Raw genomic sequence first — 55838 nt, forward strand, 5'->3', positions numbered from 1 at the left:
AAGGCCTGGTGCACGTTGGCACGACCCTCAACGGCTTGAACCAGCCGATCTGCACCTTCCTCTCCAAGGGGCCACCGTCGTCCACCGTGACCCAGGAAGGTCTGGCGATTCTGATGGAGATCATTACGTTCGCCTCCTACCCGAGCCGCCTGCGTAAACTGACCAACCGTACTCGTGCCATCCATATGGTGGAGGAGGGCGCCGACTTTTTGCAGGTGTTCGAGTTCTTCCGTGAGCAGGGCTTTGAGATGGCAGAAAGCTACGGCAATGCCAGCCGGGTATTCCGGGGCTCGGTGCCGACCGGTCTGCCGTTTACCAAGGATCTGTCCTACCTCAAGGGTTTCATCATGGTCTACAACTACATCCAGCTCGCCGTACGCAAGGGCAAGCTGGAACAAGTGCCGCTGCTGTTCTGCGGGAAGACCACCCTGGAGGACATGCGCACCTTGCGCCAACTGGTCGACGAAGGCCTGGTGGTGCCGCCCAAATACCTGCCCGAGCAATTTCGCGACATGAATGCGCTGGCGGCGTGGATGTGCTTCTCCAACTTCCTCAACCACCTGAGCCTGGACCGGATCGAGGCGGATTACTCGAATATCCTGTAAAGGATGTGACTGACGAAACCGGATCAAAAATGTGGGAGCTGGCTTTTGTGGGAGCCGGGCTTGCCCGCGATGCAGGCACCTCGGTGTGTTAGTCACACCGCGGTGATGCCATCGCAGGCAAGCCAGCTCCCACAAAAGCCCACACACATTTGGATCTCGACGAGTCTGGAAATTTTCGCTAAATCACGAGGCTTCAACGGATGAGAATCCTCGGCATTCTATGCCTGCTGCTTGCATTGAACGGCTGCAGCTCGCTGTTGTTTTACCCCGAGCCCGGCCTGCCGTTCACGCCGGACAAAGCGCACCTGCAATACCGTGACGTCACCCTCACCACCGCCGACGGTGTAAAGCTGCACGCCTGGTGGTTGCCGGCCAAGCCCGGCGTGCTGCTCAAGGGCACGGTGCTGCACCTGCACGGTAATGGCGGCAACCTGGCCTGGCACCTCGGCGGCAGTTGGTGGTTGCCGGAGCAGGGCTATCAAGTGTTACTGCTGGACTACCGCGGCTACGGGTTATCGGAAGGCAAGCCGTCATTGCCAGCGATCTACCAGGATCTCGATGCGGCCTTCAATTGGCTCGACCAAGCACCCGAAACCCAAGGCCAACCTGTGGTGGTTCTCGGGCAAAGCCTGGGCGGTGCGCTGGCGGTGCATTACCTGGCCGAACACCCGGAGCGCCAGCCCCGGCTCAAGGCCCTGGTGCTGGATGGCGTGCCCGCCAGTTATCGTGACGTAGGGCAATTCGCCTTGAGCACCTCTTGGTTAACATGGCCGTTCCAGGTGCCGCTGTCTTGGCTGGTGCCCGATGCGGACAGCGCGATCAACGCGATGCCAGCGCTGACCGGTGTGCCCAAGCTGTTGTTCCATAGTCTGGATGATCCGATTGTGCCGTTGGTCAACGGTATCCGCCTGTATCAGGCCGCACCGCCGCCGCGTGTGTTGCAACTGACCCGTGGCGAGCATGTGCAGACCTTTGCCGACAAGACCTGGCAAACCGTGATGCTGCGTTACCTGGATGACCCGCAACACTTCAACGGCCTGCGCCGCTTGGGCGAGATTCCGAATTATCCGATTCCTAAAGTTGATTCATCAGAGAGCCCGCAATGAGTGAAGAACGCAACATGATCCCGCTGATCCTCACCGGCATCGGCACCATCATCGGTACCGTCGGGTGCCTGTGGTTCTACGGTTATCTGCATTTCGCCAAGCCGGAGGATGCGCTGCTGCTCAGCGATTTCACCATGCTCAAGACCGTGCCCGGCGAGGATTACAAGATCTCACTGACCCCGGCGGCACAAGTGGCGCAGTGCGTCGATGGCGTGCTGGTGATGTTCGACACCGAGCAGAAGGGACTCAGCGGCGTGTTGGTGAACAACAAGAAGCAGGCGGTGCGTTGCATGGGGCAGGAGACACCGCAACTGGAACAGTAGGATTGAGTGTGTCGGAAAAGCTGGAACCACTTTGAGTGAGTTACCACAACTGAACGGTAGTGCTGGTTCAGTTCGTTCTGTCACTTAATTTGGAGTCACATATGGTTAATAAAGTTGGATCTCCTCAGAGTGGTTTTGGGGGCGTGGGAGCTGGACAGCAGTCCGGTGGTTCGAACGACCACATGAAGCGTATCGAAGAGTTAATGGCCAAGATTGCGCAGCAAAAAGGCCAGGGCGCAGGCGGCTCCCAGGGGGGCGGGGGCTCCCAAGGTGCAGGGAAAAGTTCTGAAGAGGAGGAACTGGAAGCACTTCTGAGACAACTTGCCGGCCAGGGTCCCCAGCAGAACCCAGGTGCAGGAGGCGGTGGACAGGGGGCTGGGTCTGGCAGTGGTGGTGGACAGATTCAATTTCCCTCACCTCAGTGATGTGAACGGTTGGAACCATCGTGCGTCCGAAGCCACAGAAAGCGGTGTGACTTATACAGATCGGGGCCGAGAAAGTGGCGATAACTATTGCTGCGATACGCAACATGCTGGACATGGCCAGGGCGCATGAGGCGCTGGAGCGCAGATACGCTCAGGAGAAAGAAGACCAGCAACATGCTCCCACGCTTGCGGATAATGACTTTGGCTCGAAGATAAAGATGCCGGAGGAAGATACGCACCGTACTGTCCAGTTTGACGAACCGAAAAAAAACCCACCGTGAGGTGGGTTTTCTTATCCAGCGCCAATCAATCAGTTAGCAATGGAAGACCGTGGCTTGACCGGCTGGTTGTCGTTGGAAATAGTCACCTCAACGCGACGGTTCATGGCACGGCCAGACACGCTGCCATTGTCGGCAACCGGGTATTCCTTGCCGTAACCCTGGGTCACGATGCGCGAGATATCCACGCCTTGTTGAGCCAGTGCACGTTGTACCGAAGCGGCGCGACGCTCAGACAGGCTCTGGTTGTACGAATCGGAACCGGTGCTGTCGGTGTAGCCTTCGACGATCACTTTACGGTCCGGGTTATTGCGCAGGAACTGCGCCAGCTTGGTGATGTTTACCAGACCGCTGGATTTCAGGTCGGACTTGTTGGTGGCGAAGAGCACGTCACCGAAAGTCACCAGGGTGCCACGGTCGGTCTGCTTGGCGTTCAGGCTGTCTTGCAGTTGCTTGATCTGCGCATCACGGGCCTCCAACAGGGCTTTGGCACGTTCGTCACCCGCGTTTTTCAGCTTGGCTTCGGATTCACGCAGCACGATGGTGTCTTTAGCCACTTCCACGCGCTGGTTGGTCAGGTAGGCCAACTGGTCGACTTTCTTCTCGTCTTCCTTGTCACGGTAGGCTTTCTCTGCCTTGTCCAGCCATTCGCTGGCGTCTTTGGTTTCCAGCGCCGCGACCTTGGTGGATTGCGGGTTGGCTTGCAGGGCCGAGAAGTTGGTCCGGGCGTTTTCCAGGTTCTGGTTCGGCGGGGTGGAGCAGGCCGCCAGAGCAACGCTCATTGCCAACAGGGCAGGGATCATCAATTGTTTACGCATAATCGTGTCGTCCTTTCAATTCGATATCGGGTGCAATGCAATCAGGGGCGGCGGCTTATTGCTGCTTGATAACAGCCGGGCGCATACCTTCCTGACGCAGCTCCTGGACAGCTTTCTGGGAATCCTTCACGGCCTGTTGGGCTTTGGCTGCCTGAGCCTTACGCTCTGCAACGCGAGCGTCCCACTCAGCTTGTTCGGCCAACTGACGAGCTTTGCCGTAGTCCTTGTCGTGCATAGCGATTTCGGCTGCTTTGAGCTTGTCTTGGGCCGACTTCATTTCCACCGCTGCGAATTCGGTGCCGCCGGCACTGACTGCGCTATTGACCGCCGATTGAGTCACCGCGTATTGCTCGGTCGGAGGGTTGCCTGCGCAGCCCGCCAGGACGAAGCTGGTGCCGATTGCCAGAGCGGCCAATTTGAGCCCGCGCAGGTGGTTAAACGAGGATTTGGCAGTGCTGGTCTTCATCGTCTTCAACTCCATTGGATAACTCCTGAAAAACTTCAAAATCCACTTCGTTGGTCAGCGCCAGGGCCCCGGCGGTAAAGCACGAAATGCCCTTTCAAACGGCCGTTCCAAGTGATGGCTTACTGGTTGTGACCGAAGGCTTTTTTTAAAAGTTCAGAGAAGATGGCGATTTGCCTAAAAAAATATTCGACTGATTGGTCAATGTTTAAAAGACGGAACTTTCGCCTCGCACAGCGGTACGCCGGGCCTCTGAAAGGCCCGGAATACCTGGGTTTTAATGGGGTTTATGAATGTTTGTCAGTGCTTCTGTTCGTCGGCACTGGCTGATAGATCGTGCAGATAGCGCCGCGATAATGTGAGAAAGCGCGGTGTAGGGCCGACGTCTTCATACAACGGGTCGCCCTCTTCATCGGTGGCAATCACGTGTTTGCCCTTGATGTACGGAAAGCTGGCTTCCAGTTCTTCCAGGGCGGCCCCTATCAATTCTCCGAGCAGTTCTTCGGGGTGGCGTTTAGGGTACATCTCGGCGATGGCAGCCAGTCTTGCGGCGGACTCCACATCCAAATGGATCGCGTACTCGGTTTTGGTCAGACGACCCTTGGCGGTCTCTTCCCACTGCTGGGCCAGTTCTCGAATTTTCATGGCAACCTCAATTAAGCCTGCGGGTGGCAGGCGCTGATGAGTGACCAGCCGCTGGCGTGGGTAACGTCGCGACTCATAGTTGAGACTAGCTGCAACTCACAAGGTTTAAAGTCTTGTCAGAAACGGATGCCGGCGGCACTCTGGAACCCCTGCGCGTCCCGGATTTCTGGCTGGAGATTGGCTGATGAGTGATATCGATGCACGCTTGCGTGAGGATGTTCACCTGCTGGGTGAGCTGTTGGGCAACACCATTCGAGAGCAATACGGTGATGGTTTTCTCGACAAGATCGAGCAGATCCGTAAAGGCGCCAAGGCGGATCGACGAGGGGCTGGCGATGAATTGAGCGCCAGCCTTAACCAGTTGCAGGAAGACGAACTGTTGCCCGTGGCACGCGCCTTCAACCAGTTCCTCAACCTGGCCAACATCGCCGAGCAGTACCAACTGATTCATCGTCGCGATGAGTCGCAGCCGGCGCCGTTCGAATCCCGCGTGCTGCCGGAGTTGCTGGCTCGCCTGCAACGCGAAGGCCACAGCGACGAGTCCCTGGCCCGCCAGTTGGCGCGGTTGGAGATCGAATTGGTGCTCACGGCCCACCCGACCGAAGTGGCGCGCCGTACCCTGATCCAGAAATACGATGCGATCGCCGCGCAGTTGGCGCTGCAGGATCACCGTGACCTCACCAGCGCCGAGCGCGAGCAGATCCGCGAGCGCCTGCAACGGCTGATCGCCGAAGCCTGGCACACCGAGGAGATCCGTCGTGTGCGGCCGACCCCGGTGGATGAAGCCAAATGGGGCTTCGCTGTGATCGAGCATTCGTTGTGGCAAGCCATTCCCAATTACCTGCGCAAGGCCGATAAGGCGCTATTCGCCGCCACCGGTTTGCATCTTCCCTTGGAGGCGGCGCCGATTCGGTTTGCCTCGTGGATGGGCGGGGACCGTGACGGTAACCCCAATGTCACTGCGCCGGTCACCCGTGAAGTGTTGCTGCTGGCACGTTGGATGGCGGCGGATCTGTATTTGCGTGACGTCGATCACCTGGCCTCGGAGCTGTCGATGCAGCACGCCAGCCCGGCGTTGCAAGCCAAGGTTGGGGACAGTGTCGAACCCTATCGCGCCTTGCTCAAGCAATTGCGTGAACGCCTGCGTGCCACGCGCCAGTGGGCGCACACCTCGTTGAGCGCGGCCACCCCGTCCAGCGCCGAGGTGCTGCAAAACAATCGTGATCTGCTGGAGCCGCTGGAGTTGTGCTACCAGTCGCTGCATGAGTGCGGCATGGGCGTGATCGCCGACGGGCCGCTGCTCGACTGCCTGCGTCGTGCGGTGACATTCGGCTTGTTCCTGGTGCGCCTCGATGTACGCCAGGACTCCAGTCGCCATTCGGCGGCCATGACTGAAATCACCGATTACCTGGGCCTTGGCCGTTACGAGGACTGGGACGAAGAGGTGCGCATCGCCTTCCTGATGAAGGAACTGGCCAATCGTCGACCGCTGCTGCCGGGTTACTTCAAACCGTCGGCGGATACCGCTGAAGTGTTGAATACCTGCAAGGAAATCGCTGCCGCACCTGCCGCATCGCTGGGCTCCTACGTCATCTCCATGGCGGGTGCCGCGTCGGATGTACTGGCGGTGCAATTGCTGCTCAAAGAGTCGGGCGTACAACGCCCGATGCGTGTGGTGCCCCTGTTTGAAACCCTGGCCGACCTGGATAACGCCGGGCCTGTGATGGAGAAACTGTTGCTGCTGCCGGGGTACAGGGCGCGTCTGCAAGGCCCGCAGGAAGTGATGATTGGCTATTCGGATTCGGCCAAGGATGCGGGCACCACGGCAGCCGCTTGGGCGCAGTACCGAGCGCAGGAACGTCTGGTGGAGATCTGCCGTGCGCAGCAGGTGGAGTTGCTGTTGTTCCACGGTCGTGGCGGCACCGTTGGCCGGGGCGGCGGCCCGGCTCACGAGGCGATTCTGTCGCAGCCGCCAGGCTCGGTGGCGGGGCGCTTCCGCACGACCGAACAAGGGGAGATGATTCGCTTCAAGTTCGGCTTGCCGGACATTGCCGAGCAAAACCTCAACCTCTACCTGGCGGCGGTGCTGGAAGCCACGCTGTTACCGCCGCCACCACCTGAGCCTGCCTGGCGTCATTTGATGGATGAATTGGCGGCAGACGGTGTCAGTGCTTACCGCGCCGTAGTGAGGGAAAATCCGCAATTTGTTGAGTATTTCCGACAGTCCACCCCGGAGCAGGAGTTGGGGCGCCTGCCGCTGGGCAGTCGTCCGGCCAAGCGACGTGCGGGCGGCATTGAAAGCCTGCGCGCTATTCCATGGATCTTCGGCTGGACCCAAACCCGCTTGATGCTACCGGCCTGGCTCGGCTGGGAAGCGGCATTGAGCAAGGCGCTGGAACGCGGTGAAGGTGAGTTGCTGGGGCAGATGCGCGAGCAGTGGCCGTTCTTCCGCACGCGTATCGACATGCTGGAAATGGTGCTGGCCAAGGCCGATGCCGACATTGCCCGTCTCTATGACGAGCGTTTGGTGCAGCCTGACCTGCTGCCATTGGGTGTGCACTTACGCGACCTATTGTCGCAGGCGTGCAATGTGGTGCTTGGCCTGACCGGCCAGTCGCAACTGCTGGCCCATAGTCCGGATACCTTGGAGTTCATCCGTCTGCGCAACACCTACCTTGACCCTCTGCACCTGTTGCAGGCCGAGTTGCTGGCACGTTCCCGTCAACAGGAAGCTGCGCAAGACAGCCCTCTGGAACAGGCGCTGCTGGTGTCCGTGGCCGGTATTGCCGCGGGTTTGCGCAACACCGGCTGAGGTTTTTCGCGTGTTCTCAAAGGCTTGCGAATAAACATGGCGGGCCGCGCTGAAAAGGGCGGCTGGCGTTTATGGGGGCGGGTAGCACTCAGGCTTACCGGGCCTATGACGCATGCCGGGCGCGGGTTGCTGCGACTTTTGGCGGCTTGTGTGGTTAAGGCCTGCTGTGTATCTTGATCAGCCTTTGGCCGTTTGGGCGGTCCGAATCCTATTTCTACGAGATTTGCCCCCACGCGGTGAATCCGAGCGTCATCTCTATATAAAAAATTGAGGAGCACATCAATGCGCGTCATTCTGCTGGGAGCTCCCGGGGCCGGTAAAGGTACTCAGGCAAAGTTCATCACTGAAAAGTTCGGCATTCCACAAATCTCCACTGGCGACATGTTGCGTGCTGCCGTCAAGGCCGGCACCGAGCTGGGCCTGATCGCCAAGAGCGTGATGGACAGCGGCGGCCTGGTCTCCGATGACCTGATCATCAACCTGGTCAAGGAACGCATCAGCCAGGAAGACTGCAAGAACGGCTTCCTGTTCGACGGCTTCCCGCGCACCATTCCCCAGGCTGAAGCCCTGGTGAAAGCCGGCGTTGAGCTGGATGCCGTGGTTGAAATCGCCGTTGAAGACGAAGAGATCGTTCAACGTATCGCGGGTCGTCGCGTGCACGAAGCCTCGGGCCGTGTGTACCACACCATCTACAACCCACCGAAGGTTGAAGGCAAGGACGATGTCACCGGCGAAGACCTGGTGCAACGCAAGGACGACACGGAAGAAACCGTGCGTCATCGCCTGTCGGTCTACCATTCCCAGACCAAGCCGCTGGTGGATTTCTACCAGAAGCTGTCCGCAGCCCAAGGCAAGCCGAAGTACAGCCATATCCCTGGCGTGGGTTCGGTAGAAGCCATCACCGCCAAGGTGTTGCAGGCTCTGAGCTGATTCAACGATCAGCTTCTCGTACAACGGCCCGCTTGCGGGCCGTTGTTGTTTATACTGGCGCACTTTTTTTCGACTTGGACACCTACACCGATGAGCACCCTGCTGGCCCTGGACACCGCGACTGAAGCTTGTTCCGTTGCCTTGCTGCACGATGGCAAGGTAACGAGCCACTACGAGGTAATCCCGCGCCTGCATGCACAGAAGCTGTTGCCGATGATCAAGCAACTGCTTGAAGAGGCGGGCACCACGCTTTCCGCCGTGGATGCCATCGCTTTTGGGCGTGGTCCCGGCGCGTTTACCGGCGTGCGTATTGCCATTGGTGTGGTGCAGGGCCTGGCATTTGCGTTGGAGCGTCCGGTGTTGCCGGTCTCCAACCTCGCGGTGCTGGCCCAGCGTGCGTTGCGCGAACACGGTGCCACCCAGGTCGCGGCGGCCATTGATGCGCGGATGGATGAAGTCTACTGGGGTTGCTACCGTGAAACCGCCGGGGAAATGCGCCTGGTTGGTGTCGAGGCCGTGCAGGCACCGGAAGCGTCCGTACTGCCCGGTGATGCCGAGGGCGATTGGTTCGGTGCCGGCACCGGCTGGGGTTATGGTGAGCGTATCGGTGTGCAGACCGTTGGCCAGGCGGCGGATATGTTGCCCCATGCGCAAGACTTGCTGACTTTGGCGCGCTTCGCATTCGAACGGGGCGAAGCGATCCCCGCCGATCAAGCGGCACCGGTTTACCTGCGTGATAAAGTCGCGCAGACCAAGGCCGAACGCGGGATTATTTGACGTCAAAAATGCGGGGATTCGACAGCAAATTTCGCCAATCGTCAGAATTTGATGGGGTTTGTAAACCTTTTACAAATTATGTGTTCTAGTTATCACCAGAGCATTTGCGCACGAAGGAAAGTGCCGCTAAATTGCCATCATTGATACCGAGTCTGCATGTATGCGTATAGACGGCTTCTCCTCACAGTCCTACCCGATCAAGCGCAAGCCGCGTAAGGCGAACGCGACGGTAGACGATGGTGTCGAGGATTCGCCGGACTTCATCGAGGCGCAGTCCGACTCGCCGTCCAACGCCCAGGGTTCTGCAGGCTCGCGCATCGGCGGTCTTCCTGCCCGCCAGCAAGACATGGTCTTCCCGCGCTCCATGAGCAAAAGCGTCGCCACCGCCCTGGCCAGCTACCTGACCACCGCCGGCTTTGTCGAATGGGACATGGAAGTGCTGGGTCTCGATATCCACATCTGATGCGTTTGCCTTACTACATCGGTTGTCCCTCCTGGAGCGAAAACGCTTGGCGTGACTACCTGTACCCGGCCGACGCCCGTTCCGCTGACTACCTCTCCCTGTATTCCCAGGTCTTCAACGCGGTTGAAGGCAACACCACCTTTTACGCCCGACCTTCGGCCGCCACTGTGCAGCGTTGGGCTGAAATCATGCCTGCGGATTTTCGCTTCACCGCCAAATTCCCCGGCGACATCAGCCACGGCGGCGACTTGCGCGAGCAACTGCCGGCGGCGGAAAGTTTTGTCGGCCTGATGAGCCCGCTGGGCGAGCGCGTTTCGCCGTTGTGGCTGCAATTGCCCGCGACGTTTTCGCCACAACGCCTGGGCGAGCTGGCCGGCTTTATCGACAGTTTGGAGCGTCCACTGGCGGTGGAAGTACGTCATCCAGAATTCTTTGCCAAGGGCGATACCGAACGAATGCTCAACCGTCTGTTGCGCGACCGCGGTGTCGAGCGCATCTGCCTCGATCCCCGCGCCTTGTTCAGTTGCACCTCTACCTCGGATGCGGTGCTGCATGCCCAATCGAAAAAGCCTAAGGTGCCACCACGCCCGGCGGCTCTCACTCAGTTTCCACAAGTGCGGTTTATCGGCCATCCAGAGCTGGAAGCCAATGACCCGTTCCTGATCCCATGGGTTGAAAAGATCGCCGTCTGGATCGAAGAAGGGCGCACGCCCTATGTGTTCCTGCACACCTCCGATAACCGCCTGGCCGCTCAGTTGGCGCTGCGCTTTCACGACAAACTGATGGTGCGACTGCCCGGTTTGCCACCCTTGCCGACGTTGCATCGAGAACCCGTGGCGGAGCAACTGGGGTTACTCTAAGGCTCCCTCTTTCCGACAGGAGTCAGTCATGGATGCTCACGCCCTTCGTGCCGAACACTTCAAGGCCCTGCATGAACGTGATCGTGCGTTCGTGATGCCCAATCCGTGGGATGCCGGTTCCGCCATCATGCTAGCCAGTCTTGGCTTCGAAGCCTTGGCCACTACCAGTGCCGGGTTCGCGTTCAGCCTCGGGCGGCCGGATGCGGAAGGCGCGCTCTCCTTGGAAGATACGCTCGGCAATGCCTTAACCATCGTCCGGGCGACTTCGCTGCCGGTGGCGGCCGATCTGGAAAATGGCTTCAGCGACACCCCGGAAGGTTGTGCCCAGACTATCTTGCGGGCGGCGGCCACAGGCATCGTCGGTGGCTCCATCGAGGACGCCACTGGCGTCGCCGTCGACCCTATCTACCCGTTCGATTTGTCGGTTGAGCGCGTGGAAGCGGCTGCCGCGGCGGCCCGCAGCTTGCCCTTTGCCTTTACGCTGACGGCCCGTGCGGAAAACCTCCTGCATGGTCGCCTGGATCTGCCTGACACCATTCGCCGTCTGCAGGCCTACGCCGAAGCTGGTGCCGATGTGTTGTATGCGCCGGCTTTGCGCAGTGCCGAAGAGGTGTTGGCGGTGGTCAAGGCCGTCGCACCCAAGCCGGTGAATGTGTTGATGTCCGGGGGCTTGAAGCTGAGTGTGGCGCAGCTGAGCGCCATGGGTGTGCGGCGTATCAGCGTTGGCTCGGCCTTGGCTCTGGCGGCGTATGGCGAGTTCTATCGGGCGGCGCAGGAAGTGTATGAGCTGGGCACGTTCGACTTCACCGAACGCAAGATGCCGTTCAGCCAGGCCAATGGTTTTTTCAAGGGCTGAATCAGGCGGCCAGTCGAAGGTTGTTGAGGATCAATGGGCGCGCCCAGTGGTAGTCGAAGTCCAATGCCTTCTGTTGCGCCACCAGCTCTTCGGCCGGGTACGGCGTGGCAGGTGGCGGCAGCAGGTCCAGTTCGAACTCGGCAATCGGCAGATGTAGCGGGTGTGGTTCCGGCGCCGGACCAGGTTCGGGCAGAGGTTGACCGGCATTCAACACGATCGGGCGAACCCAGCCGCTTTCGAAATTCTGCTGGCGCTGTTGGGCGACAATTTCTTCCGGCGGGAACGGAGTGGCAGCTGGTGGCAGCAACTCGGTTTCGAATTCGGCGATAGGCAGGAACAGCGGTTCAGGCGGGGCGATCTCGGTGTCTTTCACATCGCACTCACGCTGGGTGAGGATCTGCGACAGCAGGTCGGCGCCTTCGCTGGGTTCTACCGCAGGGTCCAGCGGTGCAGGCGCCTTGGCGGCGAGCGCGTCCGGCGAATCACCGAGTTGTTCGGCCAACGCACGGGCGAAGAAGTCCTGCCACACATGACTCACCCCGGCCAGCGCTTGAGTATTACGCAGGCCGTAGTGGTTGTGGGTCGGCAGTACACCGATGGTTAGGGGAAGAATGTCTGACATTTTTCTCGGTCGACGCTCAGCTCTGGCAAAATACCTGACTGTTGTTTTTATCGGCCGCTGTTGGCCGATCCTTAATATTTTTGAGCGTAGCGATTGATGAGCGAACAACCAGCGGCCAGCCGCATTCGGGTCGAGGCCTTGGCCGAAGGTTTCCAGGCGCGTGCCGAGCAGTGGGCTGGGCAGCTTGGCCTGCCTTTGCAGCTGGAGGAGGCGGACTTTTCCCTGCAAGTAGGGGAGCAAGGCCTGCAACTGCAACAGCTTGGGCCTGACGCACCGGGGCCGGTGCGTGTGGATTTTGTCGAAGGTGGTGCGGCACACCGGCGTTTATACGGTGGTGGCAGCGGGCAGATGATCGCCAAGGCGGTGGGCATTGCCCAAGGCGTACGGCCACGGGTGCTGGACGCTACGGCAGGCCTGGGCAAGGACGCGTTCGTGCTGGCCAGCCTGGGCTGCGAGATGAGCCTGATCGAGCGTCAACCTCTGATCGGCGCCTTGCTCGAAGACGGCTTGGCGCGTGGTGCGGATGATTTCGGGGTGGCGCCGATCGTGGCACGCATGAAGCTGCTCAAGGGCAACTCCATCGACGTGATGCTCAACTGGGAAGGCGAGCCGCCCCAGGTGATCTACCTGGACCCTATGTTTCCTCATCGTGAGAAAACCGCCTTGGTGAAGAAGGAAATGCGCCTGTTCCGCCCCTTGGTGGGCGATGATCCGGACGCACCGGCGTTGCTCGCAGCGGCATTGGCCCTGGCCAGCCACCGCGTGGTGGTCAAGCGCCCACGCAAGGCACCCTGTATTGAGGGGCCGAAGCCGAGCCATGCGTTGGATGGGAAGTCCAGTCGGTATGACATCTACCCGAAGAAAGCGCTCAAGCCCTGAGTGTTTTAGTGGCCTTTAGGGCCTCATCGCAGGCAAGCCAGCTCCCACATTTTGATTTGTGAATACTTTCAAGTGTGGGAGCTGGCTTGCCTGCGATAGCGCCAGCCCAGACAACACAAGGCCTCAGGCCCGATAAGCGCGCATAAACAACCCCACCACCTCTTGCACGTGGGCTTCGGCGGCTTCTTCGGTCAGCTGGCCGCCGCAGCCGTACAGCAAGCAGAAGTTCGCCGTACCCTTGAGCAGGCAGAAGAAGTGCTCGGCTGCCGTAAACGGTTTGTCGATGCTCAGGGCGCCGCTCTGGTCGATCTTGCTCAGCAGGCGCTCCATCCCCTGGAGCATGCGCATGGGGCCGGCTTCGAAGAAGATCTGTGAGAGTTTCACGTCCTGATTGCCGGTGGTCATCATCAACCGGTGCAGGTTCACCGACTCTGCGCTGTTGATCAGGCGATGGAACCCCCGCGCGATATTCAGCAATACAGTCTCTACCGGTATGCCGACCGGAAGTTCGAAATACATCACCGGCAATTGTTCTTCGCACTTGGCGACCACGGCGGCGGTAAACAGGGTCTCTTTGTCGGTGAAGTGGCTGTACACGGTCAATTTCGACACCCCGGCCTCAAGGGCCACGGCGTCCATGCTGGTGCTGGCGTAGCCATTGCTCAAAAACAGGGTTTTCGCTGCTTCGAGGATTGCCTGGCGTTTTGCCATGTCCTTGGGACGCCCGGGGCTATTGGTGTTCACTGGATTGTCGGACATTGTCACCTTTAATACTGGACTGGTGAGTTTGGTATTAATAACATACTGGCCAGTATAATTATTCCTAGCTCTATTTGCGAAAGGTCCTTCAGCATGCGCAGCACTTTCCTGCCCCTTGCGTTGCCTGTCAGCTTGGTCTTCCTCTTGGCCGCTTGCGGTCATGAAGAAGCGGCTCAAACCACCATCCGCCCGGCCATGGTAGTGCAGCCACAACCTTCGACGCAGGGAACGGACAGTTATCCTGGTGAAGTACGCGCACGCTATGAGCCGGACCTGGCGTTTCGCATCGGTGGCAAAGTCAGCAAGCGGCTGGTGGAGGAGGGTGAGCGGGTCAAGGCCAACCAGCCATTGGCCGAACTCGACCCCCAGGACGTGCGCCTGCAACGGGAGGCGACCCGTGCCCAAGTGGCCGCCGCCGAGGCCAACCTGAGCCTGGTGCGTACCGAGCGTGATCGCTACAAGACCCTGATGGACCGTCAGATGGTCAGCCGCTCTCAGTACGACAATTCCGAAAACCTCTATCGCGCAGGTGAAGCGCGCCTCAAGCAAATCAAGGCTGAGTTCGACGTATCCAGCAACCAGGCCGGTTATGCCGTGCTACGTGCGCCACAGGACGGTGTGGTCGCCAAGCGTTCGGTGGAAGTCGGTCAAGTGGTGTCCGCTGGCCAGACCGTATTCACCCTGGCCACCGACGGCGAGCGGGAAGTGTTGATCAGCCTGCCCGAACAAGGCTTCGGCCGGTTCAAGATCGGCCAGCCGGTATCGGTGGAATTGTGGAGCCAGCCGGACCAACGCTTTACCGGACGCATTCGTGAACTGTCTCCCGCAGCCGACCCCAAGTCGCGCACCTTCGCCGCTCGCGTGGCTTTCACGGGTGGCAAAGTCCCGGCTGAGCTGGGCCAAAGCGCCCGGGTTTTCATACAGGCCGAGGGTGTGATTCCGCTATCGGTGCCGTTGTCGGCCCTGAGTGCAGAAAACGGCGCGTCCTACGTCTGGCGTGTGCAGCCCGATAACACTCTGAAGCGCACCCCTGTGCGTATCGGTGCCTTCGGCGAGAAAACCGTACCGGTATTGGAGGGCTTGGCCCCTACCGATTGGGTGATTGCGGCAGGCGTGCATGTCCTCCATGAGGGCCAGCAAGTGCGCCCGGTGGACCGCTCCAACCGAGTTGTGAATCTGGCGGCCAAGGAGTAGTCCCCGATGGGTTTCAATCTTTCCGAATGGGCGTTGCGTAATCGCCAGATCGTACTGTTCCTGATGATCCTGCTGGCAGTGGTCGGCACCTTGTCCTACACCAAGCTTGGGCAAAGCGAAGACCCGCCGTTCACCTTCAAGGCCATGGTGATCAAGACCAACTGGCCCGGCGCTACGGCCCAGGAAGTCTCGCGCCAGGTGACTGAACGCATCGAGAAAAAACTGATGGAGACCGGCGACTACGAACGCATTGTTTCGTTCTCCCGTCCCGGCGAGTCCCAGGTCACCTTTATGGCCCGTGACGCGATGCACTCGGCACAGATTCCAGACCTCTGGTATCAGGTACGCAAGAAGATCAGCGACATTCGCCAGACTCTGCCACCGGATATCCAGGGGCCATTTTTCAACGATGAATTCGGTACCACCTTTGGCAACATCTACGCCCTGACCGGCGACGGTTTCGACTATGCCGTGCTCAAGGACTACGCCGACCGCATCCAGATTCAACTGCAGCGTGTGCCGGATGTGGGCAAGGTCGAGCTACTTGGCCTACAGGACGAGAAGATCTGGATCGAGTTGTCCAACCTTAAGCTCGCCACCCTCGGCTTGCCATTGGCGGCGGTGCAGCAAGCCCTGCAGGAGCAGAATGCGGTCTCCACCGCGGGCTTCTTTGAAACCCCGACCGAGCGGGTACAACTGCGAGTGTCGGGTAACTTCAAGAGCGTGGAGGAGATTCGCAACTTCCCGATTCGTGTCGGTGATCGTACTTTCCGCATCGGCGACGTGGCCGAGATCCACCGTGGCTTCAACGACCCACCTGCTCCGCGCATGCGTTATATGGGGGCAGACGCCATCGGCCTGGCCGTGGCCATGCGTGACGGCGGCGACATTCTGGTACTGGGCAAGGCCCTCGAAGGTGAATTCGCTCGCCTACAGAAGAACCTTCCTGCAGGTATGGAACTGCGCAAGGTGTCGGACCAACCGGCAGCGGTGAAAACCAGCGTCGGCGAATTCGTCCAGGTGCTAGCCGAGGCATTGGCCATCGTATTGTTGGTGAGCTTTTTCTCCCTGGGTGTGCGCACCGGTATGGTGGTGGCCCTGGCGATCCCGCTGGTGCTGGCGATGACTTTTGCCACCATGTATTACCTCGGCATCGGACTGCACAAGATCTCCCTGGGGGCCTTGGTGCTGGCCTTGGGCTTGCTGGTGGACGACGCGATCATCGCCGTGGAAATGATGGCGATCAAGATGGAGCAAGGCTACGACCGGCTTAAAGCAGCGAGCTTCGCCTGGACCAGCACCGCGTTCCCCATGCTGACCGGTACGTTGATCACCGCAGCGGGCTTCCTGCCGATTGCGACTGCGCAATCGAGCACCGGCGAATACACCCGCTCGATCTTCCAGGTGGTGACCATCGCACTGCTGGCCTCATGGGTGGCCGCCGTGGTGTTTGTGCCGTACCTGGGGGAAAAGCTCCTGCCGGACTTGGCCAAGATTCACGCAGCCAAACATGGCGCCGATGGTCCGGATCCCTACGGCACACCCTTCTACCAGCGTGTAAGACGTTTGGTCGAATGGTGTGTGCGTCGACGCAAAACCGTGATCGTCCTGACCCTGCTGCTGTTTATCGGTTCTGTTGCGCTGTTCCGCTTTGTGCCGCAGCAGTTCTTTCCTGCCTCGGGTCGCCTGGAGTTGATGGTCGACCTGAAACTGGCCGAAGGCGCCTCCTTGAGTAATACCGCCGACCAGGTCAAACGCCTGGAAGCCTTGCTCAAGGACCATGCGGGTATCGACAACTATGTGGCCTATGTGGGGACCGGCTCGCCGCGTTTCTACCTGCCTTTGGACCAGCAACTGCCGGCCGCCAGCTTTGCGCAATTTGTGGTGCTGGCCAAAACCATCGAAGAGCGCGAAAGCCTGCGCACCTGGCTGATCGAAACCCTCAACGAACAGTTCCCTGACCTGCGTTCCCGGGTCACGCGCCTGGAAAACGGCCCGCCCGTGGGCTATCCGGTACAGTTCCGTGTGACCGGCGAGCACATCGAAGAGGTGCGTGCGCTGGCGCGGAAAGTGGCGGCCAAGGTTCGTGAAAACACCCACGTGGTCAATGTGCACCTGGACTGGGAAGAACCGAGCAAGATCGTCTACCTCAATATCGACCAGGACCGCGCTCGCGCCCTCGGCGTGAGCACCGCTAACCTGTCGAAGTTCCTGCAGAGTTCACTGACCGGCTCCACCGTCAGCCAGTACCGCGAGGACAACGAGTTGATCGAAATCCTCTTGCGCGGCACTGTGCATGAGCGCACTGAATTGTCGTTGCTGCCAAGCCTGGCCGTGCCCACCGACAACGGCAAAAGCGTTGCGCTGTCGCAGATCGCCACCCTCGAATACGGCTTCGAAGAAGGCATCATCTGGCACCGTAATCGCTTGCCGACCGTGACTATCCGCGCCGATATCTACGGCAAGGAACAACCGGCGACGCTGGTCCAGCAAATCCAGCCGACCCTCGAAGGCGTACGCGCCGAACTGCCAGATGGCTACCTGCTTGAAGTGGGTGGCACCGTAGAAGACTCAGCCCGCGGCCAGAACTCGGTGAAGGCTGGTGTGCCGCTGTTCATCGTGGTGGTGCTGACCTTGCTGATGCTGCAATTGCGCAGTTTCTCACGCACCGCCATGGTGTTTCTGACGGCGCCATTGGGCTTGATCGGCGTGACGTTGTTCCTGTTGGTGTTCCGCCAGCCGTTCGGCTTCGTGGCGATGTTGGGCACTATCGCCCTGTCGGGAATGATCATGCGTAACTCGGTGATCCTCGTCGACCAGATTGAGCAAGACATCAAAGCCGGGCTGGCACCGTGGCAGGCGATTATCGAAGCCACCGTGCGACGCTTCCGCCCCATCGTTCTGACCGCGCTGGCGGCAGTGCTGGCCATGATCCCGCTGTCGCGCAGTGTGTTCTTCGGGCCGATGGCCGTGGCGATCATGGGCGGGTTAATTGTGGCGACAGCGCTGACGTTATTGTTTTTGCCTGCACTTTACGCGGCCTGGTTTCGCATCAAAAAGGATGTTGGATAGTTAATATTACGGTGGGTATGAAGGCTTTTTCAGATGAGGGTAGAGGGCGTGGGAAAAGCCTGAGATCCGATAACTGCTGTGAAAGCCTGAATATCTCCCACTGAAGTATTTAGAGTGCAGGCAACTTTTTGTCGACCGTTTTAATAATCGATGTGTTGGTGTCGGCCAACGGTGTAATTTTTTGCAGTGTGTGATCCAGGTGGCTGACGGAGTCGGTGTAAAGATGGCAGACGAAACTGTCTTCGCCGGTAATCTTGTAGCACACGACACATTCGGCCATCTGTGCAAGTAACTGTTCAACTTCCTGAAACTTCCCGGTCAGCGGTTTTACCCGCACCAGTGCCTGTAGCGTGAAGCCCAGCGCTTGGGCATCCAGCTCTACACTGAAGCCGCTGATGACCCCCGCCAACTCCAAACGCTTCAAGCGTTCGCTGCAGCCCGGTGCAGACAACCCCACCTGCCGGCCGAGCGCACGGATCGACGCGCGAGCGTTCTGGTGCAAGGCGCTGATCAGCGCACGGTCAATCGGGTCAAGTTTGTGATCGGTTTTTGTAAGCCTTTTCATTAGATGGACCTTACGAACATTGATGAAATAGCGTGAAAATCTTACATACCACAGTTCCTTGAAAAAAGAATGGATTTTTCGAATTTCCCTACCTATCGTTTTGCCTGCAGTCAAACGCAGTACCGTGTCGTAATTTCAACTTGATCTATTAATCGAGGGATTGAAATGAGCTACGTACTTGATGAGGTAAGCTTGCAAAAGCATCTTGATAATAACTTTCCTGAAGAAAGAATTTTTTCACTGCGTCATGAATTCTCGCGCAATGGATTTATAAAGTTGCGCAGTATTGTTGATGACGGTTTGCGCGAATATATAACTCGCGAAGTCAATGGCCTGATAGCGCGCCAACTTGAACGTCGTGACTTGCACTTGGCAACGACTGACAATACACCGCGCTACATGAGCGTGGTGCGCAGTGAATTCATCGCCGAAAACAGCCCGCTGATCAGCACACTTTCAAAGTCTGAAGTACTGTTGGGCACCTTGTCGCAGATTGCCGGCGCGCGAATTGTTGCATCGGTGTCAAAGGACGAAGAGTTTCTGATCACCAAACAGGAGCGCAAGGGTGACACCCATGGCTGGCACTGGGGTGATTACAGCTTCGCGCTGATCTGGATCATCGAAACACCACCGATCGCCAAAGGCGGCATGTTGCAATGCGTGCCTCACACCTCATGGGACAAAACCAACCCCAGGATCCACGAACTGCTGTGCAGCAACCCCATCGCGACCTACGGCTTCAAGACCGGCGATATCTATTTCCTGCGCACGGACACCACCTTGCACCGCACCATTCCGCTGAATGAGGACGCCACCCGGATCATCCTCAACATGACCTGGGCGGCGGAAAAAGACCTCGCCCGAGGCTTGCACGGCAATGATCGCTGGTGGGAAGACCAGCACGTCGAGGCGGCGAAAAGCTTGACCTAGTCAGGACGTTGTTGAACCCACGGGAGGATGATCATGCATGACATTCAATGTCTCCAGCGCGCCAGTGCCTTGCTCAAACAGGCGCAATCACACGCCGCCATGGCCGACCTGGTCAGGGCCGCCGTCGTGCGTAATGAACAATGGCGCGGGCAGCAGTGCATCAATCTCGTGGCCGCCGAGTCTCCTACCAGCCCCTCGGTGCGTGCGTTGTTGGCCAGTGAGGTCGGCACCCGTGCATCGGGCGGGCATATCGGGCGCGACAACCGTTTTTTCTCGGGGATGAAGAATATCGATGAGTTGGAGTCGCTGTGTGTTGAGTTGTTGAAGCTCACCTTGCATGCCCAATATGCCGACCATCGATTGATGGGCGGCATGGCGGCGGTGCTCGCGGCTTACACGGCGCTGGCGCGTCCTGAAGACAATGTGATGACCGTGCCGGTGATTCGGGGCGGTGATACCAGTAACCGAACCAATGGGCCTCCCGGTGTGCGTGGGCTCAAAGTCTGGGACATTCCCTTCGTGCACAAGACGGCGGAGATCGACCTCACGCGTTTCAGCGAAGATGCCCGAACTTTGAAACCCGCCGTCATCGGGTTGGGCATGACCCTGACCCTGTTTCCGCTGCCGGTAGCCGACATCAAGGGCATCGTTTCGCCTTGGGGTGGCAAGGTTTATTTCGACGCGGCCCATCAGATGGGATTGATCAGTGCCGGGTTGTTTCAAGACCCATTGGCCGAGGGGGCCGACTTGGTGACCGGTTCTTCCGGGAAGACCTTCAGTGGCCCTCAGGGCGGTGTGATCGCCTGGAACGATGCAACATTGACCGCGCCAGTACACGAAGCGATCTTCCCCACCCTGACCGGCAGCCATCAGATCAACCGCGTGGCGGCGCTCGCGGTGGCGGCTACCGAAATGCTGGAGTACGGCAAAGCCTATATGAAACAAGTCGTCAGCAATGCCCAGACGCTGGCCGCGCAGCTAGAGCTCAGGGGCGTAACGGCCTTTTACCGGGAGCAGGGTTACACCCGCACCCATCAGATCGTGATCGATTCAAAACCCAGTGCCTGTGGGCGCGAGGCGGTACAGCGCCTGGAAGCGGCCAACATCATCACCAACGAAATGCCGTTGCCCTGGGACACGGACCCTTACAAAGAAATGGGCATTCGACTGGGCACCGTCGAGGTGACCCGCCTGGGCATGAAAGAGCCGGAGATGGCGTGGATCGCGGAGCAGATTGCCAAAGTGCTGTTGCACAAAGAAGACCCGATGGCGGTTGCCAATGGTGTGATCGACTTTATGAAAAACCATCGGACTGTCTATTACTGCCACGAAAATGGACTGCCACGTTAAGTCATCGCCCACACTGCTGTAGAGGAGGCTTACATGCCCGACGCCCTGCTTTCCGTATATCAGGCCACATTCACCTTTGCCCTCGCCGCCATCGCCTTGCTTGCCAGCCCCGGTCCTGCAACGTTGGCGCTGGCGGCGAGCGGGGCGGCTTACGGGATGAAACGGTCGACGGGTTTTTTCGCCGGCATCACGCTGGGGCTGGTGATTGCCATGACGCTGGTCGCCACGGGCCTGTATGTGGTGTTGCACAGTTTTCCCGTGTTGGCGACGGCGCTGACCATCATCTCCATTGCGTATATTTTCTGGCTGGCTTACCGCATTGGCACTGCGCCGCCGATCAAGGACGAACAGTCCGTGACCACGCCGGGCTGGGGCGCCGGATTTGTGCTGGGGGTTGCGAATATCAAGGCCTATGCGGCGTTCGCGGCGTTGCTGGGCAGTTTTACCTTAGGCACGGCGCCCGCCTGGGAGCAGGGCACGAAGGCGCTGATCTGCCTGTTGGTGTGTGTGGTGTTCGATTTCCTATGGCTGTTTGCAGGCAGTCGGATGCGCCAGTTGTTCATTCACCCGACGTGGAACCGACGGCTTAACGTAAGCTTCGCGATTTTGATGGTGGTCACCGTCGCCTGGTCGCTCACCCTGTCGTGAGTGCGTTATCGGTGCAAAGGCAATTGCTCATGTTCGGCAAAGGAGGATCGTCATGTTTGGGACTGCTGGTGCGCTGGTTCTGCTATTGGTGGTGCCGGGGCCGACAAACACCTTGTTGATGCGTGCCGGAATGCTGTTCGGGTTCACGGCTTCGTGGCGCATGGCATTTATCGAGTGCCTGGCGTATCTGCTTCAGGTTTCCGTCTGGGGGGTAGCGCTGTTCTATCTATCAGCGTGGTCGCCGTGGGCGGTGAAAGTTACACAGTTGGCTGCAGTGTGCTACTTGCTCAAACTTTCCTTTACGTTGTGGCAACACAAGAACAGCGCGGTCGACCCGGCGTGTGACCGTTTCTCCGGCCTGTATTTTTTCTGGCTAACCGTGATGAACCCCAAAGGGCTGTTGATCGTGTCGTTTATCGCACCGGCCGGTGCGTTTGCCACGCTGACGGGGTATGCCGGGTTCATGGTGACGCTGGCGTTGGTGGTGATACCCGTGGGATGCACCTGGATCGTGCTGGGCAGTCGTTTCGAAGGGATTCAAAAGGCCTGGCTGACGCCGTTGAAGATCAACCGCGCAACCTCAGTTGCCATTTGCTGTTTTGCCACGCTGATGATGGGCCGGCTGGCTGATTCGCTAATGTAGTGAACCCTATCGGGGCGGACTCATATTCTGATTCACTCCACTCAGGAAAGCCTGATTGACAGGCGCAGGTTTCGGCTCCGCCGGTGCACGGCAAGCCTTATGCACAACCGGCAGGTGGGCATCATTACCCCATCAAACCTGTGTATCCGCTGCATGCGTTAAATCGCTGACAGGCTAGCGAAATGCACTACGCCCAGATCCGTGGCAAGCGACCTGGGCGCAGCAACACAGGCTGGAGTTACAGCGCGCCAAACACCTTTTTCGCCAAGCTGGTGGCCGCAGCCGCCGGGTTCTTGCGGATGGTTTCTTCCTGCTGCGCGATCATCTTGAACAGGCCATCCAACGCCTGTTCGGTCACGTAGTTTTCAACGTTGGCGCTTTTCGCATCGAGCGCGCCAAAGGCTGCGGCTTTGCCGGCCAGGGCGTTGTACTGCTGGGCCACGCCGACCTTGTCGGTGGCAGCCTTGACGATCGGCAAGAACTTGGCACGGATCTGGTCACGGCTGCTTTTGTTCAGGTATTGAGTCGCCGAATCCTGGCCGCCGGTGAGGATACCTTTGGCGTCGGTCACGCTCATGTTTTTAACCGCATTGACCAGGATGGGCTGCGCCTGGGTCACAGCGGTTTCCGCCGCCTTGTTCATGCTGGTTTCCAGTTGCGTGACCTGGTCGCCCATACCGAACATTTTCAGTTTGTCGGCGACTTTGCCCAGCTTGCCGGGCAGGCCGATCTTCACTTCCGGGTTGTTGCTGAAACCACCAGGCGCGCCCAGTTGTTTCACGGCGATCTGGGCGCCTTGGGTCAGTGCGTCCTTGAGGCCGCCGCTGGCGTCACCTTGGGACAGGCTGCCAAGGTCCAGGGCCATGGCGTTGGCACCGAGCAACAGGCCGGCGCACAGGGCAGTGAGGCGAAGAGAGTGACGGAGCATGGGCGACTTCCTTGAATGGGTTAATCAGTGAGTGACAGCGTCTACACGCAGGCGCAACGGTTGTTGATCCTGGCCATTGAGCTGTACTGAGTGCCGTTCGGTGGTGATAAACAGCAGCTTGCCGTCCAGCTCGATGCGTGCGCTCACCGAGTAGCTGTGGCCCGGTTTGACTTGGGCAGGGTCATAGCTCAGGTGAAAGGGCAGCGGCACTTGGCCTTTGACCGGGCCTTTCTGCTCGGCGAGGGTCACGGCCGGGGCGTCCATCAAGGACACATCTTGCAGGCTGACACTCAAGGTGGCGGTGGGCGGCAGGGCGATACGTTGCAGGTAGAACACTTCGCCGTCGAGGCTGGCCTTTGGGGCTGGGGTCATGGATTGGCAGGCTCCGAGCAGGGCGGTCAGGCCCAGGAGGATGATTTTTTTCATGGTACAGCTCCTTTTCAACGGCGCCGGAAACCGCCCGGCGCCTGATTCAATCTAGCGGGTTTCTGGAGCGTCGACGGATGTCTCGGCTGCGCCGTCAACCCGATGCAGGGCCACTTGGCGGATCGACAGGCGAATCTCGGCGGGCAGCACGCGTTTCGCCGCGCCTTCGGCCAATTCGCCGAGCAGGTCGTGGTAACTCAACTTGCCGGCTTCATCGCGGCGCAGCACATCTTGCTCCAGCAGTGTCTGGATGAAATGTCGGAAAAGGCTCTTGTCGAAGAATTCCGGGGCGTTCAGGCCATGCAGGATCGACAGGCGCTGGGCCATGATCGTGCACAGGTCTTCGAGCTCTTCGGCGCTGATGCTGTTTTGGCCACTGTTGAGCAGCAGCGAGATGGCCATGTAGAAGCGCTGCAGGGTCTGGGCGATGCTCTTGGACAGCAGCGTCAGCAGTACAAAGTGCCGTGAGCTCGGGGCCGGACGCAGGTAGACGTCGTTTTCGAAGCGCAGCAGGCCTTGTTCGACAAACGCTTGCAGCCATTGGTCGACCACCGCGTCCAGCTCCTCCAGTGGCCAACGGATGAACAGCTCCGATTGCAGGTACGGGTAGAGGGCGCGGGTGTAGCGCAGGATCTGCTCGCGGCTCATCCGCGAGCTGCTCTGGAAGAAGCTCGCCAGCAACGCCGGCAGGGCGAAGATGTGCAGCACGTTGTTACGGTAGTAAGTCATCAGGACGGCGTTCTGCTCGTCCAGATAAACAATCTTGCCCAAGGCGTCACTTTGTTCCGACAACAGGTTCATGTCCTTGACGTGCTTGATCAGCGCCAGGCCATCGCCCTCGGGCAACGTGGTGTGGGGCGAGTAGGGCACGCGGCGCAGCAACGCCAGGTACAGGTCCAGTTGGCGTGCCATGGCCTGTTCGTCCAGGGCCAGTCGCGTGGTGGACAGCAGTGCCAGGGCGACCAGGTTCACCGGGTTCACGGCAGCGGCTTCGTTCAAGTGGCGGGCCACTTGTTCGCCAAGGCGGTTGGTGGTCGCGTTGAGCCACGCCGGTTTGTAGTTCGGGCTCAACTCCTGGGCGCGCCAGTCCGGTTGCTCACTGTCGAGGAACTCGGCCAGCTTGATCGGCTCGCCAAAGTTGACCGCGACCTGGCCAAAGCGCTGCTTGAGTGCGCCGACCACTTTGAAAATATCGAAGATCGACTCTTTCTTCTTGCTCGCGCCGCGCAGTTCGCCGAGGTAAGTGCGGCCTTCGAGGACACGCTCATAACCGATATACACCGGCACGAACACGATCGGCATGCGCGAGGAGCGCAGGAAGCTGCGCAGGGTGATTGCCAGCATTCCGGTCTTCGGTTGCAGCATGCGCCCGGTGCGCGAGCGTCCGCCTTCGACGAAGTACTCCACCGGGAAGCCTTTGGTGAACAAGGTGTGCAGGTATTCGTTGAACACGGAGGTGTACAGCGGGTTGCCCTTGAAGGTGCGGCGCATGAAAAACGCACCGCCACGGCGCAGCAGGCTGCCGATCACCGGCATGTTCAGGTTGATCCCTGCGGCGATGTGCGGCGGCGTCAGGCCGTTCTTGAACAACAGGTACGACAGCAGTAGGTAGTCGATATGACTGCGGTGACAAGGGACGTAGATCACCTCGTAACCCTGGGCAACCTTTTGCACACCCTCGATGTTATTGACCTTGATGCCGTCGTAGATCTTGTTCCAGAACCAGCTGAGCACCACTTCCAGGAAGCGGATCGCGGTGTAGGTGTAATCCGAGGCGATTTCGTTGCCATAGCGCAGGGCCTGGGCCTTGGCTTTTTCCGGGGTGATCTTTTCCCGCTCGGCTTCGTCGGCGATGGCCTGGCGTACCAGTGGCATGTTGACCAAGCCTTTCACCAGGTTACGCCGGTGAGACAGATCGGGACCGATCACGGCGGTCTTCAGGTTACGAAAGTGCACACGCAGGATGCGTTGGGCCATGCGCACGGTGCGTTCGTGACCTTTATTGTGCTCGATCAATTCACGCAAGTTGATTGGCGCGGAGAATTGCACACGGGTCTTGCGACCGAGGATCAGGATGCTCAACAACCGGCGCAGACGCCCGGTGACCGCCCAGCTATCGGCAAACAGCAGCTTCCAGGGGCTGGACTCGCTCTCGGGCGACTGGCCCCAGAACACGCTGACCGGAATGATTTGTGCATTCTCTTCGGCGTGCTCGCTCAGGGTGTTGACCAGCCGGGTCAAGGTCGGTGGCGCACCGCGTTTGTCCTGGCGGCCAAGCCAATCGGGCTCCGGCGTGAGGTAGAAGAACGCGGCGGGTTCGATCAGCGGGCCTACGGACACCGGCAGCACCGGGCGCGGCAGGCCAGCCTTGGTGCACTCGGTATCGACCACGGCCAATTCGGTGAGGGAAGGCGATTGCAGGACGTAGAACACCGGCCGGCTGCGGTCGAGGTTAAGGGTTAGGGACGACTGGTTGATCGTCTCCGAGCGAACCCAGAGGTACAACAGTCGGCGCAAGGTGCCAAACACCAGACGGCGGAACGGGGAGCGGGTCATAGGCGTGCTGCTTCAAGTGGAAAAAACCGAGCAGGCGCTCGGGCGGGTAGTGTGCCGTATTCGCCGAAAATCGGCAAAAAAGCGGCTAAATAAACTTGAGTTGAAGCTTTTTGAGCCTGTCATATACTCGGCAGTTCAATGCGACTGACTCAACAATAAAAAGCATGTGGGAGTAAAACAGATGGCAACGCGCGAAACCGGCAATGTGAAGTGGTTCAACGATGCAAAGGGTTACGGGTTCATTCAACGCGAGGACGGCAAGGATGTGTTTGTGCACTACCGCGCCATTCGCGGTGAAGGCCACCGCTCCCTGGCTGAAGGCCAGCAGGTGGAATACGCCGTGGTGAGCGGCGAGAAAGGGTTGCAGGCCGAGGATGTGGTCGGTCTTTAACGGCGGACCTATCTCGATCTGGTAACCCAATCAACTGTGGGAGCTGGCTTGCCTGCGATAGCATCACTGTGGTCTAGCTGCTAGACCGAGGTGTCTGCATCGCAGGCAAGCCAGCTCCCACATTGATTGGGTTTGCAGTTGTAAATCAGGCGGTCTTCCAAGTGATCTGTTCTTCACCGTCTGCGCTGATGCGAATCCAGGTGTCGGCGCTTTCTTCACCTTCTTCCTCGACCCAGGTGCCCGGCGCACAACGCACTTCCACGTTCAGCGCGGCAAAGGCTGCGCGGGCGCAGGCAATGTCGTCATCCCACGGCGTCTGGTCGCTTTCCAGGTACAGGCTGTTCCATTTGCCCACGGCCTTGGGCAGCCAGGTCACGGGTACGTTGCCGGCCTTGCACTTGTAGGTCTGGCCCTTCTGGACCCAGTCGCTGCACGGGCCCAACGCGGCGCCCAGCCAGGCGGCGATAGCCTTGTGGTCGACGTCGGCGTCCTTCAGGTAAATCTCGATATCAGGTTGGCGCATGGATGTTCCTCGTTGCGGGATTCGAAAATCCATTCGCGGATCTGGAAAGTCAGTTATTGAAGCACGAAATAGTCGTAGCGCATCGACACAGTGACTACCAGCGGCTCGGCCGCCTCGATCACTTGCGCGCGGCGCTCGGCGCTGGCACGCCAGCCGTGGGGCGTCATGGCCAGCAGGTTGGCGCGGTCCTGGGGCTCGGTCAGGCTCAGGGTGAACTCAAGCGTTTCGCTGTGCGCCAGGCTCATGCCGTCCGGCACCAGGGCCAGATGTTTGTCGTCGGTGTATTCGCGCACTTCGTCGTACAGGCGCTCGCGCAGTTCCATCAAGTGGCCGCTGGTCGGGCCGACCTTCATCAGGCCGCCACCCGGGCTGAGCAGGCGCTTGGCTTCCTGCCAGTCCAACGGGCTGAACACACTGGCGAGGAACTGGCAGCTGCCATCGGCCAGTGGCACGCGGGCCATGCTGGCGATCAACCAAGTCAGCGCCGGGTTGCGTTTGCACGCACGCTTGACCGCTTCCTTGGAGATATCCAGCGCATAGCCGTCGGCCTGGGGCAGGGCTTCGGCGATTTGCGCGGTGTAGTAACCCTCGCCACAACCGATATCCACCCAACGCGCCGGAGCACGCTCAGCCGCCAGTTCCGCCAGGCGCCTGGCCACCGGGGCATAGTGCCCGGCGTTGAGGAAATCGCGGCGCGCTTGCACCATCGCCAGGTTGTCGCCCGGGTCGCGGCTGTTCTTGTGCTGCACCGGCAACAGGTTCAGGTAACCCTGGCGCGCGCGGTCGAAACGGTGCCCGGCTGGGCACGCCACGCCATTGTCCACCGCGTTGAGTGGCGCGTTGCAAAGGGGGCAGGCGAGCATCAGGCGAGCAACTTGATCAGGGTCTGGTAGTAGATTTCGGTCAGCACATCGAGGTCGCTGGCCAGAATGCGTTCGTTGACCTGATGGATCGTCGCGTTGACTGGGCCCAATTCGACGACCTGGGTACCGAGCGTCGCAATGAAGCGACCGTCCGAAGTACCACCGCTGGTGGACGCCTTGGTTTCACGCCCGGTGATCGCCTTGATGCTGGCGGAGACCGCGTCCAGCAGCGCACCCGGTTCGGTCAGGAACGGCAGGCCTGACAAGGCCCACTCCACGTGCCAGTCCAGGTCGTGCTTGTCGAGGATGGCCGCCACGCGCTGCTGCAAGCCTTCGACCGTCGACTCGGTGGAGAAACGGAAGTTGAACACCGCTGTCAGGTCACCGGGGATCACGTTGGTGGCACCGGTGCCGGAATTGAGGTTGGAGATCTGGAAGCTGGTCGGTGGGAAGAAGGTATTGCCGTCATCCCAATGCTCGGCCGCCAATTCGGCCAGGGCCGGAGCTGCCAGATGGATCGGGTTCTTCGCCAAGTGCGGGTAGGCAACATGGCCCTGTACGCCGCGCACGGTCAGGGTCGCGCCGAGGGAGCCACGGCGGCCGTTCTTGACCACATCGCCCACCAGGGTGGTGCTCGACGGCTCGCCGACGATGCACCAGTCCAGACGCTCCTTGCGTGCCGCCAAACGCTCGATCACGGCCTTGGTGCCGTGGTGTGCCGGGCCTTCTTCGTCGCTGGTGATCAGGAAGGCCACCGAGCCCTTGTGGTCCGGGTAGTCGGCGACAAAACGCTCCGACGCCACCAGCATTGCCGCCAGGCTGCCTTTCATGTCCGCTGCGCCACGGCCGCACAGCATGCCGTTTTCGTCGATCAGCGCGTCGAACGGATCGTTCTGCCAAGCCTGTACCGGGCCGGTCGGCACCACGTCGGTGTGGCCGGCGAAGCACAGCACCGGGCCTTCATGCTTGCCGTGAGTGGCCCAGAAATTGTCCACGTCTTCGATGCGCATCGGCTCAAGTGCAAATCCGGCGTCGCCCAGGCGCTGCATCATCAGCTTCTGGCAGTCGGCATCGATCGGCGTCACCGAGGGACGACGGATCAGGTCGATAGCGAGTTGAAGGGTCGGCGAAAGGTCGGCATGGGCCGTCATGGGAAAACTCCGGGAGGCGTGTCGTGGGCGCAGGACGAATATGGACTTGAAACGGTGCAGATCCAATGTGGGAGCTGGCTTGCCTGCGATAACATCGCCGCGGTGTACCCGCTAGACCGGGGCGTCTGCATCGCAGGCAAGCCAGCTCCCACAGAGAGCAAAGCCAGGGCCAAGTCTCGTAAAACGGCCGTTATCTTATAGCAAAACGGCGGCCAGAGGCCGCCGTTTAGTGCATTGCGCAAGTTTTTACGCGACAGGTGCGGGTTCTGGCTTCGCAGCCGGTTTAGGCAGCGAAGAGAGAAACGCCATGATCAGCGCCGCCACGTACGGCAGCGATTGCACCAGCAGCATCACCACCCAGAAGCGAATGTCATTGCTCGGCAGGCCCTGCACCAGGTAGATCCCCAGCGCCGCGCCCCACAACAGCAGCATGATGAACATCTCTTCGCGTGCTTCCGAGATCGCCACCCAGAAGCCGTGGTTATCCGCGTTTTTCGGAGTACGAAAGAACGGAATGCTGGTGGTGAAGAAGCCGTACAGCACCGCCTTGGCGATGGTGTGGGACAACGCCAACCCGGCCAACGCCGCGCAGAACGCATCTTTGAGGTTCACACCCACCGCACGGCGGTAGAGGAAGATGATCTTGCCGACCTTGAACACGAACAACGCCAACGGCGGGATCGCGAAAATCAGCAACGGCGGGTCGACCCGAGTCGGCACGATGATCATCGCCGCAGACCACAACAGTGCGCCGACGGTAAAGAAGATGTTCATGCCGTCCGCCACCCACGGCAACCAGCCCGCGAGGAAGTGATAGCGCTGGCCACGGGTCAGCTCGGTGTCCTTGCCGCGCAACAGACTGGCGGTGTGGCGCTTGATGATCTGGATCGCGCCGTAGGCCCAGCGGAAACGCTGTTTCTTGAAGTCGATGAAGGTATCTGGCATCAAGCCCTTGCCGTAGCTGTCGTGGTAATAAGCCGCCGACAGACCTTTCTCGAACACGCGCAGGCCCAATTCGGCGTCTTCACAGATGCACCAGTCGGCCCAGCCCAGTTCTTCGAGCACCGAGCGACGGGTCATGGTCATGGTGCCGTGCTGGATGATCGCGTCACGGTCGTTGCGGGTGACCATGCCGATATGGAAGAAGCCCTTGTATTCCGCGTAGCAGAGCTTCTTGAAGGTGCTTTCGTTCTGGTCGCGGTAGTCCTGCGGCGACTGCACCACGGCGATTTTCGGGTCGGCGAAGTGCGGCACCATGTGCTTGAGCCAGTTCGGCGACACGCAGTAGTCCGAGTCGATCACCGCGATCACTTCGGCGTCCTTGGCGGTGTGCGGGATCAGGTAGTTCAGCGCGCCACCCTTGAAACCGGCCAGGGGCGCGACGTGGAAGAACTTGAAGCGCGGGCCCAGGGTTTCGCAGTAGTCGCGTACCGGCTCCCACACCGCTGGGTCTTTGGTGTTGTTGTCAATGATCAGGACTTCATAGTCCGGGTAATCGAGGGCGGCCAGGGCGTCGAGGGTCTGTTTGACCATCTCGGGTGGCTCGTTGTAGCACGGCACATGGATCGACACTTTCGGGCGGTAGTCCGAATCGCCTTCTACCGGCAGGAATTCGCGTCGGCGCTTGTGGGTCCACACCGCTTCCGCCAGTTCGTGGGCTTCGGTCAGCAACACGATAAACACGCCAAGCGCGCCAAGGGCCAGCAAGATACCGACGGTCACGCTGAACCAGGTGCTGTATTGCTGGCTATAGTCGTAGCCGATCCACACCAGCACCGAACCGCACAAGAACGCGATAAAGGTCAGGAAGGTCCGGCCACGCTGGCGCAGGGCCGAGCCGTCGATCATCAGCAGCGTCAGGGACAGCAGCGCAAGCACCACCGAGCCGATGGCCAGTACGCGCCATTGCGGGATCGCAACGACCGGCCCTTCAAAGTTGAATTTTTGCTGGCGTGCCGCGTTGTAAACACCCCAATAAGCACCGGCCGAGCCTTCGTCGCTGACTTTCCACGGCTGGTCGAACGCCTCGATCACGAAGTAGTTGTAGCCCTGGCGGTTCAGCTTGTTCACCAGCGTACGCAGGTAAATCGCTTGGTCGGCAGGCGATGTTTCATTGCCACCGCGCATGCGGCCGTTGCTCGGCCAACCCACTTCCGACAACAGCAGCGGCTTTTTCGGGAACAGCTTCTTCAGGTCCTTGGCACGGTCGAGTACGTACTGGCCGGCCTTGTCCATCGGGATGTATTCCCAGAATGGCAGAATGTGCGCGGCGATCAGGTCGACGTGCTTGGCCAGTTGTGGGTTCTTTTCCCATATGTGCCACTGCTCGGAGGTGGTGACCGGCACTTTTACGGCGGCGCGCACCCGGTCCAGCAGCACAATCAGTGCTTCTGGAGTGATTTCTTCACGGAACAGGGCTTCGTTACCCACCACCACCCGCACTACACTGCGCGAGCTGTTGGCGATTTCGATGGCGCGCTGGATTTCCCGTTCGTTGCGCTCCAGGTCCGGGCTGATCCAGATCCCCAGGGTCACGCGCAGGCCGAACTCTTCCGCCAGCTTGGGGATATTCCCCAGGGTGCCGTCGACCGAGTAGGTACGGATGTTGTCCGTCAGCTTGCTCATGATCGCAAGGTCCTGACGCATCTGGTCGTCGGTCGGGAACTGGTCTTTCTGCGGGTACTGGCCCTGCTGGAACGGCGAGTACGAAAAGCCGGAAATCTGTTCCGGCCAGTTGGGGGTCGTGACTGGGCGGTTGATCAGCGCCCAGAAGCCGGTGAACAGCGCGGCAATTGCCAGCACGACCACCAGGTTAAGTCCAAATTTACGCGATGCCATGGCTATTTCGGGTTCCAAAGGGTGTGGAACGAAGAGAAGTGTCGGCCAGCGCCGAACGGCGCGCATCCTACACCGGCCCTTCCCTGAGCGTACAGCAGACAGAGAAAAGCCGGACGTTAGTCAGCGAAAGGCCACCTAAGTTCTTTACTTGTAGCTTGTCGCTTCGAACTTGTCGCTACGTAGTCCATAATGCGCGCCGGTTTTTGGGGTAATGGTCATGAGTACAGAAGATCCGCGGTTTGCAGGCGTCGCCCGCTTGTATGGCATTGAAGGCCTGGAACGCTTGAAAGCGGCCCATGTGGCGATCGTCGGCGTCGGCGGCGTAGGCTCCTGGGCGGCGGAAGCCATGGCCCGTTGCGGTGTGGGCGAAATATCGCTGTTTGACCTGGACGATGTCTGCGTCAGCAACAGCAATCGCCAGTTGCACGCCCTGGACAGCACCGTGGGCAAGCCCAAGGTCGAAGTGATGGCCGAGCGCCTGCGCGGTATCAACCCGGGCTGCACGGTGCATGCCGTGGCCGACTTCGTGACCCGCGACACCATGGCCGAGTACATCACGCCGGACATCGACTGCGTGATCGACTGCATTGATGCGGTCAACGCCAAGGCTGCGCTGATCGCCTGGTGCAAGCGTCGTAAGATCCAGATCATCACCACCGGCGGTGCCGGCGGGCAGATCGACCCGACGTTGATCCAGGTCTGCGACTTGAACCGTACCTTCAATGATCCACTGGCTTCGAAAGTGCGTTCTACCTTGCGTCGCGACTATGGTTTTTCACGCACCGTGACCCGTCATTACAGCGTGCCGTGCGTGTTTTCCACCGAGCAACTGCGCTACCCCAAGCCGGATGGCAGCATCTGTCTGCAGAAGAGTTTTGTCGGGGACGGTGTGAAGCTGGACTGCGCAGGAGGGTTCGGCGCGGTGATGATGGTCACTGCCACTTTCGGCATGGTGGCGGCGACCAAGGCCGTGGACAAGATTGTGGCCGGGGTGCGCAGGCCGTCGGAGCGGGTCAAGCCCACTTAAATCTCACTGCCTTGCACAGATTCAAACTGTGGGAGCTGGCTTGCCTGCGATAGCGGTGGATCAGTCAACACTTTCAGTGACTGACACACTGCAATCGCAGGCAAGCCAGCTCCCACATTAGTTTTGTGTACGGCTTAATGCTCGCATGCGCTGCAACACTGCATTCAGGCCATTGCTGCGGGACGGTGAAAGCTGACGGGAAAGACCTAGTTGGTTAAACCAGTCCGGAAGATCGACGGCCTGTAACTCAGCACCAGACAACCCATTCACCCGCACCAGCAACAACGCCACCAACCCCCGGATCATCCGCGCATCGCTGCTGGCGGCAAACTGCCAATGGCCGTCGCGCAGATGCCCCACCAGCCACACCAGGCTTTCGCAGCCCTGAACGAGGTTGGTGTCGACTTTTTCTTCTTCGGCCAAGGCCGGTAAGCGCTCACCCCATTGCATCAGCATTCGGGCGCGCTGCTCCCAACTGCCGACGGCCTGGAAGGCATCCAGCGCGACGACTGCATCAACCGGCAAGCTCATCGCAACATATCCAGTGCTTGGTCCAGCGCTTCAAAGAAGCGCTCCAGATCATCGGAATCGTTATAGAGCGCCAGGGACACACGAATGGCGCCCGACAGGTGCATCGCCTTGAGCAGCGGCATCGCGCAGTGATGACCGGCGCGGACGGCAATGCCTTGCTCGGTGAGCAGGTGCGCGAGATCCGCGTTATGCACGCCATCGGCGACAAAGCTGGCCAACGCCACCTGGGGCGATCCCAGCACGCGCACGCCATTGCGCGCTTTCAACCCTCGCAACAGGTAGTCATGTAGGGCCGCTTCGTGGGAGATCACTGCCTGCTGGTCTAGCGAACTCAGGTAATCCAGGCTGGCGCCCAGGCCGATCACGCTGGCAATCGGTGGTGTGCCGGCCTCGAAACCCAGCGGTGCCGGACGGAAGCTGGCGCTGTGGTAGTCGGCCTGTTGCACCATCTCGCCGCCAAACTGCCAGTGGCGCAAATGGTGCAGGGCTTCGTTGCGGCCAAACAGCACGCCGACGCCGTCCGGGCCATACAGCTTGTGGCTGGAAAACACATAGAAGTCGCAACCCAGGGCCTGCACGTCATGGCGGCCATGAACGATGCCTTGGGCGCCGTCGACCACGGTCAAGGCGCCGTAGGGTTGGGCGAGTGCCATCAGGGCTTCCAGCGGCTGCCAGGCGCCAAGCACATTGGACAGTTGGCTCACGGCCAGTAACCGTGTGCGCGGGCCGATCAGCTCGGCAGCGGCAGCGAGGTCGATCACGCCATCATCACCCAGTGGCAATACCACCAGCGTGAGTGCACGGCGTTTGGCCAGTTGCTGCCAGGGCAGCAGGTTGGCGTGGTGTTCCAGGGCGCTGATGACAATCTCATCGCCCGCATTGAATAAATGCTCAAGGCCATAGGCCAGGAGGTTCAGCGCAGACGTCGCGCCGTGGGTAAACAGGATTTGCCCGCTGTCACCTGCATTCAACCACTGCGCGACTTTGCTGCGACTGTCTTCAAAAGCCTGGGTCGCGTGGGCGCCGGGCAAATGCTGGGCACGGTGCACATTGGCTGCGCCGTTGGCGTAGTAATGGCTGATGGCATCCAACAGGGCCTGGGGTTTTTGCGTGGTGGCGGCATTGTCCAGATAGGTCTGGTCTTGCCGTTGCAGGGTGGCGATGGCCGGGAAATCGGCACGCCATGGGGAGGGCACTAGCATGTGTTCAAGACTCGTATAAGCGAGCCCCAGGATCGGGGCCCGCTAGTGGCATCGAGTGGCTGCTTAGTTGTGAGCGTGCAGCGCTTCGTTCAGTTCGATAGCCGATTTGTGGGTTTTGCACTCCACGGCACCGGTCTCGGAGTTGCGGCGGAACAGCAGGTCCGGTTGGCCGGCCAGTTCGCGTGCCTTGACCACCTTGACCAGTTGGTTCTGCTCGTCCAGCAGCGCAACCTTGGTGCCAGCGGTCACGTACAGGCCCGACTCCACGGTGTTGCGGTCGCCCAATGGGATACCGATACCCGCGTTGGCACCGATCAGGCAGCCTTCGCCGACCTTGATCACGATGTTGCCGCCGCCCGACAGGGTGCCCATGGTGGAGCAACCGCCGCCCAGGTCCGAACCCTTGCCGACGAAGACGCCTGCCGAGACACGGCCTTCGATCATGCCCGGGCCTTCGGTGCCGGCGTTGAAGTTGACGAAACCTTCGTGCATGACGGTGGTGCCTTCGCCCACGTAAGCGCCCAGGCGGATACGTGCCGCGTCGGCGATACGCACGCCAGCCGGGACCACGTAGTCGGTCATTTTCGGGAACTTGTCCACCGAGAACACTTCCAGCAGCTCGCCACGCAGGCGGGCTTCCAGCTGGCGTTCGGCCAGTTCGTTGATGTCGATGGCACCCTGGCTGGTCCACGCAACGTTAGGCAGTTGCGGGAACACACCGGCCAGGCTCAGGCCGTGTGGCTTGACCTGGCGGTGGGACAGCAGGTGCAGCTTGAGGTAGGCCTCAGGTGTGGAGGTCAGTGCGGCGTCTTCGGCCAGCAGGGTGGCGACCAGTGGCTTGTGGCTTTCGGCCAGGCGGGTCAGCAATGCGGCTTGAACGGTGTCGACGCCTTTGAGCGCGTCAGCCAGTTGCGAAGCCTGGGCGACGGTGAAAGTGATGGCCTGGTTGCCTTCGGTGTAGCCAAGGATCGGCGCGATGGCAGCGACGATTTCGGCCGATGGGTTGAGCAGCGGTTGTGCGTAAAACACTTCCAGCCAAGCACCTTGGCGGTTCTGGGTGCCGACGCCGAAGCCCAGGCTGAACAGGGAATTGGACATGCTGTTACCTCTACAAAAATGGAAAGGGCTGGCCTACTTGAGGGCCGCCGAATAACTATCTGGCTTGAAGCCAATCAGGGTTCTGTCTCCGAGATCGAGCACCGGGCGCTTGATCATCGAGGGTTGTGCGAGCATCAATTCAATGGCTTTCGACTGATCGAGATCGGCTTTGCGTTCGTCTTCGAGTTTGCGAAAGGTGGTGCCCGCACGGTTCAAAACCACCTGCCAACCGTGCTCGTTGCACCATTGGGTCAAGTGTTCGCGGTCGATACCGGCCGTTTTATAGTCGTGGAACTCATAGCTCACCCCGTGCTCATCGAGCCAGGTGCGTGCCTTTTTCATGGTGTCGCAGGCTTTGATGCCGAAAAGGTGCAACGTTTTGCTTGAAGCGGTCAAGGAATTGCCCCCCTTTGGGCTAATGGAAACGAAAGGTCACGGATTATGCCACGACCTGTGGCCTCTGGTGCCGCTCGTCATGCCTGCGTGCGACTTATGTGCAAATGCCAGCGCGCAGCCCAGGCAGGTAACATCGCCACGTAACATGGTCAGGTGACATGGCCGGGTAATATAGCCGGGTAATATGGCACTTCAACGGCCAGTTGTTGCCTGATGTGTGTCGTTGCAAGTCGATTGTCCGGGAAACCCGCGTTATGCAAACCGCCTACACCGTTCTTATCCTGCTGATGCTGGTCAGCGTTTCGCGTCTTGTCGGGCGTGTTGTCCCTCTGCCGCTACCCTTGGTGCAGATTGCCGCAGGTGCCTTGCTGGCCTGGCCCACGCTGGGGCTGCATGTGGCACTGGACCCAGAGTTATTCCTGTTTCTGTTCCTGCCGCCGCTGTTGTTTTCGGATGGTTGGCGGATGCCCAAGCGTGAGTTGTGGCGCCTGCGTGGGCCGATTCTGACATTGGCGGTGGGGCTGGTGTTGTTCACCGTGGTCGGTGCCGGCTACTTCATTCACTGGATATTGCCTACGATCCCGCTGCCGGTAGCCTTTGCCCTGGCGGCGGTTTTGTCGCCGACAGATGCCGTGGCGGTGTCGGCCATTTCCCAGAACCGTTTGCCCAAGCCGCTGATGCACATGCTGCAGGGTGAAGCCTTGATGAACGATGCGTCGGGTCTGGTGACGTTCAAGTTCGCCCTGGCGGCTGCATTGACTGGGGTGTTTTCCCTGGCGGATGCCAGCCTGACGTTCGTCTTGGTGGCCGTGGGTGGCTTGGCGGTGGGTGTGGCGTTGAGCTGGCTGGTAGGTCGCCTGCGTGCCTGGATGATTGCGCGTGGTTGGGACGATCCGGCGACCCATGTGGTGTTTATGTTGTTGCTGCCTTTTGCCGCCTATGTGCTGGCCGAGCGCCTTGGCGCGTCGGGCATCTTGTCGGCCGTAGCGGCGGGCATGATGCAAAGCTGGCTGGACTTGTTGCCGCGTCAGACCAGCACACGCTTGCTCAATCGCAGTGTCTGGTCGTTGCTGGAGTTTGCCTTCAACGGCTTGATCTTCCTGCTGTTGGGCCTGCAACTGCCCGACATCATCAAGGCTGTGGTGAGCCATGAGTCGACCTTGTGGCCGACCCTGATGTATCGCTGCCTGGATGTGGTGGCGATTTTCTTGGTGTTGGTGGTGCTGCGATTTATCTGGGTGCAGAGCATCTGGCGACTGTCAGGCCTGCTGCGCAGGCTGCGTGGGAAAGGCGAGCTGACCTTGGTGCCCACGGCCCGTTCTTGCTGGTTGTTGACCGTCGGCGGTGTGCGCGGTGCGGTGACCTTGGCCGGTGTGATGTCGGTGCCGTTGCTGCTGGCGCCGGGCCAGGACTTTCCTGAGCGTGACTTGCTGATCTTCATTGCTGCCGGTGTGATCCTGCTGTCGCTGATCGCCGCGTGCATTGCCTTGCCGTTGTTGTTGCGTGGCATCGAACAGAGCCCCGATGAAAAGCGTCACAAAGAAGTGCGTGAGGCCTGGAAAAAGACCGCCGTGGCAGCGATTCACGCCTTGGAAACCGAGGAGCCTGCAGAAGCCGGAACCCCCGACGCTGCCCAGGCGGCACTGGCCACGGAGCTCAAGGCGCGACTGATGTCGGAATATCGCCACCAGTTGGAAGTCTTCAACGACTCCGCCGAAGCGCAGGCGTTGGCGCAGCAGATGGACTTGCTGGAGCGCAAGTTGCGGCTCAAGGCGCTGCGGGCGCAACGATTGGAGTTATACAGCTTGAGCCGTCATCACCAGATAGGTGATGACGTACTGAGGGAGGTGTTGGCGGATCTGGATATGAGCGAGGCCAATCTGGGTCATGTGAAATGACCCTGAACGCGTTTAGCGGCGACGCTGGATGAACGCGCGAATACGCTCAGCCGCCTCAACGCATTCCGCCAACGGCGCGACCAGCGCCATGCGCACGCGCCCAGCGCCGGGGTTGAAGCCATCCACTTCCCGGGACAGGTACGAGCCTGGCACCACGGTGACGTGCTCTTCGACGAACAGATCGCGGCAGAACGCAGCGTCGTCGCCGTTTACATTCGGCCACAGGTAGAAACCGCCATCCGGGCTTTGCACGTCCAGAACCGGCTTGAGAATCGCCAACACAGCGTCGAATTTTTCCCGGTACAGGTCGCGGTTGGCCTGTACGTGGGCTTCATCCTGCCAGGCGGCAATGCTCGCCAGCTGGGTTTGCACCGGCATCGCGCAACCGTGATAGGTGCGGTACAGCAGGAAAGCCTTGAGGATGTCGGCATCGCCAGCCACGAACCCGGAACGCAGGCCCGGAAGGTTGGAGCGCTTGGACAAGCTGTGGAACACCACGCAGCGCTTGAAGTCTTGGCGACCTAGTTCCACACAGGCGCTCAGCAGGCCGGGCGGTGGGGTTTGTTCGTCGAAATAGAGTTCGCTGTAGCACTCGTCGGCGGCAATCACGAAGTCGTATTCGTCGGCCAGGGCGATAAGTTTCTTCAGGATGTCGACCGGGATCAGTGCACCGGTCGGGTTGCCGGGGGAGCACAGGAACAGGATCTGGCAGCGTTTCCAGATGTCCGGCGTGACGGCGTCGAAGTCCGGGTTGAAGCCATTGGCGTCCAGGCATGGCAGGTAGTGTGGCTTGGCCCCAGCCAGGAACGCCGCACCTTCGTAGATCTGGTAGAACGGGTTCGGGCTGACCACCAGGGCGTCGTCGCCACGGTTGACCACGGTCTGGGTGAAGGCGAACAGCGCTTCACGGGTGCCGTTCACCGGCAGGATATTGCGTGCCGGATCGAGCCAGCCCTTGGGCACGTTGAAACGGCGTTCGCACCATGCGCCGATGGCTTCACGCAGGGCTGGGATACCCAGGGTGGTCGGGTAGACCGCCATTTGGTCGAGGTTGTCGGCCAGGGCTTTGGCCACGAACTCAGGGGATTTGTGCTTGGGCTCGCCGATGGACAACGCAATCGGGCGCTTGTCCGGGTTCGGTGTGACGCTGCCCAGCAGGGCGCGCAGTTTCTCGAACGGGTAGGGCTGGAGCTGGTTCAGGGCGTTGTTCATGTAAGCCTCAATCACGGTGAACACCGACCTGTGGGAGCTGGCTTGCCTGCGATGGCATCACCGCGGGTCACCTGTTGCACCGTGGCGCCCGCATCGCAGGCAAGCCAGCTCCCACAGGGATCGTGTTTACGAAGTTAAAAATTCAAATGGTCAAGCGTGTCAGTTCTACGCCGGGTTCCTGGGTCACGCTCAATTGCTGCACGATGGCTTCCTGCAAGCGCAGGCACAGCTCCGGGTCGGACAGCGGCTGGTTGTTGGCATCGGTGATGAAGAACACGTCTTCCACCCGCTCGCCGAGGGTCGCAATCTTGGCGTTCTGCAGTGACAGGTCGAACTCCAGAAAAATCCCGCCGATACGTGCCAGCAGCCCCGGACGGTCCGGCGCGCTGAGCTCCAGCACGGTGACCGGGCGCTGGGCGTCGTTGGAAATGGTGACCTGGGGCGCAAAGGCAAAGTGCTTGAGCTGGCGCGGAACCCGGCGTTGGATGATCGTCGGGTAGTCGTCGGGATTGCGCAGGGCCTCGGTCAGGCCCTCGCGGATCTTTTTCACCCGCACGGGGTTATCGCCAATCGAGTCGCCGTCGGTGTCGAGCACAATGTAGGTGTCGAGGGTGAACTGGCTGCTGGAGGTGATGACCCGGGCGTCATGGATGTTCAGGTTGAGCTGGTCCATGGCGGCCACGGTCACGGCGAAGAAGTCGTGCTGGTCGGGCGCATAGATGAAGATCTGCGTGCCGCCTTCGAATTCGCGCTGCGTGGTTTCCTTGATCAGTACCAGCGGGCCGCCATCGGCTGGCTGCTGCAGGATGGCGTCGGTGTGCCAGGCGACATCGCCGGCGGTGTGGCGCAGGAAGTAATCGTCACCCAGTTGCGACCACAACTGCTCGACGTCGTCCGGGTCGTTGCCGCCACGGACCAATATATCCAGGGCAGCGCTCTGGGTGCGACGGATCTGTTCTTCGCGGTCCACCGGGTTTTCCAGGCCACGACGCAGGGCGCGCTTGGTCTCGGTGTACAACTGGCGCAACAGGCTGGCACGCCACGAGTTCCACAGCGTGGGGTTGGTGGCGTTGATGTCGGAGACGGTCAGCACATACAGATAGTCGAGGCGGGTTTCATCGCCGACGATCCCGGCAAAGTCATGGATCACCTGTGGATCAGACAAGTCCTTGCGTTGCGCTGTGGTCGACATCACCAGGTGGTTCTGCACCAACCAGACGATCAGGCGGCTGTCCCACAGCGGCAATTGGTGGCGCTGGCAAAAGGCTTCGGCATCCACTGCGCCGATTTCCGAGTGATCGCCATGCCGGCCCTTGCCGATGTCGTGGTACAGGCCGGCCAAGTAGATCAGCTCGGGTTTGGGCAGCTTGGCCATGAGCTTGCTGGCCAGCGGGAATTTCTCCGACACCTGGGTGTACTGCAGCTTACGCAGGTGCTTGATCAGGTTCAGGGTATGCGCGTCCACCGTGTAGATGTGGAACAGGTCGTGCTGCATCTGTCCGACGATAAAGCCGAACTCCGGCAGATAGCGCCCGAGAATGCCATAACGGTTCATCCGGCGCAGGTTGCGGTGGATGCCGATCTTGCACTTGAACAGCTCGATAAACAGGCTGGTGTTGCGGATGTCGTTGCGAAAGTCGTCGTCGATCAGGTGACGGTTTTCCCGCAGCAGGCGAATGGTATCGGCGCGCACGCCTTTGATTTCCGGCTGTTGGGCCATCAGCACGAAGATTTCCAGCATCGCGAATGGGGTACGCCGGAACACGTTGTCGTTGCGTGCTTCGATATAGCCGTCATGCAGCTGAAAGCGCGCATTGATCGGTTGCGGCGGCGCTTCATCTTCGGGGGCCAGGATCACTTCTTCGAAGTGCTGGATGATCAGGTCGCTGAGTTGGGCGATGCTCATGACGACGCGGTAGTACTGCTGCATGAAGCTTTCAATGCTGGTCTTCGCGTCTTCCCCTTCAAAACCCAGCAGGGTGGCGATGGAGCGCTGATGGTCGAACAGCAAGCGGTCTTCGGAGCGCCCGGCGAGCATGTGCAGGGCATAACGCACTTTCCACAGGAATTCCTGAGAGGAAGCCAGCAGCGCATTTTCACTCTCGACGAGGAAGCCTTCGCCAGCCAGCGCTCGCAGATTCAGGGTGCCGTACTGGCGGCGGGCGACCCACAGAATGGTCTGGATATCACGCAGCCCGCCGGGCGAGCCTTTGACGTTGGGCTCCAGGTTGTATTCGGTATCGTTGTACTTGTGGTGTCGGGCCTTCTGCTCGGCACGCTTGGCCAGGAAGAAATCCTTGCTTGGCCACATGTGCGCGGTGCTGGTGACTTCCAGCATGCGTTGGCGCAGGCGCTCGGGGCCGGCGATGGTGCGGCTTTCCATCAGGTTGGTGATGACCGTCAGGTCGGCCCGGGCCTCTTCGGCGCATTCGTCCACCGAGCGTACGCTCTGGCCGACTTCCAGGCCGATGTCCCACAGCAAGGTGAGAAAACGCTCGATGGAATCGCGAAAGATCTCATGATCGGCGCTGCCCAGCAGGATCAACAGGTCGATGTCGGAGTAGGGGTGCAATTCACCCCGGCCGTAGCCGCCGACCGCCACCAGGGCGATGTCGGCGTCTTCGCTCCAACTGAACTGTTCCCAGGCCTTCTGCAGGATATTGTCGACGAACCAGGCGCGGTCTTCGATCAGTCGGCGGATGTCCCGGCCACTGCGAAAGCGCTCATCGAGCACCTCGCGGGCCTGGCGGATAGCCTTCTTGAACGCGGCTATGGGGCTTGCCTTCAGCGCCAGTTCGGCCTGGAACTGGCCACGGTCGAAGAGTTCGGGATCCACCTGGGGCATCGATCGGCTTTCCTTTCTATCTATCAGTCAGTCACAACACAGTTCGGAAAACCCAAGCAAGCTTTACGCCGAAATGCGTGGAATCGTGTCATCCGAGCGCAGGGTGAAGATCTCGTAGCCGGTTTCGGTGACCAGCAAGGTATGTTCCCACTGGGCCGAGAGCTTGCGGTCCTTGGTAATGGCGGTCCAGCCGTCGCCCAGCACCTTGGTGTCGGCCTTGCCTTGGTTGATCATCGGCTCGATGGTGAAGGTCATGCCCGCCTTGAGTTCCATGCCGGTGCCGGCGCGGCCGTAGTGCAGGATCTGGGGCTCTTCGTGGAACACCTTGCCGATGCCATGGCCGCAGAACTCGCGAACGACCGAGAAACCGTTCTTTTCGGCGTGCTTCTGGATCACTTCGCCGATGTCGCCCAGGCGGCAGCCGGGTTTGACGATCTCAATGGCCTTGTACATGCATTCCTGGGTGACCTGGGACAGGCGCTCGGCCCAGACCGGCACGTTGCCGACGTGGAACATGCGGCTGGTATCGCCGTGATAGCCATCCTTGATCACGGTGACGTCGATGTTCAGGGTGTCGCCGTCTTTCAATGGTTTGTCGCCTGGAATCCCATGGCAGACCACGTGGTTGATCGACGTGCAGATCGACTTGGGGAAGCCCTTGTAATTCAGTGGGGCAGGGATGGCCTTTTGAACGTCGACGATATAGTCATGGCAGATGCGGTCCAGCGCTTCGGTGGTCACACCGGGCTTGACGTGTTCGGCAATCATTTCCAGCACGTCGGCAGCCAGTTTGCCGGCAACGCGCATGCCTGCGATGTCTTCGGCGGTTTTCAAAGTAACGGTCATACAGGCTCTCTCTAGCGCGAGGCGCTGAAATCAATACGGTTCACGGGTGCGCGGCAATAGTGTTACAAAATTCGCACAAGCCCCAAAAAACGCGATTCTAACAGACGCTGGCGTCAAATCATGAGCCTCTGATGATCGCTTCTCTCTATAAGGTGGGGGCATGTTGGGGCTATTCAAAGGCTTACGCAAAGCCGATGGACGGCATATGTCATTGCGGGTTTCGTTTTTCGACTTGGTGTGGTATAAAATGCGCCGCTTTCCGGGGATGCCCCGTGAAGCTTAAATCCACACACGTGTCGACACGATGACCTGGGTGCCGGAGGCCTTGATGCCGCTGGTTGGTCATTGGGATACGTGGAGGCCAAACCCGACTTATTAAGGAACTATCATGTCCCAAGTCAACATGCGCGATATGCTGAAGGCCGGTGTGCACTTCGGTCACCAGACCCGTTACTGGAACCCGAAAATGGGTAAATACATTTTCGGCGCGCGTAACAAGATCCACATCATCAACCTTGAAAAAACCCTGCCAATGTTCAACGAAGCTCTGACTTTCGTAGAACGTCTGGCCCAGGGCAAAAACAAGATCCTGTTCGTCGGCACCAAGCGTTCCGCTGGCAAGATCGTTGCTGAAGAAGCAGCACGTTGCGGTTCGCCGTACGTCGATCACCGCTGGTTGGGCGGCATGCTGACCAACTTCAAAACCATCCGTGCTTCCATCAAGCGTCTGCGTGACCTTGAAGTACAAGCCGAAGACGGTACTTTCGCCAAGCTGACCAAGAAAGAAGCGCTGATGCGCTCCCGTGACCTGGAAAAGCTCGATCGTTCCCTGGGTGGTATCAAGGACATGGGCGGTCTGCCTGACGCACTGTTCGTTATCGACGTTGATCACGAGCGCATCGCGATCACCGAAGCCAACAAGCTGGGCATCCCTGTTATCGGCGTAGTCGATACCAACAGCAGCCCGGAAGGCGTTGACTACATCATCCCAGGCAACGATGACGCAATCCGCGCTATCCAGCTGTACATGGGGTCGATGGCTGACGCTGTAATCCGTGGTCGCAACCACGTTGCTGGTGGTACCGAGCAGTTCGCTGAAGAAGCTCCGGTAGCTGCCGCTGAGTAATTGACGCCCTGGCGTTGACTCAGTAAGCAAAAAGGGGGCTTGGCCCCCTTTTTGCCACCTCGAAAACCGTTTGTCGGCAGCGCAGCTACATCATCTGTAACGTGCAGCGGCCTACAAAGGAGATTCGAGAAGAATTGATCGCCCGTTTGATCGGGTGGAATGGTTGAAAACCTATCCAAGAGGATTTTGAAATGGCAGAGATTACTGCAGCGTTGGTTAAAGAACTGCGTGAGCGTACCGGCGAAGGCATGATGGATTGCAAAAAGGCCTTGACCAAGGCCGGCGGCGACATCGAAAAAGCCATCGACGACATGCGTGCTTCCGGCGCCATCAAGGCTGCCAAGAAAGCAGGCAACGTTGCTGCTGAAGGCGCAATCGCTCTGAAGGAAGACGGTAAATCCGCAGTTCTGCTGGAAGTGAACTCGCAGACTGACTTCCTGGCTCTGCAAGATGACTTCAAGGCATTCGTTGCTGCCAGCGTTGAAAAAGCATTCGCTGACAAGCTGACTACCGTTGAGCCTCTGATCGAAGCTCAAGAAGCTGCTCGCCTGGTATTGGTCGGCAAGGTTGGCGAAAACGTCAACATCCGTCGCCTGACCCGCGTTGAAGGTGATGTTGTTGGTGGTTACCTGCACGGCAACAAGATCGGTGTAGCCGTTGTTCTGAAAGGCGGCGACGTTGAGCTGGCCAAGGACATCGCTATGCACGTAGCGGCAACCAACCCTGAATTCCTGCTGCCATCGGAAGTTTCCGCTGAAGCGATCGAACGTGAGAAGGGTGTGTTCCTGACCCTGAACGCCGACAAGATCGCTGGCAAGCCAGAAAACATTGTTGAGAACATGGTCAAGGGCCGTATCAGCAAGTTCCTGGCTGAAGCGAGCCTGGTTGAGCAGGCGTTCGTCAAGAACCCTGAAATCAAGGTTGGCGAACTGGCTAAGAAAGCCGGTGCTGAAATCGTTTCCTTCACTTACTTCAAAGTAGGCGAAGGCATCGAGAAGCCGGTCGACAACTTCGCTGAAGAAGTTGCTGCCCAGCTGGCTGCCGCCAAGCAATAAGACAGTTTTCAACTGTCGCCCGAAAGAGGCTGCCCGCTCACGCGCGCAGCCTCTTTTCAAATGGGAAGGCCAATTTTATTTGGTTTCCTTTCGGAACTGGCTTACAAAGCCGTGTTCCGATGGCGCTGTGATAGCGTCCAGCTAGAGTGAACGCAAGCCGTAAACGGCTCGCCAAGAATTTTTTAAAAATACGCCGCAGGAGAGATTCGCAATGGCTCAGCAGGGCAGTGGTTATCAGGCTCGCTATAAACGCATTCTACTCAAGCTTAGCGGCGAGGCCCTGATGGGCTCGGAAGAGTTCGGGATCGATCCCAAGGTGCTCGATCGCATGGCGCTTGAAGTCGGCCAGTTGGTCGGTATCGGTGTTCAGGTCGGCCTGGTGATTGGTGGCGGCAACCTGTTCCGTGGCGCGGCGCTGAGCGCGGCCGGTATGGATCGGGTCACTGGTGACCACATGGGCATGCTGGCCACTGTGATGAACGCCTTGGCCATGCGTGACGCTCTGGAGCGCGCCAATATCTCGGCTATCGTGATGTCGGCTATTTCCATGGTCGGCGTGACCGATCACTATGATCGCCGCAAAGCCATGCGCCACCTGAACTCCAAGGAAGTGGTGATCTTCGCCGCCGGCACGGGTAACCCGTTCTTCACCACCGACTCGGCAGCGTGCCTGCGCGCCATCGAGATCGATGCTGACGTGGTACTCAAGGCTACCAAGGTGGACGGCGTATACACCGCGGACCCATTCAAAGACCCGCATGCCGAGAAGTTCGATCATCTGACTTACGATGAAGTGCTGGATCGCAAGCTGGGCGTGATGGACCTGACGGCTATTTGCCTGTGCCGCGACCACAAGATGCCGCTGCGCGTATTTAACATGAACAAGCCCGGCGCCCTGCTGAATATCGTACACGGCGGCGCGGAAGGGACTCTGATCGAGGAAGGCCAACAATGATCAACGAAATCAAGAAAGACGCCCAAGCGCGTATGCAGAAGTCCCTGGAGTCTCTGAGCCACGCGTTCGGCCAGATTCGTACCGGTAAGGCGCACCCGAGCATTCTGGGCAGCGTGATGGTGCCTTACTACGGTTCCGACACTCCGCTGAGCGGCGTCGCCAACGTGACCGTCAAAGACTCGCGCACCCTGCAAGTCGTAGCCTTCGAGCGCAATATGCTCGCAGCCGTCGACAAGGCCATCCAGAGTGCCGGCCTGAACCTCAACCCGACCAACCTGGGTGAGTTGCTGCTGATCTCCATGCCGGCCCTGACTGAAGAAACCCGTAAGGGCTTCACCAAGCAGGCCCGTAGTGCCGCGGAAGACGCGCGTGTTGCCGTTCGCAACATCCGTCGCGATGCGCTGGGTGATCTGAAGAAACTGGTCAAGGACAAAGAAATCAGCGAAGACGAAGAGCGTCGTGCCGTCGCCGATATCGACAAGTTGACCAAGGACGCCGAGGCTCAGATTACCAAGGCGACTGAAGAAAAAGAAAAGGACCTGATGGCCGTATAAAGGGTCAGGACGCCTTCATGGAAAAGACCAAGCAGACTGTGCCCTCCGTGGTACCGCGCCATGTCGCGATCATCATGGATGGGAATAATCGCTGGGCGAAAAAACGCTTTATGCCGGGTGTCGCCGGGCATAAAGCGGGTGTCGATGCGGTGCGCGCCGTCATTGAGGTGTGTGCCGAGGCCAAGGTTGAAGTGTTGACCCTGTTTGCCTTCTCCAGCGAGAACTGGCAGCGGCCAGCCGATGAAGTCAGTGCCTTGATGGACCTGTTCTTCAAGGCGCTGCGGCGCGAGGCCAAGCGCCTCAACGACAACAACATCAGTCTGCGCATCATTGGTGATCGCTCGCGGTTCCATCCGGAGCTGCAAGCGGCCATGCGTGAAGCTGAGGCTATCACCGCCGGTGCCAACCGCTTTGTGTTGCAAATTGCAGCCAACTACGGTGGCCAGTGGGACATTGCCCAGGCTGCGCAACGGCTTGCCCGCGAAGTGCAGGCCGGCCATCTGCGGCCAGAAGACATTACGCCCGAACTGTTGCAAACCTGCCTGGTAACCGGCGACCTGCCGTTGCCGGACCTGTGCATCCGTACCGGTGGCGAGCATCGCATCAGCAATTTCCTGCTGTGGCAGCTGGCTTACACCGAACTGTACTTCTCCGACCTGTTCTGGCCGGACTTCAAACACGATGCCATGCGTAACGCATTGGCCGATTTCGCTTCTCGTCAGCGTCGCTTCGGTAAAACGAGTGAACAGATCGAAGCTGGAGCCCGGGTTTAAATGCTTAAACAACGAATCATCACGGCGCTGATCCTGCTGCCAATCGCCTTGTGCGGGTTTTTCCTGCTCGACGGCTCCGGCTTTGCGCTGTTTATCGGCCTGGTCGTGACGCTCGGTGCGTGGGAATGGGCGCGCCTGGCGGGTTTCAGTGCTCAGCTGCCACGTGTGGTGTACGCCGCATTCGTCGCACTGTCGCTGTTCCTGATGCATACCCTGTCGAGCATCATCGTGCCTTGGGTGCTGGGTGCCGCGGTGTTGTGGTGGGCGCTGGCGACATTCCTGGTGCTGAGCTATCCGCGCACCAGCGGCCACTGGTCCAGCGTGGCGTGCAAGCTGGTGATTGGCTTGTTGATTCTGCTTCCCGCCTGGCAAGGGTTGGTGGAGATCAAGAATTCGTCCATGGGCAACTGGTTGATCATGGCGGTGATGGTGCTGGTCTGGGGGGCCGATATTGGCGCCTACTTCTCCGGCCGGGCGTTCGGCAAGCGCAAGTTGGCGCCGGCGGTCAGCCCTGGCAAGAGTTGGGAAGGTGTCTACGGCGGCCTGGCATTGACGCTGGTGATCACGCTGGTCGTCGGTATTGTGCGCGAGTGGTCGGTGAAGGAAATCTTCCTGGCGCTGCTGGGCACGGCCATCGTCGTATTTGTTTCTGTGGTGGGTGACCTCACTGAAAGCATGTTCAAGCGCCAGGCCGGTATCAAGGACAGCAGCAACCTGCTGCCGGGTCATGGTGGTGTATTGGATCGTATCGACAGCCTCACCGCCGCGATTCCGATCTTTGCCGTGCTGTTGTGGATGACTGCCTCGTGAGTCGCCTGCAGCAAGTCACCGTGCTGGGGGCGACGGGTTCGGTAGGGCTGAGCACCTTGGATGTGATCGCCCGTCATCCTGATCGTTATCAGGTATTTGCCCTGACCGGTTTTACCCGATTGAACGAGCTGCTGGCCCTGTGTGTGCGCCACTCCCCGCGCTTTGCTGTCGTGCCTGAAGCGGCCGCTGCGCGTGGTTTGCAGGAGGGGCTTCGGGCTGCCGGCCTTGCCACTGAGGTGTTGGTAGGCGAGGCGGGGTTGTGCCAAGTGTCGGCCGACGCCGAGGTTGATACCGTCGTGGCTGCAATTGTCGGCGCGGCGGGCTTGCGCCCTACGCTGGCGGCAGTCGATGCGGGCAAGAAGATTCTGCTGGCTAATAAAGAAGCCCTGGTTATGTCCGGCGCGCTCTTTATGCAGGCGGTGCGCAAGAGTGGCGCAGTGTTGTTGCCCCTCGACAGCGAGCACAACGCGATCTTTCAGTGCATGCCAGGCGACTTTGCCCGTGGCTTGAGCCAGGTGGGTGTGCGTCGGATTTTGCTGACCGCCTCCGGTGGGCCGTTTCGGCAAACACCTTTGACGCAGCTGGAACATGTATCTCCGGATCAGGCGTGCGCGCACCCGAACTGGTCCATGGGGCGCAAGATTTCCGTGGATTCGGCGAGCATGATGAACAAGGGCCTGGAGCTGATCGAGGCTTGCTGGCTGTTCGATGCGCGCCCTGATCAGGTTGAGGTGGTGATTCACCCACAAAGCGTGATTCATTCCCTGGTCGATTACGTGGATGGTTCGGTGTTGGCGCAGTTGGGCAACCCTGATATGCGCACACCTATCGCCAATGCCCTGGCTTGGCCGGAACGTATTGATTCCGGTGTTGCGCCGCTGGACCTGTTTGCGATTGCCCGGCTGGACTTCGAAGCGCCGGACGAGCAGCGCTTTCCATGTCTGCGTCTGGCGCGGCAGGCGGCCGAGGCGGGTAACAGCGCGCCGGCGATGCTCAATGCCGTCAATGAGGTGGCAGTGGCTGCGTTTCTTGATCAGCGCATCCGCTTTCCGCAGATCGCGAGTATTATCGAGGACGTCCTGAGTCTGGAGCCTGTCGTGGCTGTCAACGATTTGGGCGCTGTGTTTGAGGCGGATATGAAGGCCCGAGGCCTGGCCGAGCAATGGTTGAATCGCAACGCGCGTTAGTCTGCAGGTGGGGTTGAGCCTTCAGGTACTGGATTGAAAGGCGGAGAAATTAGATGAGTGCGCTCTACATGATTGTCGGCACCCTGGTTGCTCTGGGTGTGTTGGTGACCTTCCACGAATTCGGCCACTTTTGGGTGGCGCGTCGTTGCGGCGTCAAGGTATTGCGCTTTTCAGTCGGTTTCGGCATGCCCTTGCTGCGTTGGCATGATCGCCGTGGCACCGAGTTTGTGATTGCCGCCATTCCGTTGGGTGGCTACGTCAAAATGCTGGATGAGCGCGAAGGCGAGGTGCCGGCGGACCAGTTGGACCAGTCCTTCAATCGCAAGACCGTTCGTCAGCGTATCGCCATTGTCGCTGCTGGCCCGATTGCCAACTTCCTGTTGGCGATGGTGTTTTTCTGGGTCTTGGCCATGTTGGGCAGCCAGCAGGTGCGTCCGGTCATCGGTGCGGTCGAGGCTGATAGTATGGCGGCCAAGGCTGGCCTTATCGCTGGGCAGGAAATTGTTTCTATTGATGGCGAACCGACCACTGGTTGGGGGGCGGTCAATCTGCAGTTGGTACGACGCTTGGGTGAAAGCGGTACTGTCAGTGTGGTGGTGCGGGATCAGGATTCCACCGCCGAGATGGCGCGTGAGTTGACCCTGGATCATTGGCTCAAGGGTGCGGATGAGCCTGATCCGATCAAGTCCCTGGGGATTCGCCCGTGGCGACCGGCTTTGCCGCCGGTGCTGGCGGAGCTGGACCCGAAAGGTCCGGCCCAGGCTGCTGGTCTGAAAACCGGCGATCGCCTGTTGGCCCTGGATGGCCAGGCGTTGGGCGACTGGCAGCAAGTGGTCGACCTGGTGCGTGTACGGCCTGATACCAAAATTGTGCTGAAAGTTGAGCGTGATGGTGCTCAAATCGACGTCCCCGTGACCTTGTCGGTTCGTGGGGAGGCCAAGGCTGCCGGGGGGTACCTGGGGGCTGGGGTCAAAGGTGTCGAGTGGCCGCCATCGATGGTTCGGGAGATCAGTTTTGGGCCGTTGGCCGCAATCGGCGAAGGCGCGAAACGCACCTGGACCATGAGCGTGCTGACCCTCGAATCCCTCAAAAAAATGTTGTTCGGCGAGCTCTCGGTAAAAAACTTGAGTGGGCCGATAACCATTGCTAAAGTGGCGGGCGCTTCTGCCCAGTCGGGCGTCGCGGATTTCCTGAATTTCCTGGCTTATCTGAGTATTAGCCTTGGGGTTCTGAACTTGCTGCCCATTCCAGTATTGGATGGGGGGCATCTGCTGTTTTATCTGGTCGAGTGGGTGCGTGGTCGCCCCTTGTCGGATCGGGTGCAGGGTTGGGGGATACAGATCGGTATCAGTTTGGTGGTTGGAGTGATGTTGTTAGCTCTGGTCAACGATCTGGGACGTCTGTAAAGCTTCGCTGAATTGCGAATCTGCCGCATTGTGCGGCAGTTTGTTTATTGCCAGTTGGAATAAGAAAGGACTTCATGAAACGTCTGCTGCTAACTGCGGTTCTCACCGTATTGATGATCGCCGAAGTTCACGCCGAGTCCTTCACTATCTCCGATATTCGCGTCAACGGCCTCCAGCGGGTATCCGCAGGTAGCGTCTTTGGTGCCTTGCCGTTGAACGTCGGGGAACAGGCTGATGATCGTCGCCTGGTGGAATCCACTCGTGCGCTGTTCAAAACCGGGTTCTTTCAAGATATCCAACTGGGTCGCGAAGGCAATGTCCTGGTCATCACGGTCGTCGAACGACCTTCCGTCGCCAGTATCGCGATCGAAGGTAACAAGGCGATCTCCACTGAAGACCTGATGAAGGGCCTCAAGCAATCCGGCCTGGCCGAAGGCGAGATCTTCCAGCGCGCCACCCTCGAGGGTGTGCGTAACGAACTGCAACGCCAGTACGTTGCCCAGGGCCGCTATTCCGCGACCGTGGAAACCGAAGTGATCCCGCAGCCTCGTAACCGTGTTGGCCTGAAGGTCAACATCAACGAAGGCACCGTGGCGGCCATTCAGCACATCAACGTGGTGGGCAACACCAAGTTTGCTGATGAAGACCTGATCGACCTGTTCGAACTCAAGACCACCAACTGGTTGTCGTTCTTCAAGAACGATGACAAGTACGCCCGTGAAAAACTGTCCGGTGACCTGGAGCGCCTGCGTTCCTACTACCTGGACCGTGGCTATATCAATATGGATATCGCTTCGACCCAGGTGTCGATCACCCCGGACAAGAAGCACGTCTACATCACCGTCAACGTCAACGAAGGCGAGAAGTACAAGGTTCGTGACGTCAAGCTCAGCGGCGACTTGAAAGTGCCTGAAGACCAGGTCAAGTCCTTGTTGCTGGTGCAGAAGGACCAAGTGTTCTCGCGCAAGCTGATGACCACCACCTCCGAACTGATCACCCGTCGCCTGGGTAACGAAGGCTATACCTTCGCCAACGTCAACGGTGTGCCAACCCCGCATGATGATGACCACACCGTGGACATCACCTTCGTGGTCGACCCAGGCAAGCGTGCCTATGTGAACCGCATCAACTTCCGTGGCAACACCAAGTCTGCGGACGAAGTGCTGCGTCGTGAGATGCGCCAGATGGAAGGTGGCTGGGCGTCGACTTACCTGATCGACCAGTCCAAGACTCGCCTTGAGCGCCTGGGCTTCTTCAAGGAAGTCAACGTCGAGACCCCGGCCGTGCCAGGCGTGGACGACCAGGTTGACGTGAACTACGCGGTTGAGGAACAAGCTTCGGGTTCGATCACCGCCAGCGTCGGCTTCGCACAGAGCGCCGGTCTGATCCTCGGTGGTTCGATCACCCAGAACAACTTCCTCGGTACTGGTAACAAGGTCTCCATCGGCCTGACCCGCAGCCAATACCAGAGCCGTTATAACTTCGGTTATGTCGACCCCTACTGGACTGCTGATGGTGTGAGCCTGGGCTACAACGCCTTCTACCGCACCACCGACTACAAAGACCTCGACGTTGACGTTGCAAGCTATGCAATCGACAGCATGGGTGTGGGCGCCAACATTGGTTACCCGATCAGTGAAACCTCGCGCCTGACCTTTGGCCTGACCGCGCAGCAAGACAAGATCAAGACCGGTGTGTACACCGTGGACGAAATCTTCAACTTCGTGCGTAACGAAGGCGATCAGTTCCTGAACTTCAAGGCGTCGGCCGGCTGGTCCGAGTCGACCCTGAACAAAGGCGTGCTGGCGACCCGTGGCCACTCCCAGAGCTTGACCCTGGAAGCCACCACGCCGGGCAGCGACCTGTCGTTCTTCAAACTCGACTACCGTGGTCAGTTGTTCCAACCGCTGAGCGATAACTACACCATGCGCCTGCACACTGAGCTGGGTTATGGCGATGGCTATGGTTCCACCAGTGGTCTACCGTTCTACGAGAACTACTATGCAGGTGGTTTCAACTCGGTTCGCGGCTTCAAGGACAGCACTTTGGGTCCACGTGGTACGCCGAGCCGTGGTGTAGACGCAACGGGTAACCAAGGCACAATCGCTGACACGGACACTAAGGCGCTGCCATTCGGTGGTAACGTGCTGATCCAAGGTGGTGCGGAGATTCTGTTCCCGCTGCCGTTCGTCAAGGACCAGCGTTCCCTGCGTACTTCGGTTTTCTGGGATGTGGGTAACGTGTTCGACTCCAAGTGCGAGCAGGTCACCAACCCGAATGGTTCGAAGTCCAACACGCAGTGTAACGATGTGAGCTTCAGCAACCTGGCGAGCTCTGTCGGTGTTGGCGTGACCTGGGTGACTGCGTTGGGCCCGTTGAGCTTCGCTCTGGCCATGCCGGTCAAGAAACCTGATAACGCTGAAACCCAGATTTTCCAATTCTCCCTCGGCCAGACGTTCTAAGCGTCTGACCCAAGATAACGACAACGGATTCTGTAGGAGTGCATCGTGCGTAAGTTGACTCAATTGGTTCTGCTGGCAACTGTGCTGGTAACCACCCCGGCCTTCGCCGAAATGAAAATCGCCGTCCTGAACTATCAGATGGCTCTGCTGGAATCCGATGCGGCCAAGAAATACGCAGTGGATGCCGAGAAAAAATTCGGTCCGCAACTGACCAAGCTCAAGACCCTGGAAAGCAGTGCCAAGGGTATCCAGGATCGTCTGGTAGCCGGTGGCGACAAGATGCAACAAGGCGAGCGCGAGCGTCTGGAGCTTGAATTCAAGCAAAAGGCTCGTGACTATCAGTTCCAGTCCAAGGAACTGAACGAAGCCAAGGCCGTTGCTGACCGTGAAATGCTCAAGCAGCTCAAGCCGAAACTCGACAGCGCTGTGGAAGAAGTCATCAAGAAAGGTGCCTTTGACCTGGTGTTCGAGCGCGGTGCCGTGATCGACGTCAAGCCTCAATACGACATCACCCGCCAGGTGATCGAGCGCATGAACCAGCTGAAGTAAACCATGACCGCGACTATCAAGCTCGGCGAGTTGGCCGAGTTCCTGGGAGCTGCCTTGCGCGGCTCCCCGGAGAAAGAAATCACTGGGCTAGCCACCTTGCAGGAGGCTGGCCCAGCTCAGTTGAGCTTCCTCGCAAATCCCCAATACCGTAAATACCTGGTTGATTGCCAGGCCGCAGCCGTGTTGCTGAAGGCCGCTGATGCCGAGGGTTATACGGGGGATGCGCTGGTGGTGGCCGACCCGTACCTGTCGTACGCGAAAGCGTCGCACCTGTTTGATCCAAAGCCCAAGGCGGCCGGCGGTATTCATCCCTCTGCCGTGATTGCCGAGGATGCCCAGGTTGACCCGGCGGCCAGCATTGGCGCGTTTGCCGTGATCGAGAGTGGCGCGCGCATTGCTGCTGGCGTGACGGTGGGGGCCCACTGCTTTATCGGCGCGCGCTGCGAAATCGGTGCCGATGGCTGGCTGGCTCCTCGTGTCACCCTTTACCACGACGTACGCATCGGCGAGCGCGTGGTGATTCAGTCGGGTGCCGTGATCGGTGGCGAAGGTTTTGGCTTTGCCAACTCCAAAGGCGTTTGGCACAAAATCGCCCAGGTGGGTGGTGTTTTGATTGGCGATGACGTGGAAATTGGCGTCAACACCGCAGTGGACCGCGGCGCTCTGGCCGATACCGTGATCGGTAACGGCGTGAAGCTCGACAACCAGATCCAGATCGCCCACAACGTGCAGATTGGCGATCACACCGCCATGGCGGCGTGCGTCGGCATCTCTGGCAGCACCAAGATCGGTAAACATTGCATGCTTGCCGGCGGTGTAGGGCTGGTAGGGCATATCGATATTTGCGACAACGTCTTCATCACCGGCATGACCATGGTTACTCACTCGATTACCGAGCCGGGTGCCTACTCTTCCGGTACTGCCATGCAGCCAGCGGCTGAGTGGCGTAAAAGTGCAGCGCGCCTGAGGCAGCTTGACGACATGGCCCGACGCCTCAAACAGCTGGAAAAGCGTGTTGGAGACGTGACCCCTGGCGGTAATGCTTCATCAGAAGGCTGATACCATTTCCATATCAAGTGTGCACAGCCGCTAGACTGCCTCCTTGATTTGCTAGCGGGGCGTGCTTTTAGTTCGCCCGCCCCCAATCTTTATTACAGGCTTCCCCCCGAAATGATGGACATCAACGAGATTCGCGAATACCTGCCTCACCGTTACCCGTTCCTGCTGGTGGACCGCGTAGTGGACCTCAATGTCGAGGAAAAGCGCATTCGTGCCTACAAGAATGTCAGCATCAACGAACCGTTCTTCAACGGTCATTTTCCCGCGCATCCCATCATGCCAGGCGTGCTGATCATTGAGGCAATGGCCCAGGCTGCCGGTATCCTTGGTTTCAAAATGCTCGACCTCAAGCCTGCCGATGGCACGCTTTACTACTTCGTCGGTTCCGACAAGCTGCGTTTCCGCAACCCGGTCACGCCGGGCGATCAGTTGATCCTGGAAGCCAAGTTCATCAGTTGCAAACGCCAGATCTGGAAGTTCGAATGCCAGGCCTCGGTGGATGGCAAGCCGGTGTGCTCGGCTGAAATCATCTGTGCGGAACGCAAACTATGAGTTTGATTGACCCTCGCGCAATCATCGATCCGTCGGCCGTACTGGCCGCCGACGTTGAGGTCGGCCCCTGGTCGATCGTCGGCGCAGGTGTTGAAATCGGCGAGGGGACTGTCATCGGGCCGCACGTGATCCTCAAGGGGCCGACCCGCATTGGCAAACACAATCGTATCTACCAGTTTTCCTCGGTAGGCGAAGACACCCCGGACATGAAGTACAAGGGTGAAGAAACACGCCTGGTAATCGGTGATCACAACATCATCCGTGAAGGTGTGACCATTCATCGTGGCACCGTGCAGGATCGTGCCGAGACCACGTTGGGTGATCACAACCTGATCATGGCCTATGCGCATATCGGTCATGACAGCGTGATCGGTAACCACTGCATCCTGGTCAACAACACCGCGTTGGCAGGTCATGTGCACGTTGACGATTGGGCGATCCTGTCCGGTTTCACCCTGGTCCATCAGTACTGCCATATCGGCGCCCATAGCTTTTCCGGCATGGGCACCGCAATCGGCAAGGATGTTCCGGCATTCGTTACGGTATTCGGCAACCCTGCCGAAGCTCGCAGCATGAACTTCGAAGGCATGCGCCGT

Annotated in this window: 53 protein-coding genes (2 of these 53 only partly in view); 33 read left to right on the forward strand and 20 right to left on the reverse strand. The window is 59.4% G+C overall.

Going from position 1 to position 55838, the window contains the following annotated elements:
• From AC07V4_RS15155 to AC07V4_RS15170, 4 genes are all read left to right on the forward strand, one after another.
• Positions 1 to 605, forward strand: partial view of a flavohemoglobin expression-modulating QEGLA motif protein gene (locus AC07V4_RS15155; RefSeq protein WP_431753390.1) — the final stretch only. It extends 673 nt beyond the left edge of the window; the window shows 605 of its 1278 coding nt (coding positions 674-1278); its start codon lies off the left edge, out of view; its stop codon occupies positions 603 to 605.
• Positions 606 to 805: 200 nt separating this feature from the next.
• Positions 806 to 1711, forward strand: a complete 906-nt coding sequence (locus AC07V4_RS15160) for an alpha/beta hydrolase (protein ID WP_492637074.1) — start codon at positions 806 to 808, stop codon at positions 1709 to 1711.
• The gene (locus tag AC07V4_RS15165; protein WP_048720026.1) at positions 1708 to 2034 is read left to right on the forward strand and encodes a PA3694 family proteiin; all 327 of its coding nucleotides are present in this window, start codon (positions 1708 to 1710) and stop codon (positions 2032 to 2034) included. Before AC07V4_RS15160 ends, AC07V4_RS15165 begins: the two co-directional genes overlap by 4 nt.
• A 529-nt stretch (positions 2035 to 2563) precedes the next feature.
• Entirely contained in the window at positions 2564 to 2740 is a 177-nt protein-coding gene (locus AC07V4_RS15170) for a hypothetical protein (RefSeq protein ID WP_492637073.1), read from the forward strand.
• 29 nt (positions 2741 to 2769) lie between these two features.
• Here the strand turns inward: AC07V4_RS15170 and lptF are convergent, their stop codons facing one another.
• From lptF to AC07V4_RS15185, 3 genes are all read right to left on the reverse strand, one after another.
• Positions 2770 to 3555, reverse strand: a complete 786-nt coding sequence (lptF, locus tag AC07V4_RS15175; protein WP_492637072.1) for a lipotoxin F family OmpA-related lipoprotein LptF — start codon at positions 3553 to 3555, stop codon at positions 2770 to 2772.
• 55 nt (positions 3556 to 3610) lie between these two features.
• Complete coding sequence (locus tag AC07V4_RS15180) at positions 3611 to 4036, reverse strand: DUF4398 domain-containing protein (RefSeq protein ID WP_492637071.1); 426 nt, start codon at positions 4034 to 4036, stop codon at positions 3611 to 3613.
• Between the two features lie 282 nt (positions 4037 to 4318).
• Positions 4319 to 4663, reverse strand: a complete 345-nt coding sequence (locus AC07V4_RS15185; RefSeq protein WP_492637070.1) for a pilin assembly protein — start codon at positions 4661 to 4663, stop codon at positions 4319 to 4321.
• A gap of 184 nt (positions 4664 to 4847) precedes the next feature.
• Between AC07V4_RS15185 and ppc the strand changes: the two genes are divergently transcribed.
• From ppc to AC07V4_RS15215, 6 genes are all read left to right on the forward strand, one after another.
• The gene (gene ppc / locus AC07V4_RS15190; RefSeq protein ID WP_492637069.1) at positions 4848 to 7475 is read left to right on the forward strand and encodes a phosphoenolpyruvate carboxylase; all 2628 of its coding nucleotides are present in this window, start codon (positions 4848 to 4850) and stop codon (positions 7473 to 7475) included.
• A gap of 282 nt (positions 7476 to 7757) precedes the next feature.
• Positions 7758 to 8405, forward strand: coding sequence for an adenylate kinase (gene adk, locus AC07V4_RS15195; RefSeq protein WP_492637068.1), 648 nt, complete (start codon positions 7758 to 7760; stop codon positions 8403 to 8405).
• A 90-nt stretch (positions 8406 to 8495) separates the two neighbouring features.
• Positions 8496 to 9182, forward strand: a complete 687-nt coding sequence (gene tsaB, locus AC07V4_RS15200; RefSeq protein ID WP_431753405.1) for a tRNA (adenosine(37)-N6)-threonylcarbamoyltransferase complex dimerization subunit type 1 TsaB — start codon at positions 8496 to 8498, stop codon at positions 9180 to 9182.
• Between the two features lie 160 nt (positions 9183 to 9342).
• Positions 9343 to 9645, forward strand: a complete 303-nt coding sequence (locus AC07V4_RS15205) for a hypothetical protein (RefSeq protein WP_492637067.1) — start codon at positions 9343 to 9345, stop codon at positions 9643 to 9645.
• Positions 9645 to 10505, forward strand: coding sequence for a DUF72 domain-containing protein (locus AC07V4_RS15210; protein ID WP_492637066.1), 861 nt, complete (start codon positions 9645 to 9647; stop codon positions 10503 to 10505). Before AC07V4_RS15205 ends, AC07V4_RS15210 begins: the two co-directional genes overlap by 1 nt.
• 28 nt (positions 10506 to 10533) lie before the next feature.
• Complete coding sequence (locus AC07V4_RS15215; protein WP_492637065.1) at positions 10534 to 11361, forward strand: isocitrate lyase/PEP mutase family protein; 828 nt, start codon at positions 10534 to 10536, stop codon at positions 11359 to 11361.
• 1 nt (position 11362) lies between these two features.
• Here the strand turns inward: AC07V4_RS15215 and AC07V4_RS15220 are convergent, their stop codons facing one another.
• Positions 11363 to 11983, reverse strand: a complete 621-nt coding sequence (locus tag AC07V4_RS15220) for an energy transducer TonB (protein ID WP_431753409.1) — start codon at positions 11981 to 11983, stop codon at positions 11363 to 11365.
• A gap of 96 nt (positions 11984 to 12079) precedes the next feature.
• Here AC07V4_RS15220 and AC07V4_RS15225 point away from each other — a divergent pair, with 96 nt between their 5' ends.
• Positions 12080 to 12862 (forward strand): class I SAM-dependent methyltransferase, encoded by a 783-nt coding sequence (locus tag AC07V4_RS15225; RefSeq protein WP_492637064.1) that lies wholly within the window; start codon positions 12080 to 12082, stop codon positions 12860 to 12862.
• Between the two features lie 123 nt (positions 12863 to 12985).
• Here the strand turns inward: AC07V4_RS15225 and AC07V4_RS15230 are convergent, their stop codons facing one another.
• Entirely contained in the window at positions 12986 to 13621 is a 636-nt protein-coding gene (locus tag AC07V4_RS15230) for a TetR/AcrR family transcriptional regulator (protein ID WP_492637063.1), read from the reverse strand.
• Positions 13622 to 13714: 93 nt separating this feature from the next.
• On the opposite strand from AC07V4_RS15230, the gene AC07V4_RS15235 reads away from it, so the two are divergent.
• Positions 13715 to 14815: an efflux RND transporter periplasmic adaptor subunit gene (locus AC07V4_RS15235; RefSeq protein ID WP_492637062.1), complete on the forward strand. Its 1101-nt coding sequence runs from the start codon at positions 13715 to 13717 to the stop codon at positions 14813 to 14815.
• A gap of 6 nt (positions 14816 to 14821) precedes the next feature.
• Positions 14822 to 17887 (forward strand): efflux RND transporter permease subunit, encoded by a 3066-nt coding sequence (locus AC07V4_RS15240; RefSeq protein WP_492637061.1) that lies wholly within the window; start codon positions 14822 to 14824, stop codon positions 17885 to 17887.
• Positions 17888 to 17996: 109 nt separating this feature from the next.
• Here the strand turns inward: AC07V4_RS15240 and AC07V4_RS15245 are convergent, their stop codons facing one another.
• Positions 17997 to 18566 carry an Lrp/AsnC family transcriptional regulator gene (locus tag AC07V4_RS15245; RefSeq protein ID WP_492637060.1) on the reverse strand — a complete coding sequence of 190 codons (570 nt, stop codon included), beginning with the start codon at positions 18564 to 18566 and terminating at the stop codon, positions 17997 to 17999.
• A gap of 51 nt (positions 18567 to 18617) precedes the next feature.
• Here AC07V4_RS15245 and AC07V4_RS15250 point away from each other — a divergent pair, with 51 nt between their 5' ends.
• The 4 genes from AC07V4_RS15250 to AC07V4_RS15265 are packed head-to-tail and all read left to right on the forward strand — an operon-like array spanning position 18618 to position 22023.
• Positions 18618 to 19382: a HalD/BesD family halogenase gene (locus tag AC07V4_RS15250; protein WP_492637059.1), complete on the forward strand. Its 765-nt coding sequence runs from the start codon at positions 18618 to 18620 to the stop codon at positions 19380 to 19382.
• A gap of 33 nt (positions 19383 to 19415) precedes the next feature.
• Complete coding sequence (glyA, locus tag AC07V4_RS15255) at positions 19416 to 20732, forward strand: serine hydroxymethyltransferase (protein WP_492637058.1); 1317 nt, start codon at positions 19416 to 19418, stop codon at positions 20730 to 20732.
• A gap of 33 nt (positions 20733 to 20765) precedes the next feature.
• Positions 20766 to 21380: a LysE family translocator gene (locus tag AC07V4_RS15260; protein ID WP_492637057.1), complete on the forward strand. Its 615-nt coding sequence runs from the start codon at positions 20766 to 20768 to the stop codon at positions 21378 to 21380.
• Between the two features lie 52 nt (positions 21381 to 21432).
• Complete coding sequence (locus tag AC07V4_RS15265) at positions 21433 to 22023, forward strand: LysE family translocator (RefSeq protein ID WP_492637056.1); 591 nt, start codon at positions 21433 to 21435, stop codon at positions 22021 to 22023.
• A 238-nt stretch (positions 22024 to 22261) separates the two neighbouring features.
• Here the strand turns inward: AC07V4_RS15265 and AC07V4_RS15270 are convergent, their stop codons facing one another.
• The 3 genes from AC07V4_RS15270 to plsB are packed head-to-tail and all read right to left on the reverse strand — an operon-like array spanning position 22262 to position 25933.
• A complete protein-coding gene (locus tag AC07V4_RS15270; protein ID WP_492637055.1) occupies positions 22262 to 22951 on the reverse strand; it encodes a DUF4197 domain-containing protein in 690 nt (229 codons plus the stop codon).
• Between the two features lie 24 nt (positions 22952 to 22975).
• On the reverse strand, positions 22976 to 23377 hold the full coding sequence (locus tag AC07V4_RS15275) for a YbaY family lipoprotein (protein WP_492637054.1): 402 nt from the start codon (positions 23375 to 23377) through the stop codon (positions 22976 to 22978).
• A 51-nt stretch (positions 23378 to 23428) separates the two neighbouring features.
• Positions 23429 to 25933, reverse strand: coding sequence for a glycerol-3-phosphate 1-O-acyltransferase PlsB (gene plsB / locus AC07V4_RS15280; protein WP_492637053.1), 2505 nt, complete (start codon positions 25931 to 25933; stop codon positions 23429 to 23431).
• A gap of 181 nt (positions 25934 to 26114) precedes the next feature.
• Between plsB and AC07V4_RS15285 the strand changes: the two genes are divergently transcribed.
• The gene (locus AC07V4_RS15285; RefSeq protein ID WP_024073812.1) at positions 26115 to 26324 is read left to right on the forward strand and encodes a cold-shock protein; all 210 of its coding nucleotides are present in this window, start codon (positions 26115 to 26117) and stop codon (positions 26322 to 26324) included.
• Positions 26325 to 26469: 145 nt separating this feature from the next.
• Here AC07V4_RS15285 and AC07V4_RS15290 read toward each other — a convergent pair whose 3' ends face one another.
• The 4 genes from AC07V4_RS15290 to AC07V4_RS15305 form a co-directional block, all read right to left on the reverse strand.
• Positions 26470 to 26847: a hypothetical protein gene (locus AC07V4_RS15290; RefSeq protein ID WP_016974390.1), complete on the reverse strand. Its 378-nt coding sequence runs from the start codon at positions 26845 to 26847 to the stop codon at positions 26470 to 26472.
• Between the two features lie 53 nt (positions 26848 to 26900).
• Entirely contained in the window at positions 26901 to 27710 is an 810-nt protein-coding gene (locus AC07V4_RS15295; RefSeq protein WP_431752419.1) for a putative RNA methyltransferase, read from the reverse strand.
• Positions 27710 to 28861 (reverse strand): succinyl-diaminopimelate desuccinylase, encoded by a 1152-nt coding sequence (gene dapE / locus AC07V4_RS15300; protein ID WP_492637052.1) that lies wholly within the window; start codon positions 28859 to 28861, stop codon positions 27710 to 27712. Before dapE ends, AC07V4_RS15295 begins: the two co-directional genes overlap by 1 nt.
• Before the next feature lie 246 nt (positions 28862 to 29107).
• Positions 29108 to 31699 carry a glycosyltransferase gene (locus AC07V4_RS15305; protein WP_492637051.1) on the reverse strand — a complete coding sequence of 864 codons (2592 nt, stop codon included), beginning with the start codon at positions 31697 to 31699 and terminating at the stop codon, positions 29108 to 29110.
• A 211-nt stretch (positions 31700 to 31910) separates the two neighbouring features.
• On the opposite strand from AC07V4_RS15305, the gene tcdA reads away from it, so the two are divergent.
• Positions 31911 to 32726, forward strand: a complete 816-nt coding sequence (tcdA, locus tag AC07V4_RS15310; protein WP_492637050.1) for a tRNA cyclic N6-threonylcarbamoyladenosine(37) synthase TcdA — start codon at positions 31911 to 31913, stop codon at positions 32724 to 32726.
• 117 nt (positions 32727 to 32843) lie between these two features.
• Here the strand turns inward: tcdA and AC07V4_RS15315 are convergent, their stop codons facing one another.
• From AC07V4_RS15315 to AC07V4_RS15330, 4 genes are all read right to left on the reverse strand, one after another.
• Entirely contained in the window at positions 32844 to 33257 is a 414-nt protein-coding gene (locus tag AC07V4_RS15315) for a SufE family protein (protein ID WP_492637049.1), read from the reverse strand.
• On the reverse strand, positions 33254 to 34459 hold the full coding sequence (locus AC07V4_RS15320) for an aminotransferase class V-fold PLP-dependent enzyme (protein ID WP_492637048.1): 1206 nt from the start codon (positions 34457 to 34459) through the stop codon (positions 33254 to 33256). Before AC07V4_RS15320 ends, AC07V4_RS15315 begins: the two co-directional genes overlap by 4 nt.
• A gap of 63 nt (positions 34460 to 34522) precedes the next feature.
• On the reverse strand, positions 34523 to 35557 hold the full coding sequence (gene dapD, locus AC07V4_RS15325) for a 2,3,4,5-tetrahydropyridine-2,6-dicarboxylate N-succinyltransferase (RefSeq protein WP_492637047.1): 1035 nt from the start codon (positions 35555 to 35557) through the stop codon (positions 34523 to 34525).
• A 33-nt stretch (positions 35558 to 35590) separates the two neighbouring features.
• Positions 35591 to 35899, reverse strand: a complete 309-nt coding sequence (locus AC07V4_RS15330; RefSeq protein ID WP_229999207.1) for an arsenate reductase — start codon at positions 35897 to 35899, stop codon at positions 35591 to 35593.
• A 308-nt stretch (positions 35900 to 36207) separates the two neighbouring features.
• Here AC07V4_RS15330 and AC07V4_RS15335 point away from each other — a divergent pair, with 308 nt between their 5' ends.
• Positions 36208 to 37851, forward strand: coding sequence for a Na+/H+ antiporter (locus AC07V4_RS15335; RefSeq protein WP_492637046.1), 1644 nt, complete (start codon positions 36208 to 36210; stop codon positions 37849 to 37851).
• A gap of 12 nt (positions 37852 to 37863) precedes the next feature.
• Here the strand turns inward: AC07V4_RS15335 and dapC are convergent, their stop codons facing one another.
• From dapC to map, 3 genes are all read right to left on the reverse strand, one after another.
• On the reverse strand, positions 37864 to 39063 hold the full coding sequence (gene dapC, locus AC07V4_RS15340; RefSeq protein ID WP_492637045.1) for a succinyldiaminopimelate transaminase: 1200 nt from the start codon (positions 39061 to 39063) through the stop codon (positions 37864 to 37866).
• A 142-nt stretch (positions 39064 to 39205) separates the two neighbouring features.
• Positions 39206 to 41908: a [protein-PII] uridylyltransferase gene (locus tag AC07V4_RS15345; RefSeq protein WP_431752848.1), complete on the reverse strand. Its 2703-nt coding sequence runs from the start codon at positions 41906 to 41908 to the stop codon at positions 39206 to 39208.
• A gap of 63 nt (positions 41909 to 41971) precedes the next feature.
• Entirely contained in the window at positions 41972 to 42754 is a 783-nt protein-coding gene (gene map, locus AC07V4_RS15350) for a type I methionyl aminopeptidase (protein ID WP_431752849.1), read from the reverse strand.
• Between the two features lie 388 nt (positions 42755 to 43142).
• Here map and rpsB point away from each other — a divergent pair, with 388 nt between their 5' ends.
• The 13 genes from rpsB to lpxA all read left to right on the forward strand — a co-directional run.
• Entirely contained in the window at positions 43143 to 43880 is a 738-nt protein-coding gene (gene rpsB, locus AC07V4_RS15355) for a 30S ribosomal protein S2 (RefSeq protein ID WP_003172263.1), read from the forward strand.
• Between the two features lie 191 nt (positions 43881 to 44071).
• Positions 44072 to 44935: a translation elongation factor Ts gene (gene tsf / locus AC07V4_RS15360; RefSeq protein ID WP_431750497.1), complete on the forward strand. Its 864-nt coding sequence runs from the start codon at positions 44072 to 44074 to the stop codon at positions 44933 to 44935.
• A gap of 211 nt (positions 44936 to 45146) precedes the next feature.
• The gene (pyrH, locus tag AC07V4_RS15365; protein WP_003189161.1) at positions 45147 to 45890 is read left to right on the forward strand and encodes a UMP kinase; all 744 of its coding nucleotides are present in this window, start codon (positions 45147 to 45149) and stop codon (positions 45888 to 45890) included.
• Complete coding sequence (gene frr, locus AC07V4_RS15370) at positions 45887 to 46444, forward strand: ribosome recycling factor (RefSeq protein WP_003189163.1); 558 nt, start codon at positions 45887 to 45889, stop codon at positions 46442 to 46444. The genes pyrH and frr overlap by 4 nt, the downstream gene beginning before the upstream one ends.
• A gap of 17 nt (positions 46445 to 46461) precedes the next feature.
• Positions 46462 to 47217, forward strand: coding sequence for a polyprenyl diphosphate synthase (gene uppS / locus AC07V4_RS15375; RefSeq protein WP_431750499.1), 756 nt, complete (start codon positions 46462 to 46464; stop codon positions 47215 to 47217).
• A complete protein-coding gene (locus AC07V4_RS15380) occupies positions 47218 to 48027 on the forward strand; it encodes a phosphatidate cytidylyltransferase (protein WP_492637044.1) in 810 nt (269 codons plus the stop codon). It begins immediately after the preceding gene.
• Entirely contained in the window at positions 48024 to 49214 is a 1191-nt protein-coding gene (gene ispC / locus AC07V4_RS15385; RefSeq protein ID WP_492637043.1) for a 1-deoxy-D-xylulose-5-phosphate reductoisomerase, read from the forward strand. The genes AC07V4_RS15380 and ispC overlap by 4 nt, the downstream gene beginning before the upstream one ends.
• A 53-nt stretch (positions 49215 to 49267) precedes the next feature.
• The gene (gene rseP / locus AC07V4_RS15390; RefSeq protein WP_492637042.1) at positions 49268 to 50620 is read left to right on the forward strand and encodes a sigma E protease regulator RseP; all 1353 of its coding nucleotides are present in this window, start codon (positions 49268 to 49270) and stop codon (positions 50618 to 50620) included.
• A 74-nt stretch (positions 50621 to 50694) separates the two neighbouring features.
• Positions 50695 to 53082, forward strand: coding sequence for an outer membrane protein assembly factor BamA (gene bamA / locus AC07V4_RS15395; protein WP_492637041.1), 2388 nt, complete (start codon positions 50695 to 50697; stop codon positions 53080 to 53082).
• A gap of 45 nt (positions 53083 to 53127) precedes the next feature.
• Positions 53128 to 53631: an OmpH/Skp family outer membrane protein gene (locus tag AC07V4_RS15400; RefSeq protein WP_003172279.1), complete on the forward strand. Its 504-nt coding sequence runs from the start codon at positions 53128 to 53130 to the stop codon at positions 53629 to 53631.
• Between the two features lie 3 nt (positions 53632 to 53634).
• A complete protein-coding gene (gene lpxD, locus AC07V4_RS15405; protein WP_431750967.1) occupies positions 53635 to 54690 on the forward strand; it encodes a UDP-3-O-(3-hydroxymyristoyl)glucosamine N-acyltransferase in 1056 nt (351 codons plus the stop codon).
• Between the two features lie 111 nt (positions 54691 to 54801).
• Positions 54802 to 55242 carry a 3-hydroxyacyl-ACP dehydratase FabZ gene (fabZ, locus tag AC07V4_RS15410; protein ID WP_003172281.1) on the forward strand — a complete coding sequence of 147 codons (441 nt, stop codon included), beginning with the start codon at positions 54802 to 54804 and terminating at the stop codon, positions 55240 to 55242.
• Positions 55239 to 55838: the 5' portion of an acyl-ACP--UDP-N-acetylglucosamine O-acyltransferase gene (lpxA, locus tag AC07V4_RS15415; RefSeq protein ID WP_492637040.1), read on the forward strand. 177 nt of this gene lie beyond the right edge of the window; the window shows 600 of its 777 coding nt (coding positions 1-600); its start codon is at positions 55239 to 55241; its stop codon lies off the right edge, out of view. The genes fabZ and lpxA overlap by 4 nt, the downstream gene beginning before the upstream one ends.

It is taken from the genome of Pseudomonas sp. GW821-FHT03A09 (assembly GCF_059421065.1).

What these genes read in the sequence shown, in the direction of transcription:
- AC07V4_RS15160 (WP_492637074.1), top strand. Translation starts at nt 806, where the DNA reads ATGAGAATCCTCGGCATTCTATGCCTGCTGCTTGCATTGAACGGCTGC.
- AC07V4_RS15165 (WP_048720026.1), top strand. Translation starts at nt 1,708, where the DNA reads ATGAGTGAAGAACGCAACATGATCCCGCTGATCCTCACCGGCATCGGC.
- AC07V4_RS15170 (WP_492637073.1), top strand. Translation starts at nt 2,564, where the DNA reads ATGCTGGACATGGCCAGGGCGCATGAGGCGCTGGAGCGCAGATACGCT.
- lptF (WP_492637072.1), bottom strand. Translation starts at nt 3,555, where the DNA reads ATGCGTAAACAATTGATGATCCCTGCCCTGTTGGCAATGAGCGTTGCT.
- AC07V4_RS15180 (WP_492637071.1), bottom strand. Translation starts at nt 4,036, where the DNA reads ATGGAGTTGAAGACGATGAAGACCAGCACTGCCAAATCCTCGTTTAAC.
- AC07V4_RS15185 (WP_492637070.1), bottom strand. Translation starts at nt 4,663, where the DNA reads ATGAAAATTCGAGAACTGGCCCAGCAGTGGGAAGAGACCGCCAAGGGT.
- ppc (WP_492637069.1), top strand. Translation starts at nt 4,848, where the DNA reads ATGAGTGATATCGATGCACGCTTGCGTGAGGATGTTCACCTGCTGGGT.
- adk (WP_492637068.1), top strand. Translation starts at nt 7,758, where the DNA reads ATGCGCGTCATTCTGCTGGGAGCTCCCGGGGCCGGTAAAGGTACTCAG.
- tsaB (WP_431753405.1), top strand. Translation starts at nt 8,496, where the DNA reads ATGAGCACCCTGCTGGCCCTGGACACCGCGACTGAAGCTTGTTCCGTT.
- AC07V4_RS15205 (WP_492637067.1), top strand. Translation starts at nt 9,343, where the DNA reads ATGCGTATAGACGGCTTCTCCTCACAGTCCTACCCGATCAAGCGCAAG.
- AC07V4_RS15210 (WP_492637066.1), top strand. Translation starts at nt 9,645, where the DNA reads ATGCGTTTGCCTTACTACATCGGTTGTCCCTCCTGGAGCGAAAACGCT.
- AC07V4_RS15215 (WP_492637065.1), top strand. Translation starts at nt 10,534, where the DNA reads ATGGATGCTCACGCCCTTCGTGCCGAACACTTCAAGGCCCTGCATGAA.
- AC07V4_RS15220 (WP_431753409.1), bottom strand. Translation starts at nt 11,983, where the DNA reads ATGTCAGACATTCTTCCCCTAACCATCGGTGTACTGCCGACCCACAAC.
- AC07V4_RS15225 (WP_492637064.1), top strand. Translation starts at nt 12,080, where the DNA reads ATGAGCGAACAACCAGCGGCCAGCCGCATTCGGGTCGAGGCCTTGGCC.
- AC07V4_RS15230 (WP_492637063.1), bottom strand. Translation starts at nt 13,621, where the DNA reads ATGTCCGACAATCCAGTGAACACCAATAGCCCCGGGCGTCCCAAGGAC.
- AC07V4_RS15235 (WP_492637062.1), top strand. Translation starts at nt 13,715, where the DNA reads ATGCGCAGCACTTTCCTGCCCCTTGCGTTGCCTGTCAGCTTGGTCTTC.
- AC07V4_RS15240 (WP_492637061.1), top strand. Translation starts at nt 14,822, where the DNA reads ATGGGTTTCAATCTTTCCGAATGGGCGTTGCGTAATCGCCAGATCGTA.
- AC07V4_RS15250 (WP_492637059.1), top strand. Translation starts at nt 18,618, where the DNA reads ATGAGCTACGTACTTGATGAGGTAAGCTTGCAAAAGCATCTTGATAAT.
- glyA (WP_492637058.1), top strand. Translation starts at nt 19,416, where the DNA reads ATGCATGACATTCAATGTCTCCAGCGCGCCAGTGCCTTGCTCAAACAG.
- AC07V4_RS15260 (WP_492637057.1), top strand. Translation starts at nt 20,766, where the DNA reads ATGCCCGACGCCCTGCTTTCCGTATATCAGGCCACATTCACCTTTGCC.
- AC07V4_RS15265 (WP_492637056.1), top strand. Translation starts at nt 21,433, where the DNA reads ATGTTTGGGACTGCTGGTGCGCTGGTTCTGCTATTGGTGGTGCCGGGG.
- AC07V4_RS15270 (WP_492637055.1), bottom strand. Translation starts at nt 22,951, where the DNA reads ATGCTCCGTCACTCTCTTCGCCTCACTGCCCTGTGCGCCGGCCTGTTG.
- AC07V4_RS15275 (WP_492637054.1), bottom strand. Translation starts at nt 23,377, where the DNA reads ATGAAAAAAATCATCCTCCTGGGCCTGACCGCCCTGCTCGGAGCCTGC.
- plsB (WP_492637053.1), bottom strand. Translation starts at nt 25,933, where the DNA reads ATGACCCGCTCCCCGTTCCGCCGTCTGGTGTTTGGCACCTTGCGCCGA.
- AC07V4_RS15285 (WP_024073812.1), top strand. Translation starts at nt 26,115, where the DNA reads ATGGCAACGCGCGAAACCGGCAATGTGAAGTGGTTCAACGATGCAAAG.
- AC07V4_RS15290 (WP_016974390.1), bottom strand. Translation starts at nt 26,847, where the DNA reads ATGCGCCAACCTGATATCGAGATTTACCTGAAGGACGCCGACGTCGAC.
- AC07V4_RS15295 (WP_431752419.1), bottom strand. Translation starts at nt 27,710, where the DNA reads ATGCTCGCCTGCCCCCTTTGCAACGCGCCACTCAACGCGGTGGACAAT.
- dapE (WP_492637052.1), bottom strand. Translation starts at nt 28,861, where the DNA reads ATGACGGCCCATGCCGACCTTTCGCCGACCCTTCAACTCGCTATCGAC.
- AC07V4_RS15305 (WP_492637051.1), bottom strand. Translation starts at nt 31,699, where the DNA reads ATGGCATCGCGTAAATTTGGACTTAACCTGGTGGTCGTGCTGGCAATT.
- tcdA (WP_492637050.1), top strand. Translation starts at nt 31,911, where the DNA reads ATGGTCATGAGTACAGAAGATCCGCGGTTTGCAGGCGTCGCCCGCTTG.
- AC07V4_RS15315 (WP_492637049.1), bottom strand. Translation starts at nt 33,257, where the DNA reads ATGAGCTTGCCGGTTGATGCAGTCGTCGCGCTGGATGCCTTCCAGGCC.
- AC07V4_RS15320 (WP_492637048.1), bottom strand. Translation starts at nt 34,459, where the DNA reads ATGCTAGTGCCCTCCCCATGGCGTGCCGATTTCCCGGCCATCGCCACC.
- dapD (WP_492637047.1), bottom strand. Translation starts at nt 35,557, where the DNA reads ATGTCCAATTCCCTGTTCAGCCTGGGCTTCGGCGTCGGCACCCAGAAC.
- AC07V4_RS15330 (WP_229999207.1), bottom strand. Translation starts at nt 35,899, where the DNA reads ATGAAAAAGGCACGCACCTGGCTCGATGAGCACGGGGTGAGCTATGAG.
- AC07V4_RS15335 (WP_492637046.1), top strand. Translation starts at nt 36,208, where the DNA reads ATGCAAACCGCCTACACCGTTCTTATCCTGCTGATGCTGGTCAGCGTT.
- dapC (WP_492637045.1), bottom strand. Translation starts at nt 39,063, where the DNA reads ATGAACAACGCCCTGAACCAGCTCCAGCCCTACCCGTTCGAGAAACTG.
- AC07V4_RS15345 (WP_431752848.1), bottom strand. Translation starts at nt 41,908, where the DNA reads ATGCCCCAGGTGGATCCCGAACTCTTCGACCGTGGCCAGTTCCAGGCC.
- map (WP_431752849.1), bottom strand. Translation starts at nt 42,754, where the DNA reads ATGACCGTTACTTTGAAAACCGCCGAAGACATCGCAGGCATGCGCGTT.
- rpsB (WP_003172263.1), top strand. Translation starts at nt 43,143, where the DNA reads ATGTCCCAAGTCAACATGCGCGATATGCTGAAGGCCGGTGTGCACTTC.
- tsf (WP_431750497.1), top strand. Translation starts at nt 44,072, where the DNA reads ATGGCAGAGATTACTGCAGCGTTGGTTAAAGAACTGCGTGAGCGTACC.
- pyrH (WP_003189161.1), top strand. Translation starts at nt 45,147, where the DNA reads ATGGCTCAGCAGGGCAGTGGTTATCAGGCTCGCTATAAACGCATTCTA.
- frr (WP_003189163.1), top strand. Translation starts at nt 45,887, where the DNA reads ATGATCAACGAAATCAAGAAAGACGCCCAAGCGCGTATGCAGAAGTCC.
- uppS (WP_431750499.1), top strand. Translation starts at nt 46,462, where the DNA reads ATGGAAAAGACCAAGCAGACTGTGCCCTCCGTGGTACCGCGCCATGTC.
- AC07V4_RS15380 (WP_492637044.1), top strand. Translation starts at nt 47,218, where the DNA reads ATGCTTAAACAACGAATCATCACGGCGCTGATCCTGCTGCCAATCGCC.
- rseP (WP_492637042.1), top strand. Translation starts at nt 49,268, where the DNA reads ATGAGTGCGCTCTACATGATTGTCGGCACCCTGGTTGCTCTGGGTGTG.
- bamA (WP_492637041.1), top strand. Translation starts at nt 50,695, where the DNA reads ATGAAACGTCTGCTGCTAACTGCGGTTCTCACCGTATTGATGATCGCC.
- lpxD (WP_431750967.1), top strand. Translation starts at nt 53,635, where the DNA reads ATGACCGCGACTATCAAGCTCGGCGAGTTGGCCGAGTTCCTGGGAGCT.
- fabZ (WP_003172281.1), top strand. Translation starts at nt 54,802, where the DNA reads ATGATGGACATCAACGAGATTCGCGAATACCTGCCTCACCGTTACCCG.